Here is a 56860-nt window from a genome sequence, read left to right as displayed (position 1 = left end):
TTGGGTCGCCTCATCGCGCTGCACAATGGAGGAATGTCCACGCCCCTGCAGATCGGTCCGCACACCGTCCAGCCGCCCGTCGTCCTGGCCCCCATGGCCGGGATCACCAACGCGCCCTTCCGCACGTTGTGCCGGGAGTTCAGCGGCGGCAAGGGCCTGTTCGTCAGCGAGATGATCACCACTCGGGCGCTGGTCGAGCGCAATGAGAAGACCATGCAGCTGGTCACCTTCGACCCGAGCGAGCGGCCCCGCTCCATCCAGCTGTACGGCGTCGACCCGGTGACCGTCGGCAAGGCCGTCCGCATGATCGCGGAGGAGGACCTCGCCGACCACATCGACCTGAACTTCGGCTGCCCGGTCCCGAAGGTGACCCGCAAGGGCGGCGGCTCGGCCCTGCCGTACAAGCGGAACCTGCTGCGGGCGATCCTGCGCGAGGCCGTGAGCGGGGCCGGGGACCTGCCGGTGACGATGAAGATGCGCAAGGGCATCGACGACGACCACCTCACGTATCTGGATGCGGGGCGGATCGCCGTCGAGGAGGGCGTCACCGCCATCGCGCTGCACGGCCGCACGGCCGCCCAGCACTACGGGGGTACGGCCGACTGGGACGCCATCGCGCGGCTCAAGGAGCACGTGCCGGAGATCCCGGTGCTCGGCAACGGCGACATCTGGTCGGCCCAGGACGCGCTGCGGATGGTGCGGGAGACCGGCTGCGACGGGGTGGTGGTCGGGCGCGGGTGCCTGGGGCGGCCGTGGCTGTTCTCGGACCTGGTGGCGGCCTTCGAGGGGCGTACCGAGGCCCGTGCCGGAGGCACTGATGGATGCAGTGCGCGGCCGACGCTCCGTGAGGTCGCCGACGTCATGGTCCGCCATGCCACGCTGCTCGGCGAGTGGATCGGGGACGAGTCGCGCGGTGTCATCGACTTCCGCAAGCACGTGGCCTGGTACCTGAAGGGCTTCGCGGTCGGCTCCGAGATGCGCAAGAAGCTCGCGATCACCTCCTCGCTGGAGGAACTGCGGGCCGGGCTGGACGAGCTGGACCTCGACCAGCCCTGGCCGGCCGGTGCCGACGGGCCCCGGGGCCGTACGTCCGGCAACAACCGGGTGGTGCTGCCGGACGGCTGGCTGAAGGACCCGTACGACTGCGCCGGGGTCGGCGAGGACGCCGAGCTGGACACCTCGGGGGGCTGATCAGCCGCCCGAGGTGTGCGGGGTGGAGCCGTAGGCCTTCAGGAAGCGGTCGCGGAAGGAGTCCATCCGCCATACCGGGGCGTCCTTGGCGGGCTTCAGTCCGGTCGTCCAGTTCCAGTCGGCGATCTTGTCCAGGACCTTCGGGTCCTTGGCGACGATCGAGACCGGCACGTCCCGGCTGGCGTTGTTGCCGCTGACCCGGGCGATGGGCTGGTGGTCGCCGAGGAAGACCAGGACGGTGTCGTCGGTGCCGTAGCGCTCCAGCCACTGGGTGAGGCTGGTGACCGAGTACTCGATGGACCTGCCGTACTCCTGCCGGGACCTGGTGGTGTCGGTGATGACGTCCTCGGCCTTCTCGCCCGCCTTCTGGACGGTGTCGAAGACCGAGCCGTCGCCGAGTTCGTCCCAGTCGACCAGCTTCGGGATCGGTGCCCAGGGCTGGTGGCTGGAGGTCAGGATGACGAACGACATCAGCGGCCTGTCGCGCTTCCTGCCGTGCACCTGGCGCTGGAAGGCCTCCAGCGCGTACTGGTCGGGCATGGTCGACCAGCTGAACTTCGGTCCCCGGTAGCCCAGGTCGAAGGCGTCGTACATCCGGTCGAGGCCGTACCACTTCGCCTCCGGCCAGCCCTTCTGCACGCCGGGCATGACGCCGACCGTGTCCCAGGCGCCGGTCTTCCGGAACGCCTTGGTGAGGGTGAGGTGGTCGCCCGCGGTGACGGTGCGGTAGCGGCGCTGGTTGTCGAGCCACAGGCCCGACATGAACGTGGAGTGGCCGAGCCAGCTGCTGCCGCCGAACGTCGCCGAGGTCAGCCAGCCGCTCCGGGCGTGGAAGCCCGCCTCGGCCAGGGCCTTGGTGCCGGTGTCGAGCGTCCTGTTCACGCCCGGTGCCATGATCGGGTCCTCGACGGCGCTGCGGCCGTAGCTCTCGATGAACGTGAAGATCACGTCCTTGCCGCGCAGGTCGGGGACGAGCTGGTCGCCGGGTGTGGCGCCGAAGCTGTCCGCCTTCGCCTCCTTGGCGAACGCCGCCTCGTCCCGCAGCGAGTCGACTGTCCGCTTCGCGTGGACCTTCAGGGCCCCGGCGGCGCGGTCGGAGGCGATGGGCATGCCGAGGAACTGCAGGCCCAGGGCGGAGCAGGTGATCCAGACGGTGCCGGCGATCAGCGCGCCCTGGGTCGCCCGGGACCGGTGCCGGGCCAGCAGGTTGCCGAGCCGGACGGTCGCCAGGGCCATGAGCACCATCAGGAGCAGCACGAGGACGACGGCACCGACGGCGGCGGCGGTCGCGACGGTCCCGCCCAGGGTGTCCGCGACGTACGACAGGGCGTCGTCGAGCAGGCCCCAGTCGAGGGCGGCGTTGAAGCCCCGGCCGAGGTACTCGTTGAAGCCCATGTCGAGGAGGTTCACGAGCGTCAGCGCACCGAGGCCGACCCCGTACAGCACCGCCGCCACCAGCCGGGGCCGGCGCGGCAGTCCGAGCAGCACGACGGCACCGATGATCGCCTCCGCCGGGATGCGCGTGAACCTGTTCGGCCGCAGCGCGAAGAGCTGGTTCGGGAGCAGCAGGGCACCGAGGACGAGGACGGCGGCCAGGGCGGTGACGGTCGAGGACAGGGCACGGGCGGCGACGGGGTGCCGGGTGCGCCAGGTGCGCCAGTGGGCGAGGCGGGACGCGAGGGAAGGGCGGGCGGCCTCCGAGCGAGGGCTGTCGTCCTCAGGGGTCTCGGGAGGGCTGTCGTCCCCGGGCGCCTCGGGAGGGCTGTCGTCCCCAGGAGCGTCCTCGGCCGTCTCGGGCGGCTGACGAAAGCGCGTGAAGACAGGCACCCGAAGGTCCTTCCGTACGAAACCCGTTGAGTGGCGGACCCGGCATGGGGGATCGGGTCCGCCGTAGTTCCGTACGGCTGGTCGGCGAGGTGTGTTCAGCTTGCCGGGCCGGCGCTCGGCAAACACCCGGCAAACGTCACGCCGACCGTTCCCTCATGCGCCCCCGACCGCCGTGAGCAGTGCCAACGGGGCGGAGGCCGACCGGGATTCGCGTACGCACGCGTGCGGGTAGGGCACCGGCTCGGGGTGGGTGTCGCGGCCGTAGCCCGCGAGGACCTCGGGGAGGCGGTGGCCGGTCGCGGTCGCCGCGTCCACCAGGCCGTGGGCGACCGTGCGGGCCTCGTCGTGCAGACCGTAGCGGGCCAGGCCCAGCGTGATCAGCGCGTTGTCGTGCGGCCAGACCGAACCGCGGTGGTACGACAGCGGGTGGTACGCCGGCTGGCCGGCCGCCAGCGTCCGTACGCCCCAGCCCGAGAAGAAGTCCGGCTCCAGCAGGCGCCGGCCGACCAGCTCGCCGTACTCCTTGTCCAGCAGGCCGGACCACAGCAGGTGCCCGGCGTCGGAGGCCAGTGCGTCGACCTGCTTGCCGTTGCCGTCGAGCGCGAGGGCCGGGAAGGAGTGCTCCGGCATCCAGAAGTCCCGCTGGAAGCGGTCGCGCAGGTCGCCCGCCGCCTGTTCCAGCAGGGCGGCGTACGTCTCGTCCTGCCACACCGCGCGGGCCAGCCAGGCCGTGCGGCGCAGCGCGTCGTACGCGTAGCCCTGGGCGCCCGCCGCCATGACCGGCCCGTGCGGGCGGGTGCCATCGGCCGAGCAGATCGCGCCGGGGGAGTCCTTCCAGTTCTGGTTGGCGAGGCCGCCCTGGTCGGCGCGGTAGACGAGGTAGCCGCGCGAGGTCAGTCCGCCGTGGTCCAGCATCCAGCCGATCGCCGCGCGGGCGTGCGGCTCCAGCCGGCGGGCCGGCGCCGCGTCGCCGGTCTGCTCGACGTACGCGCCGAGCAGGACGAGGAACAGCGGGGTGGCATCGACCGAGCCGTAGTAGCGGCCGTACGGCACCTGGCCGAAGTGCGCCAGCTCCCCGTGCCGTACCTCGTGCACGATCTTGCCGGGCTGGGCGACCGCGTCGGCGCCGGTCTCCGTCGCCTGCGTGGCGGCGAGCGCGGGGAGGGTGGCGGCGGCCAGCCGGGGGCGGTAGGGGAGCGAGAACAGGGACGTGAGCAGGGCGTCCCTGCCCAGCAGGGTGAGGAACCAGGGGGCTCCGGCGGCCGGGACGCGCAGTTCCTCGCCGTCCGGTCCGGTGGCCGGGACCTGGAGCGCGGCGAGGTCGGCCAGGCCCCGGGCGCAGGCCGCGGCCAGCTCCGGCCAGCCCGTCGGGAAGGCGACGCCCTCGACGAACTCGCCCTCCCTCGCGAGGAGTTGCGCGTTGACGGCGGCCGGGTCGCGCGGTACCCGCAGGGCCCGTTTCTCGCCGTGCGGGCGGGCCATGACCCGCAGGACCAGCTCCGCCCTGCCGTGGGGTTCCAGTTCCAGGGTCCATACGAGGCGGCGGGCCCCGGTGCCGGTCTCCTCGACGGCGTCCGGGGCGGGCTCGGCCGTCACGGTCGTACACGACCGCCACTCGCCGCGCTGGTAGGTGAACTCCACGCCGTGGTCGAGGACCTGGCGGGAGCGGACGGCGCCGACCTTCAGGTACGTGCGGTGGTCGGAGCGCAGCTCGAACTGGTCGGTGAAGTCGGCGTCGGCCGTGACGGCGAGGCGGACCGTCGTCGGCACCGGGCGGTTGCTGGTCACCCGCAGCGACTCGACGAACGAGCCGTCGCCGACGGCCTGTTCGCGGAAGAGCGTGTACGCGGGCGGCTCCTGGCGGCCGCCGCGCGGCACGAGGACGCAGCGCGCGGTGTCCCCGTCGGCCACCGGGGCCAGGGTCTCGGGCACGGCGCCGTCGACGGTGAGCTGCCAGCGGCTCAGGTGCCGGGCGTCGCGTACGAACAACCCGTCCGGGGCGCTGACGCCCCGTACGCCGCTGATGTCCCCGCGGTCGCCGACGGCGGCGAACGTCCCGCCGTGCACGAGCAGATGATGCCGGTCCGTCATCCCCGGTCCCCTCCCTTGAGTACCTTGACGGCGTTCCGGTCCCAGCCGGGCCGGGCGTGCAGCAGGTCGAGCGTGAGCGCGGCGGTCCAGCCGAAGCCGGTCGCGCCGCAGGCCTCGCCGGTGTACGGGTCGACGTACTCCGCGAAGTCGGAGGTGTCGGCGATCCGCAGGACGGCCTTGCGCAGGGCGGCGGCCCGGCCGTGCTCGCCGTGCTGCCTGAGGCCCCGCTCCAGCAGCCAGCTCGTGTTGAACCAGGCCGGGCCCCGCCAGTAGCGGTGCGGGTCGAAGGCCTCGCCGAGCAGGTCGTAGCTCGGGACCAGGCGGGTCGTCCCGCCGAGCCCGAAGTGCGGTCCGCACACGGTTCTCACGAGCGTGGCGGCGATGTCGCGCGGCAGCGTCGGCAGCAGCAGGGGAACGAGCCCGGAGACGCCGCGCTCGGGAATGAGCTCCCCGCCGCGCACGTCCCGGCACAGGAACATCCCCGCCGCCGGGTCCCACAGCCGGTCGACCAGCGCCGCCGTCAGGCGCTGCGCGCGGGCGTGCCGGGCCGAGCCGGCCGCGCCCAGTTCGTGCGCGATGCGGGCCAGGGCGTGCTCGGAGGCGATGAGCAGGGCGTTGAACGCCGGGTCCTCCACGGCGAAGTCGCTCGGCCCGTCGGCATAGCCCCGGTCCCGGTAGTCCGCCGCCAGCCGCACGTACCGCCCGTAGTCCAGGTCCGTCGGCCGGTCCTCGGGGGCGCCGTGGTCCAGGTCGGCGCGGCGGAAGGAGCGGGCCGGGGCGGGAGCGACGCGCGACAGCGGCCGGTCCCAGCAGGGGCTGTTGTCCATACCCTGTTCCCAGGGGTGCACGACGGACACCAGCCCGCCGCCGCCCAGGTCACGCCGGTGCAGCAGATACCGGTGCCAGGCCGCCAGCCGCGGATACACCCGGGCGAGGAAGCCGCGCGCCCGCGACAGCCCCGGGTCGGCCTCGTGCACCAGCCACGCGGCCAGCGCGTGCACCGGTGGCTGCACGATCCCGGACGTCTGTACGGTGCGCGGGGCGCCCGCGGCCTGCCCCGCGGTGGAGGAGCGCCAGAAGTCGGGGCTCGGGAAGTACGCCTCGAGCGGGACGGAGGAGTTGAAGACGATGTGCGGGACCCGCCCGTCGGCCCACTGGGCGTCCAGCAGCGTCTCCAGCTCCGTCTGTGCCCGTAACGGCGACACGTGCCTCAGGCCGATCGCGATGAACGCCGAGTCCCAGGACCACTGGTGCGGATACAGCCCGCGCGAGGGGACGGTGGACGTGCCCGTCCAGTTGTCCTCGAGGACCCGGGCGGCCCTGAGGTGCAGGGACGACGCGGCGGTGGGCGGGTCGTATACGAACTCTCGCTGCGCGGGACGGGCTGTGAGCTGGGCACTGCGATCCACTCGGGGCTCCCCGAAAGACGTCCGGCCGACCGGTTCGGTCATGGCTACCGTAGGGTTACGTCTATTTAACACGCAAAACCCAATATGTAATGCGGGTTGGGAAACACAAGGGGGTGTGCATGACCGGACGGCCAGGGAGGACCGGAAAGGGCGGGAGCCAGGCGAGCGCCGGCGATCTGCTCGAACTGGTGCGCAGCGGCCGTGCCACGACCCGGGGTGCCCTCCAGCAGGTGACGGGACTGTCCCGCGCCACGGTCGGCCAGCGCCTCGACCGCCTCTTCCGCGCGGGCTGGCTGCGCGAGGGCGCCGGAGGGCCGGTGGACTCGCCGCTGGGCGGCCGGCCCTCCATCACCCTGGAGTTCGACGACGAACACGCCGTCGTCCTCGCCGCCGACCTCGACACCCGGCACGCCCGCGCCGCCGTCCTGACCCTCACCGGCGAGATCCTCGCCGAACACTCGGGCACGCTGGTCATCGAGGACGGCCCGGACGCCGTACTCGGCGAGTTGGGCCGCTGGTTCGCGGAGCTGCTGGAGAAGGCCGGACACCGGGCGGACGAGGTCTGCGGCATCGGTCTGGCCGTGCCCGGCCCCGTCGACAGCGAGACCGGCCGGGTCGTGCAGCCGCCGATCATGCCCGGCTGGGACGGCTACGACATACGGAGCCGCCTGGCCCGCGCCTTCACCGAGCACACGGGTGCCGCCCCGGTGCCGGTGCTCGTCGACAACGACGCCAACCTCATGGCGTACGGCGAACAGCGCACGGCGTACCCGGACTGCTCGGCGTTCGTGCTGGTCAAGGTCTCCACCGGTATCGGTGCGGGGGTGGTGGTCGACGGCTCGGTCTACCGGGGCATCGACGGGGGCGCCGGGGACATCGGGCACATCCGGGTGCCGGAGGGCGCCCAGGCGCTGTGCCGGTGCGGGTCGTACGGCTGCCTGGCCGCCGTGGCGAGCGGCGGCGCCGTGGCGCGGCGGCTGGCGGAGACCGGGGTGCCGGCGGCCTCCGGTTCGGACGTACGGGACCTGCTGGCGGCCGGACATCCGGAGGCGGTCGGACTCGCGCGGGAGGCGGGGCGCCATGTCGGGGACGTCCTGGCGACCGTCGTCACGCTGCTCAACCCCGGGGTGCTGATGATCGCCGGGGATCTGGCCGGAACACCGTTCCTCACGGGCGTACGGGAACTGCTGTACCAGCGGGCGCTGCCCCGCTCCACCGCTCATCTGGAGGTCGTGACCTCGCGGCTCGGGGAGCGGGCCGGGCTGGTGGGGGCCGGTGCGCTGGTCGTGGAGTACCTGTACGCGCCGGAGCGGGTGGAGGAGCGGTTGCGGGCGCTGGGGGTGTGACGGCCGTGTTTCCGTTTCAGGAGGCGTCCGCATGGTGAAATCCGGTCGGCTGTGGCAGCGTGATTCTCGCCACCCTTGATAAGGGTCGCGCTCACATGAGCGGATCTTGGGCGACTGCACTTCTCCAAAGGGTGGCACTGAGTGCCACCCTTTGATCGTTCATCGAGCGAAATCACTCGTGCTGATAGCTGCTCATATGAGCGTTTTCGAAGGGCTACGGAGGTTGGCGCGTTCAAGAAGTGAAAACACTCGGCCGTGACCGCTTGCCAAGCCTTGACTTTCGATCCGCTGGCGGACGAGTGGTTACAGGCACATGACGCGCGAGTGGACGTACCCAGACGCCTTTGATCTGGGTATGTTCCTCGCCGTCAGGGCAGCCACCGCGTCCTCGAGGAGTCGAGACCCGTGTCGGAAAACAAAGATCCCCAGGTAGCTGAGCACGGTAAGAGCGTTGAGGGCGTGAAGTTCGTTTACGACTTCACCGAGGGCAACAAGGACCTCAAGGACCTCCTCGGCGGGAAGGGTGCGAACCTCGCCGAGATGACGAACCTGGGCCTTCCGGTCCCGCCCGGCTTCACCATCACCACGGAGGCCTGCAAGGTCTACCTGGAGAGCGGCGAGGAGCCGGCGGCACTGCGTGACGAGGTGAGTGCGCACCTCGAGGCGCTCGAGGCCCGCATGGGCAAGAAGCTCGGCCAGGCCGACAACCCTCTGCTGGTCTCCGTCCGCTCCGGCGCCAAGTTCTCCATGCCGGGCATGATGGACACCGTCCTCAACATCGGCCTGTCCGACAAGTCCGTGCAGGGCCTGGCCGCGCAGGCCGGCGACGAGCGCTTCGCGTGGGACTCCTACCGCCGCCTCATCCAGATGTTCGGCAAGACCGTCCTCGGCGTCGACGGCGACCTCTTCGAGGACGCGCTGGAGAAGGCGAAGGTGGCCAAGAAGGTCACGGTCGACACGGAGCTGGCGGCCGCCGACCTGAAGAAGCTGGTCAGCACCTTCAAGAAGATCGTCAAGAAGGAGACCGGCCGGGACTTCCCGCAGGACCCGCGCGAGCAGATGGACCTCGCCATCCGCGCGGTCTTCGACTCCTGGAACGGCGACCGCGCCAAGCTCTACCGCCGCCAGGAGCGCATCCCGCACGACCTGGGCACGGCCGTCAACGTCTGCTCCATGGTCTTCGGCAACCTGGGCCCCGACTCCGGCACGGGCGTCGCGTTCACCAGGGACCCCGCGAGTGGCCACCAGGGCGTCTACGGCGACTACCTGCAGAACGCGCAGGGCGAGGACGTGGTCGCGGGCATCCGCAACACCGTCCCGCTCGCCGACCTGGAGCGCATCGACAAGAAGTCGTACGACCAGCTGATGCAGATCATGGAGACCCTGGAGAACCACTACAAGGATCTCTGCGACATCGAGTTCACCATCGAGCGCGGCCAGCTGTGGATGCTCCAGACGCGCGTCGGCAAGCGCACCGCCGGCGCCGCCTTCCGGATCGCCACGCAGCTGGTGGACCAGGGCCTCATCGACGAGGCGGAGGCGCTCCAGCGCGTGACGGGCGCCCAGCTCGCGCAGCTGATGTTCCCGCGCTTCGACGAGCACGCGAAGGTCGAGCAGGTGGGCCGGGGCATCGCGGCCTCGCCGGGTGCGGCCGTCGGCAAGGCGGTCTTCGACTCGTACACGGCGGTGAAGTGGTCGCGCTCGGGCGAGAAGGTCATCTTGATCCGCCGCGAGACGAACCCCGACGACCTGGACGGCATGATCGCGGCCGAGGGCATCCTGACCTCGCGCGGTGGCAAGACCTCGCACGCGGCCGTGGTGGCGCGCGGCATGGGCAAGACCTGCGTCTGCGGCGCGGAGGAGCTGGAGGTCGACACCAAGCGCCGCCGGATGACGGTGCCGGGCGGCCACGTCGTCGAGGAGGGCGACGTCATCTCCATCGACGGCTCCACGGGCAAGGTCTACCTGGGTGAGGTCCCGGTGGTCCCCTCCCCGGTCGTCGAGTACTTCGAGGGCCGGATGCACCCGGGCGCCGACGACGCCGACGAGCTGGTCGAGGCGGTGCACCGGATGATGTCCTTCGCGGACCGCAAGCGCCGGCTGCGGGTGCGCGCCAACGCGGACAACGCCGAGGACGCGCTGCGCGCCCGCCGCTTCGGGGCGCAGGGCATCGGCCTGTGCCGTACGGAGCACATGTTCCTCGGCGACCGCCGCGAGCTGGTGGAACGCCTGATCCTGGCGGACACGGAGGCGGAACGCGAGGAGTCCCTGAAGGGACTCCTCCCGCTGCAGAAGCAGGACTTCGTCGAACTCTTCGAGGCGATGGACGGCCTGCCGGTGACGATCCGTCTCCTGGACCCGCCGCTGCACGAGTTCCTGCCCGACATCACCGAGCTGTCGGTCCGTGTCGCCCTCGCGGAGTCCCGCCAGGAGCCGCACGAGAACGAGCTGCGCCTGCTCCAGGCGGTGCACCGCCTGCACGAGCAGAACCCGATGCTGGGTCTGCGGGGTGTGCGGCTGGGCCTGGTCATCCCCGGCCTGTTCACGATGCAGGTCCGGGCGATCGCCGAGGCCGCGGCCGAGCGGAAGTCCGCGAAGGGCGACCCGCGCGCCGAGATCATGATCCCGCTCGTCGGTACGGTCCAGGAGCTGGAGATCGTCCGCGAGGAGGCCGACAAGGTCATCGCCGAGGTCGAGGCGGCCACGGGGACGTCCCTGAAGCTGTCGATCGGCACGATGATCGAGCTGCCGCGCGCCGCGCTGACCGCCGGTCAGATCGCCGAGGCCGCGGAGTTCTTCTCCTTCGGCACGAACGACCTGACCCAGACGGTGTGGGGCTTCAGCCGGGACGACGTGGAGGCGAGCTTCTTCACGGCGTACCTGGAGAAGGGCATCTTCGGTGTGTCGCCCTTCGAGACCATCGACAAGGACGGCGTGGGCTCGCTGGTGCGGTCCGCCGCCGAGGCCGGCCGCGCCACCCGCCCCGACCTGAAGCTCGGCGTGTGCGGCGAGCACGGCGGTGACCCGGAGTCGGTCCACTTCTTCCACGAGGTGGGGCTGGACTACGTCTCCTGCTCGCCGTTCCGGATCCCGGTGGCGCGGCTGGAGGCGGGCCGGGCCGCGGTGCAGGCGGAGGGCAGCGACCACCGGTAAGGGACTCCGGAGCTGTTGTCGGCCACCTGGACCCTCACCGACGCGGCGACGGCTCCGGTGGGCAAGAAGAGGGGCGGCACCTGTGCGGGGGTGCCGTCCCTTCGCTGAGTACGGGTACTCATGTGCGCGGCTGCGGCGTGCTCCAGGATGCGCGCATGCGATCGATCTCCCTCCCGAAGCCTGTTCTCGTGGCCGTGCTCGGCTGCATGGTCCTGTCCGGCTGCGGCACTGAGAACGCCACGACCGGTCAGGAGCCCGCGGGAAGCGCCCTCTCGGCGGCAACCCCGCCTGGTGCTGAGCCCGGCGACGATCCGGAGTCGCGGTTCCTCGAGCTGATGCAGCGCATCCTCACGCAGAGCTGCGCCCCGGACGCCCCCGACGGCAGCGGTGGCGTGCCCAGACCCGAGGACCTGCCGGGCTGGGAGGGCGAGCACACACCGAGGTACGGGCCGGGCGAGACCCCGCCGGGTGTTCCGAACGCCGAGGGAGACATACCGCTTCCCCTGGATGATCCCGCGCCGTCGAAGAAGCCGTCCCCTGCCTCCACCGCGCCCAAGCCGGTCAAGGAGGTGCCGCTGACCGGCATCGAGAAGTGCAGCGGCAGCGAGCACGCGAGGCGCGTCAGCGAGGCGTTCGAGAACACGAAGACGACCAGCTACCAGGCGATGCACAGGAAGCTCACGGGTCTGGACTACCCGGTGTCGCGGATTCACCGGATTGCGAACCACGCGGGCGCGCCCCGGGCGAGGCTCGACCTGCGCATGATAGGCAGCCACTTGGCTTTGGAGGTCACCGGCACCAGCAGCGGGGTGATCGTCGAAGCGTTCGGGGCTCCGGAGACGGAGGGCGTGGAGGTGACCGACGTGAAGCGGAAGCCGACGCTGGACGCGCCCACGGCCTGACCGGATCGCACGGGGCGGGAAGCGCAGTGGCTCCCCCAGGCGCCGGAGCGCGGCCTGCCCGGGTGTCGCCTGGGCGGCGAGAGGCGCGTCCGCGCTCGGCGGCCTCGACTCCGTCGCGCGTGAGCAGATGCAGCGGGCGATCGTCACGACGGACCAGGCGCTGGCCCGGATCCGGATCGGGGAGCCGCGGGTGACGGCCGAGCCGCTGCACGAGTGCGTGGCCGCCGCGTCGGCGACGCGCGGCCGGGTGCCGGCGCTTCGCCTCCGTCAGGTCCGGCAGGAGCCGCGACCGGGGCGGCGGGAGGACTGGGTGGCCGGCCTCGGCGACCCCCTCGTGGACGCGCTCGGCGCGTGACCGGCGGAAGCCGACAACAGCGGCGCCCGGCCTCTCCGCCTCCCACTACGGCCCAGGAAAGCCGGGCCGGTTACCCGGCCGCGCTGACAACGGTTTCTAGGACTCGGTAGCCAGACGCACCCCCAGTCCGACCAGGACCGCCCCGGAGACCTGTTCCATCCGGCGCCGGACGGACTGCCGCTGAAGCGCTCCTCCCACGCGTCCTGCCAGCCAGACCATCGGCAGGTACCAGATCAGGTCGACCACGGCCCAGATCACCGACAGGGCGAGCAGCGTCGGAAGAACAGGGGCTCCCTGCGGAACGAACTGCGGCAGGAAGGAAACGGCGAACACACCGGCCTTCGGATTGGCGAAGTTGGTGACCAGGCCCTGCCAGTACGCCCGCCGAAGCGACACCGCGGCTGTTTCCGCTGGTCCCTCGTCCGGCCGGCCGGCCGGCTCGCCTCGCCTGCCACAAGGCCCGCGCTCCCATCCACACCAGCACCGCGGCGCCGGCGATCCGGATGACGTCGTAGGCGACCTGTGAGGCCAGCAGCAGGGCCGAGAGACCGAAGGCCGCGGCGAGGCCCCACAGCAGCACCCCGCACTCATTGCCCAGGACCGTGGCCATGCCGGTCCTGCGGCCGTTCACCACCGCTCGGCGCAGGATCACGACCGTGCTCGGCCCTGGCACCATGGCGATCAGGAAGGCCGCACCGACGAACGCAACGACGGAAGTCATCATCGGGGCAGCATCGCCAGGCTTGTCGATGCCCCACAAGGCTTTTCTCGGCACACCCGCGGCTCGGATGACTTCCGCGGATCATCCGTCGAGGCCGCCCGGCGGCCGGCCCACGGTCGGGTGCACGCCGCTGAGAAGGCGCGGAATGGGATGGACACGGCTCGGCACGGTGGCCGATGATCTCCGGCATGATCCGGGCCGCCAGTGTCGACGACATCGCGGAGATCCGCGCGATGATCCGTGAACTCGCCGAGTACGAACGGGCTGTTGACCAGGCCCGAGCGACCGGGGAGCAGCTCCGCGAGGCGCTGTTCGGAGAACATCCCGCCGCGTTCGCACTGATCGCCGAGGACGACGAGACGGGCAAGGCCGTGGGCTACGCCCTGTGGTTCCCCCGTTTCTCGACCTGGACCGGCACGCGCGGCATGCACCTGGAGGACCTCTACGTACGGCCGCACGCCCGAGGCGGAGGACACGGCAAGGCTCTGCTCGCCTCCCTGGCCGCGGTCTGCCGGCAGAACGGCTACGAGCGCTTCGAGTGGTGGGTCCTGGCCTGGAACGAGCCGACGATCGACTTCTACAAGTCGCTCGGCGTGGAGCTCCTGGACGAGTGGACGGTGTGCCGGCTGAGCGGTGAACCCCTCAGGGAACTCGCCGCCCAGGCCCCGGCTGTCCTCGACCCGGGCAGGGTGTGAGGGGCGCGCCGGTCCCGGCCCGAGCGGCGGGCATGGGCTCCGCTTCCAGTGGGTCGCGGGGCGTCAGCGCAGTGCGGCCCCGCCCGCGTGGACGGCACGCATCGCGCGCTCGACAGTCGCCTGATTCTCGCCGACCGGAGCCACGTAGTCGATGACGTCGCGCGCGGCGTCCTCCCCGAGCGTTCGGCTGATCACCCAGGTGGCGAGGTACTGGGACGCCAGGCAACCGCCCGCCGTAGCGATGTTCCCCTCCGCGTGGAACGGCGCGTCCAGCACGGTGACGTCGCAGGCCTCCACGAAGGGCCGGCTCTTCATGTCCGTGCAGACCGGCATGCCATCCAGCAAGCCGAGCCGGGCGAGCACCAGCACGCCGGAGCACTGCGCACCGATCAGCTGTCGCGAAGGGTCGAGCGGCAGCCGGGAGATCAGCCGGTCGTCGGCGACCACGTCTCGCGTCCTCACTCCGCTGCCGATCAGCACGACGTCGGCTTCGGTCACGAACTCCATCGGGCGCTGCCCGGTCACCTCGACGCCGTTCATGGAGGTGACCACCGGCGTCGGTGTCGTGATGAAGGCTTCCAAACCGTCCTTGCGGCACCGGTTGATCAACGCGGAAGCGATGAAGCTGTCGAGCTCGTTGAACCCGTCGAAGGTGACCACGGCTACCTGCATCACAGCTCCTTCAAGGACGGCATCACAGGATCCCCAGTCTCCCCGGCGCGCCGTTCCGGGGCGAGGGCCGATCAGCGGCCGGTGGCATGTCCACCGACTCACCGGACCGCCGTCACAGGGGTTTCCCTTCCCGCAGGCACACGACGGCCCCGGACCGCGCGGCGCCGTGCAGCGCGGCGAGGGCCGACAGGCGTCCCGTAAGAGGAGTCGCCCCCAACTCGGCCAGTCCGAACCAGCCGTCCCCGTCGTGCTCGAAGCTGCGCCTGATGGTCTGCCCGGCCGGGAGGACGCCGCCGTAGAAGTAGAAGTCGATCACCGGGCCCGTTCCCTTCACGTCGGCCCGGTGGTCGTAGCCGAGGAACCGAAGGTGGTCGAGGACGATGCCGGTCTCCTCGGACAGCTCCCGGCGCGCGGCACGGAGAGGGTCCTCTCCGTGGTCGACCATGCCGCCCGGCAGGCCCCAGGTCCCCGCGCCGGGCCGGCCCTCGGCGTAGCGCAGCAGCAGGATCCGGTCCTCGGGGTCATGGAGCAGTACGCAGGACGCGACGATGGTCTGCGGCAGCGTCTTGACCCACTCCGCGCGCGGCAGCACTGCGGGTCCGGGGACGGTCGTGTCCACGATGGCGTTCCTTCCGTCGGCCGGGCAGCCGGGTGCCGACTGCCCAACCGGAGGAACGGCCGGACGCGCGGATGGTCACCTGCGTGATCACGTCAGGTGTCGCAGGCCACCCCGTCGTTGTCGCGGTCCAGGTGGGAGGCGTAGCCGGGTTCACCGCGCCGGATGGGGGCGGCGCCGGCGGCGCGGACCTCGCTGCAGTTGGCGTAGTAGACGTACTCGGCACCCGAGTCGTCGTTGCCGGTGTCGTTGCCCGCCGCGGGTTGTTGGGTGACCGTTTTCGTGACCTCGACGGTTTTCGTGGCGGTCACCGTGGGGGCCGGTTCCGGATCCGCCGTCTCCGTCGCGGTCGCGGTCGCCGTCACCGTGACCGTCGGCCGGGGTTTGGCGGCCGTGGGCTTGGCGTCCGTCGTCGTGGTGCTGTCGCCGCCGGCGCCTATGGCCACGCCGATGAAGAGGGCCAGGCCCAGCGCGGGCAGCACATAGCGCTTCCGGGCCCATCGGGGCGCCGGGCGGGCGGGCTGCGGCATGGGCGGTGCGATGTACGGGTTGGTCATGTCATCCCCCCACAGGTGGTGCGTGAGGGGATGACCGTACGGCCGAGGGGCTACGGGTGACAGTCAGGTGACCAATTCGTGATGGTTGTGTGGAGGGGGGCCTGGGTGCGGCTACACCCGGAACGGACCCCGCACCTCGTACGTGATCCCGCCCGACGAACTGCCGGTCGTGCCGCGCTGGCTCGAGAAGTACAGCCGGGTGCCGTCCGGGGAGAAGGCCGGGCCCGTGATCTCCGAGCCGGACTGGCCGTCGATGCGGAGGAAGGGGGCCACGATGTCGTCGGGGGTGATGACGCAGATCTCCATGGTGCCGCCGTCCTCGGCGACGAAGAGGTCGCCGGAGGAGGAGCCGGTGACGTTGTCGACGCCGGTGAGAGGGGCCGTGCCGGAGGTCACCAGGGAGTCGTCGTAGGCGAGTTCGAGGGTTTGGGCTGCCGCGTTGTACTGCCAGACCCGGTTGTCGCCCTTCGTCGTGAACCAGCAGGTGTCGTCGGCGTAGTAGCAGCCCTCGCCGCCGTTGAAGCGCTTGGCGCCGGAGACCTGGTCGCGGGTGGCCGTCGCGCCGGTGGGGTCGGGGACGCGGGACCAGGACACCGGGCCGCTCGTGCCGCTGCCCGCCACCATCACCTCCAGGGTGCCGGAGGACAGGTCGCCCCACGTCGTCGGGCGGAAGCGGTAGAAGCAGCCGTCGGTGACGTCCTCGGTCATGTAGATGACCCGGCGGACCGGGTCGGCGGCCGCCGCCTCGTGTTTGAAGCGGCCCATCGCGTCGCGGCGGACCGCGGCCTTCGTGCCCCACGGGTCGGTCTCGTAGACGTAGCCGCGGTCGACCTCCTCGCAGGACAGCCAGGTGTTCCACGGGGTCTTGCCGCCCGCGCAGTTGGTGCGGGTGTTGGACAGGATGCGGTACGCGCCGATGATCGCGCCGGTCGAGTCGAACGTGACCGCGCTCGCGCCGCCGCCCGGGTTGATCTCCGAGTTCGAGACGTAGATCCAGCCCGTGCCGTCGGCGTAACAGGCGCCGCCGTCGGGGGCGTTGTGCCAGGTGTACGACGTGCTCCCGACCCGCTGGCCGGACCGGGCGATCACCCGGCTGGTGAAGCCGGACGGGAGTCTGATGCCGTTCGCGTCCGGCGCGCCCAGCGGGCCGTAGGGGCTCGTGCCGGGCTGGGCGGGCGCGGCGTACGCGGCGCCGCGCCACAGGGTGCCGCCGAACACGGCGGAGGAGCCGCCGACGGCGGCCGCACGCAGGAAGGTACGACGTTCCACTCTCGCTCCAAGAGGTGCCGTGACCGCCCCGCCGCCGGTCGGCGGCGGGGTCGTGCGTTGGGGTGGCGGGACGGGACGCTAGAGGAGCAGGGTTGACGGGCCGTGGACGCCGCATGGCCGCCGGGCGGCGTACCCGAGAGCTGTGACTGTGAGTGCTCCGGGGGTGCTCAGGCGGACAACGCCGGTGCCTCCCGCCTGAGCCGTCCCGGTCGGCCGGGACCCGGCCCGTGCCCGTCGCCCGGCGGCCGCGCCGACGGCGGGCGGACCACCAGGGCGAAAGGGGTGAGCGTCACAGCGGCACCGCCACCGCGTTGAACGTCGTCTCCGGCGTCTGCGGGCTGGTGAAGCGGGCGTTGACGAGGTAGAGGCGGTCGCCGAAGCGGGCGGCCGTGGCGGGGACGTCGAAGCGGGGGTCGGTGAGCGTGCCCCGCAAAGTGGCGGTGGTGATCTTGGCGTCGAGGTCGAACACGGTGACCTTGTTCAGCCGGTTCTGCACGACGTACAGGGTGCGGCCGACGCGGACGAGCCCGTCGCCGTTGACGACACTGTCTGCACCGACCAGGGCGATCTTCGTGGCGTGCCCGGTCCGGAGGCTCACGTGGTACAGCTCGCCCGGGGTGCTCTTGACGACGATCAGGCCGCGGCCGTCGGGCGTGCCGACGATGCCGTTGGCGTTGATGACGTCCGGCAGCTGCGTCCAGTCGCCGGTGAGCGGCAGGGCGCGGACCTTTCCGCCCCGGCCGCGCGGTACGCCGTACAGCACCGCGTCGCGCGAGTCGGTGAACCAGGCGCGGTCGCCGAGCAGGACGACGTCGTTGATGAAGTGGCCCGTGGCGGTGAGTTGGTGGGTGGCGAGGAGCTTGCCGGTGCGCGCGTCGACGAGCCGGGCGGTGCCGCCGCCTCCGCCGGCGACGTACAGCAGGCCGTCGTGGTCGATCTTCAGGCCGATGGACGCCAGGCCGGTGGCGCCCTCGTGGATCACCTTGCCCCGGCCGGTGCGCAGGTCGGTGCGGTAGATGGCGCCGTTGGCGCGGGAGCCCAGGTAGGCGTACGGCTTGCTGCCGATGGTGATGCCCTCGGGGAGCCAGCCGTCCGGCAGCGGGAACTCGGTCGGCCAGGTGGCCTGCACGGGGGCGGCCTGCGCCGTGCCGGTGCCGGCCGCGACCGCGAGGGCGGCCGCGGCGGCACCGCCGAGGAGGGTGCGCCGGGAGGGCTGGGGATGGTTCGGAGTCATGGGTCGGACCTCCGTGACGGGTGGGGGTACGACCCGATGTAACTCGAACACCTCGGTGAGCGGCGCGCGGCTCGGCGAACTCGACAGGAACTCGACAGCTCTCAGGCGGTGGAGCCGCCGTCCACCACCAGGTCGGCCCCGACGACCGACGCGGCGTCGTCCGAGGCCAGGTACAGCACGGCGGCCGCCACCTCGTCCACCGTGGAGATCCGGCCGAGCGGGACCGTGGTCCTCATGCGCTCCGCCCGCTCGGCCTCCGTCTCGCCCGGGCCGAGGGACATGGGGGTGTCGGTGGCGCCGGGGCTGACCACGTTGATGCGGACGCCGTCGCCGATGTGGTCCCGGGCGGCGCCCCGGCTGAGGGCGGTCACGGCGGCCTTGGTGGCGGCGTACGCGGCGGCGCCGGCCGGGCTGGTGTGCGCCCCGAAGGTGGAGGAGACGTTGACGATCGCGCCGCCGGACGGCTGGGTCCGCATGCGGCGGATCTCCGCCTGCAGGGCGTGGAACACGCCGGTGACGTTGATGTCCAGCTGCGTGTGCCAGTCGGCCCGCGGAAGGTCGGCCAGGGGCTGCCCGCCCCGGAAGACGCCCGCGTTGTTGACCGCCACGTCGAGCGCGCCGAAGCGGTCCACCGCCGCACGGACCAGCGCGTCGGCGTCCTCCGCCCGCGAGACGTCCGCGGTCACGGCGAGCGCCTTGCCGCCCCGCTCCTCGATGAGTGCGACGGTCTCGTCCAGCGGCTCGCGCCGGCGCCCGGCGACGACGACGTTCGCTCCCTCGGCGGCGAACGCGAGGGCGACGGCCCGCCCGATGCCGGAGCCCGCGCCGGTGACGAGGACGGTGCGGTCGGTGAAGCGGGCGCGTGCGGTGGTGGTGGTCATGATCTCCCCTTTTCTTGACCGATCGGTTCAGTATGTGGGTGTGAAAAAATAATGTGGTTGTGAAAAACACCCCTCGGCGAGGGGTGTCTCAGTCGAGCAGCGCCAGTGCCTGTTCCGCGGCGTCCCGGACCCGGGCCGGGTCCGAGGACGCCTTGCCGACCACGCGCAGGCCCTGCAGCAGCACCAGCAGCATGCGGGCCAGGGTGAGCGGATCGCGGCCGGCGGACAGCTCGCCCTGGGCGCATGCGCGGACGAGGGCCGAGTGCAGCATGGTCTCCAGCTGGTCCCAGTTGCGCTCGACGTACCGCGCGGCGGAGGGGTCGTGCGGGGCCAGCTCGGCCGCCGTGTTGGTGACGAAGCAGCCGTTCAGACGGCTCGTCTCGGCCGCCGCCTCGGCGGCGAACCGTCGTACGACCGCTCGTACGGCCGGCAGCGCGGGTCCCGGCTGGGACAGCTCCCGCAGCACCTCCGGGAGTCGCGCCTGCTGATAGCGGTCCAGCGCCTTCAGGTACAGCTCGTGCTTGCTGCCGAAGGTCGCGTAGAGGCTGGCGCGTCCGATGCCGAGGTGCTCGACGAGGTCGGCCATCGACGTCGCCTCGTAGCCGCGCTGCCAGAACAGCTCGAGAGCTGCCTGGAGCGCGGCGTCCGGATCGAACTCCTTGGTCCTGGCCACGTGCCGCAGCCTAGGCTTTTCTGGAACGATCGGTCAAGCAGTGATCCCGCGAGGCTAGGAGGTCCGCACCTCGTACGTCGCCACCCGCACGGCCTCGTCGTCCAGGCACTGCCCCGACTCCAGGTCGAAGCGCTGCTTCAGCAGCGGGGAGGCCACGAACGGGCGGCCCCGGTGGCTGCCGGTCAGACCGCGGGAGAGGACCGCCGCGCCGGTGAACGGGTCGCGGTTGTCGATGGCGTACAGCTGGCCGTTCCGGTCGCGGAAGAGGGCCACCTGGCGGCCGTCCGGCAGCAGTGCCGCCACCCCGCGGCCGGGGAACAGCACGCTCAGGTCGCAGACCGTGAACCAGGCGTCCTCTCCGTCGTCCAGCCGCAGTCGGACCTTCAGGTCGGTGGTCTCGGGTGCCAGGGTCATCGCTGGGCGCTTCCTTCCAGGGCGGCTTCCTTGGATTCGGTCGGCCGCATGCCGATGGTCAGCAGCGGCAGGTCGGGCTTCATCTGGTCCCGCTCGGGGACGAAGGCGACGACCGGGTCCGGGGTGTCCGGCGCGTTCACGAAGGACACGAACCGGGCGAGCTTCTCGGGGTCGTTGATGGTCTCGGCCCACTCGTCGCGGTAGTGGGCGACATGGGCCGCCATCAGCTGCTCCAGTTCCTCGCAGATGCCGAGCGAGTCGTGCACCACGACGTCCCGTACGTGGTCCAGGCCGCCCGGGATCCGTTCCAGCCAGGTCGAGGTGCGCTCCAGGCGGTCGGCGGTGCGGATGTAGAACATCAGGAACCGGTCGATCAGGCGGATCAGCTCGTCGTCGCTCAGGTCCTGCGCGAGCAGGTCCGCGTGGCGCGGGGTCGCGCCGCCGTTGCCGCCGACGTACAGGTTCCAGCCGTTGGCGGTGGCGATCACGCCGAAGTCCTTCGACTGGGCCTCGGCGCACTCGCGCTGGCAGCCGGAGACGGCCGACTTCAGCTTGTGCGGGGAGCGCAGGCCCCGGTAGCGCAGCTCCAGGTCGATCGCCATGCGGACGGAGTCCTGGACGCCGTAGCGGCACCAGGTCTGGCCGACGCAGGACTTCACGGTGCGCAGCGCCTTGCCGTACGCGTGGCCGGACTCGAAACCGGCGTCCACCAACCGGGCCCAGATCAGCGGCAGTTGCTCGACGCGGGCGCCGAACATGTCGATCCGCTGGCCGCCGGTGATCTTCGTGTAGAGGCCGAAGTCGCGGGCGATCTCGCCGATCACGATCAGCTTCTCCGGGGCGATCTCACCGCCGGGGATGCGCGGCACGACCGAGTACGAGCCGTTCTTCTGCAGGTTGGCCAGGAAGTGGTCGTTGGTGTCCTGCAGGGCCGCCTGCTCGCCGTCCAGGACGTAGCCGCTCGCGCCGATCGTCGGGGCGAGGGAGGCGATGATCGAGCCGACCGTCGGCTTGCAGATCTCGCAGCCGTCGCCGCTCCGGGCCTCCTCGCGGCCGTAGCGGTCCAGCAGGTCCTGGTAGGAGTTGATGCGCAGGGCGAGGACGATCTCGTACAGCTCCTCGCGGGTCTGCGAGAAGCAGCCGCACAGGCCCTTGTCGACCTCGATGCCGCTGGCCTCCAGCTCGGCGTTGACGAGCTGGCCGAGGACCTTGACGCAGGAGCCGCAGCCGGTGCCGGCCTTGGTGCACTTCTTGACCTCGGGCACCGTGGTGCACTGGTGGTCGGTGACCGCGCCGCGGATCGTGCCCTTGCTGACGTTGTGGCAGGAGCAGATGATCGCGTCGTCCGGCAGCGCGGACGGGCCGAGCTGGGCGGACTCCCCGGCACCGGCCGGCAGCACCAGGGACTCGGGGGAGACCGGCGGGACCGAGCCGGTGAAGGCCCGCAGCGTGCCGTACGCCTCCGCGTCACCGACCAGGATGCCGCCGAGCAGCGTGCCGTCGCGGCCGATGACCAGCTTCTTGTACAGGCCCGCGCGGGAGTCGGAGTAGACGACGTCCAGGCAGTCCTCGGTGGTGCCGTGCGCGTCGCCGAAGGAGGCGACGTCCACGCCGAGCAGTTTCAGCTTGGTGGACAGGTCGGCACCGGTGAAGGCGGCCTCCTCGTCGGCGGCGATCGTCGCCGCCGCCGTCTCGGCCTGCTCGTAACCCGGCGCCACCAGGCCGTACACCCGGCCGTCGGCGGCCAGCGCGCACTCGCCGATCGCGAACACGTGCGGGTCGGTGACCGTACGGCACTGCTCGTCGACGCTGATGCCGCCGCGCTCGCCGACCGTCAGGCCGCAGTCGCGGGCCAGCTGGTCGCGGGGGCGGACACCGGCCGAGAAGATCACCATGTCGGTGGCGATGGTCGAGCCGTCGGACAGCTTCATGCCGGTGACCGAGCCGTCCTCGCCGACCACGATCTCCTGCGTGCCCGTGCCGCAGTGGACCGTCAGGCCCATGTCCTCGATGGTGCGCAGCAGCGCGGCACCGCCGCCCTCGTCGACCTGCACCGGCATCAGACGCGGCGCGAACTCCACGATGTGCGTCTCGACACCCAGGCCCTTGAGCGCACCGGCCGCCTCCAGACCGAGCAGACCGCCGCCGACGACGGCTCCCGTCGACGCCCTGGTCTTCGCGTACTCCTCGATCGCGAGGAGGTCCTCGATGGTGCGGTAGACGAAGCAGCCGGTGGCGTCCTTGTTCGGCACCGGCGGCACGAACGGGTAGGAGCCGGTGGCCAGCACGAGCACGTCGTAGTCGACGACGAGACCCGAGCGGGCGGTGACCTTGCGGGCCTCCCGGTCGATGGACTCGGCCGGGTCACCGACGTACAGCTCGATGCCGTGGTCCTTGATGAACTCCATGTCCGTCATGGAGAGGTCCTCGGGCGTCTTGCCCGAGAAGTACGAGGTGAGCTGGACACGGTCGTACGCCGGACGCGGCTCCTCGCACAGCACGACCACGCGGTGCGTGGCGGTCAGGCCGCGCTCGGCGAGCGCTTCGAGGAAGCGCTGGCCGACCATGCCATGGCCGACGAGCACGATCGTGGGGGTCGCCCCAGTGGCGGTCATCAGGAGCCTCCATCGTTGGTGAGCAGGTGGAGCAGGGGGCCGTTGTCGGGGAGCGGCTCTGCTCCCTCCCAGGCGCGGGCGAGCGCGCCGACCGTGCCGAGTTCGCCGACGAGGACCCCGCCGACCAGGCGGTCGTCGCGGACGACGACCTTGCGGTAGGTGCCGCGGGTGGCGTCGGTGAGCTGGACGACGTCGTCGCCCGGGCGCGCCTCCGTCTCACCGAACGCGGCGAGGTCGAAGGCGCTCTGCCCGGCCAGCGTGAGCCGGGTCAGGGAACGGGTGCCGGTGTAGCGGGCGGTGCCGTCACCGGCCAGCAACTCGGCGAGCGCGTCGGCCTGTTCGAGCGCCGGGGTGGCGAGCCCGTACACCGTGCCGTCGTGCTGCGCGCAGTCGCCGATGGCGTGGATGTGCGGGTCGGAGGTACGGAGCTCGTCGTCGACGACGATGCCCTTGCGGACCTCCAGTCCCGCGGTCTGCGCGAGGCCCACCCGGGGGTGGACGCCGCAGGCCAGGACCACGAGGTCGGCGTCGAGGGCGTACCCGTCGGCCATCTCCACCGAGCGGACCGCGCCGCCGACGCAGCGCACGTCCCGCACGCGGCACTCGGTGTGGACCTCGACGCCCAGGTCGACCAGGTGCCGCCGGACGAGCTTGGAGGCGGCCGGGTCGAGCTGGCGCTCCATCAGCCGCTCGGCCTGCTGGGCGAGGACGACCTGCGCGCCGCGCATCGCGAGCGCCCGGGCCGCCGAGACCCCGAGGAGCCCGCCGCCGATGACGACCGCCTTCGCCCCCGGCCGGACCGCCTTGGACAGGCCCAGGCAGTCGTCCATGGTGCGGAAGGCGTGCACGCCCTCGGGCAGTTCGTGGTTCTCGGTGAACAGGCCGCGCAGCGGCGGCAGCACCGGGTTGGAGCCGGTGGCCAGGACCAGCGTGTCGTACGCGATCACCGAGCCGTCCGCGCAGCGCACCGTGCGCTGAGCGCGGTCGATGCCGGTGACCCGCCCGCGGGTCAGCTCCGCGGGCGCCGGCAGGGCGATCACCTCGGGGCTGTAACGTCCGGCCAGCACTTCGGCGAGCAGCACCCGGTTGTACGGGCGGTGCTCCTCCTCGCCGATCAGCGTCACGGGCGTGCCGAGCTCACCGAGCCGCCGGGCGAGACGTACGCCCGCGAGGCCGGTGCCGATCACCACCACACGCTTATTCGAGGTCATGCACTTGAGCGTGCGGTGCCGGTGTTACCCGGCAGCATCACCTCTGTTTCCCGCGAGGAACGCTGCCCTCAGCGGGGGCGGGGGGTGGGTGTGAGGGTTCGGAGGGCGGGGCGGGGGCGTGCTGTGAGGCGGGGTGGGGCGAGGCCGGGCCGTGCGGTGACCGCACAGGGTTTCCGTGCAGGTGGCATCGTCTACGACCGGCCCGCCGGCACCCCGGCCGCGCACGCGCTCGGCACCAACAAGGCGGCCGCCATCGTCGGCACGACCGGCGCGGCGGATGGGGGCACCTCCCACGCCCTTTGGGCAGTGGGGGAGTACGCCCGCAAGGCCCCGGTGGACGTCGGGACGGCCGTACGGATCGGGCTGGCCGCCCTGGCCGGATCGTCCGCCGGGGCCTTGTCGCGGCGGGGATGAGCACGGAGGTCCTCAAGCCGGTGATCATGGTGGTGCTGCTCGGGGTCGCGGCCTTCGTGATCCTGTTGTTTCCCCCAAGCTCTCGGCTTCGCTCGAGCAGGGCGGACCCCCATCGCGGGCGCCCTCGCCACGTTCGCCTGGCAGGGCGCGGTGCTGTGGCAGCTCGCCGCGCTGATGGCCGTAGTTCAACCTGGCGGGCGGCACGCTGGGCGCCCGTACGGCCCTGAAGAAGGGCAGCGGCTTCGTGCGGATCGTGCTGCTGACGGTCGTCTTCGCGCTGGTGGCGAACCTGGCGTACGAGCAGTGGCTCGCCTAGCGTGCCGCACGGACGAGCAGGTCGATCACCCCCGTGCCGTCCTCGTCGCCGTGCCCGTCGGCGAGCCGGCGCGCCATCAGGTCCAGGTACGGCCTGATCAGCTCCGCGCTGACGCCCTGCTCCTCGGCCGTCCGCAGCAGCGTGGCGTTGCCCGCGACCTGCATCTCGAGGTTGGAGACGACGTCCTTGGTGTAGTCGCCGCTCTCCAGGTGCTCGGCGGTCTGGTGCACGGCCGGGGCCATCGCGGTGAGCCAGGACACGAGCAGGGGCGCGAAGTCCTTCGGGGCGATGTCCTCCCGGCGGATCAGCGCGAAGGCGTGTGACACGCCCGCGAACAGGCCGCTCATCGCGCTCAGCAGCGCCACGTCGTGCAGCGCGGCGAAGCCCGGGTCGGTGCCGACGTAGCGGGTGCCGACCGGGACGGCGAGGGTGTCCCGGTGCTCCTCGAAGAGGGCGGCGGAGCCGCTGTAGAAGACGTAGCCCCCGGCCTCCGGAACCCCGACCATCGGCGGTACGGCCATGATCCCGCCGTCCAGGAAACGGGCACCGCGCGCCTCGGCCCAGGCGGCACGGGCACGGCCCTGGCCGGGCGTGCCGGTGGTGAGGTTCACCAGGTCCCGCCCGGTCAGGTCGGCTCCCTCCAGGGTCTCTCCCACGGAGGCGTCGTCGAGCAGGCAGGCGACCACGAGCCGGTTCGCGGCCACCGCCTCCGCGGCGGACCGGGCGATCGTGGCGCCTTCGGCGACGAGGGCCTCGGCGCGGCGGGGGGTGCGGTTCCAGACGGTCACCGGGTGCCCGGCGGCGAGCCACGCGCGGGCGAGCGCGGTGCCCATGGCGCCGGTGCCGAGCAGGGTGACGGGGGTGCGGGAGGCGGTGCGGGAAACAGAGCTGCGGGAAACAGAGCTGGGGGAAACGGCGTTGTCGGTCATGGCGATCAGACTCGCCGCAGGAGAACGGCCTGCTCAAGTACGTACTTCCGAGTGGGTGGTTACTCCCGGGAAAGCATCCAGGCCAAGGACAGGGGAGGGTGTCGGGCATGGCGACGGTACGGCGGCCGGGGGCGTACGTGTGCGGGATCGACGCGGCGATGGACGTGATCGGCGGCAAGTGGAAGGTGCTGATCCTCTGGGCGCTGAACGAGCGGCCGTGCCGCTTCGGCGAGCTGCGCCGGGAGCTGCCCGGGGTCACGGAGAAGGTGCTCGCCGCGCAGCTGCGCGAGCTGGAGGCCGACGGCATCGTGCACCGCGAGGCGTACGACGAGGTGCCGCCCCGCGTGGAGTACTCGCTGACGCCCCGGGGCGTCTCCCTCAACGAGGCGCTGGGCCCGCTCGGCGCGTGGGGGCGGGAGAACATCCTGGGGGGCGCGTACCCCGGGGCGGGAGCGGGCTCAGCGGCTGCCGGTCAGGTGCGCGAAGACGACGACGTTGCCCTGGTAGCCCGTGGCGCGTGAGTAGCCGCCGCCGCAGGTGATGACCCGCAGCTCGGGCCGCCGGGCCGCCCCGTACACCTTCTCGTCGGGGAAGTCCTTCGCGTCGTACACCTCGACGGCGTCGACGGTGAACACGGCGACGCTGCCGTCCCGCCGGTCCACCTCGACGGTGCTGCCCTTCTTCAGGGCGCCGAGGGCGTAGAAGACGGCGGGCCCGTCGGCGTTGTCGACGTGGCCGGCGACGATGGCGGTGCCCGTCTCGCCGGGGGTGGTGCCGGCCTCGTACCAGCCGGCGAGGTTCTTCCGGTCGGCGGGCGGGACGTCGAGGCTGCCGGTCGCGGTCAGCCCGAGGCCCGTCAGGGGCGCGTTCACGCGGATCGCGGGGATGCGGATGCGGTCCGGCGGGGACGGCGGCAGCGCGGGTGCGGCGGGCCGCCGGCCGTCCTGCTCCGAGCGCGCCTGGGCGGCGGAGGGCTGCGGCGGGGCGTGCGTCCCGGCACCGTCCAGCACGAGCCACGTACCCGAACACAGGGCTGCCGCGGTGACGGCCGCTATCGCGGCGTTGCCGACCCTGCGCATGACAGCACCCTCTCCACCCTCTCCTGGATCCTGAGCTGACCCCCCGTACCCCCCCTCCGGGCCGCGAGGGGCTTCGGACCCGGAGGGGGAGGGGACGTGCGGTACCGGCGGACGGACAGCGGAGGGTGTCCGTCAGATCCCGTCGCCTCTCGCCCGGCGATGCAGGAGCCAGGTACCGCCCGCGGCGGCGACGGCGAGGGCCGCCACACCGGCCGCGGTCTGCACGGGATCGGGGCCCAGTGCGCCGCCGACCCCCGTCTTCACGCTTCCTTTCGGGAGCACCTGCTCGCGCGGTGCCGTCAGCGTGACCACCAGGTCGCCCGTCACCCGCAGGCCGCCCTCGCCGCAGGTCGCGACGATCTCGTACGTCCCCGGCTGGGCGCCCGGCGGCACCCTGAACTCCCCGACCACGTCCTGCTCGCGGGCGCCCGGCGCCAGCGTGAAGGAACCGGCCCCCACCGCGCTGGCGTCACCCGCCGCCGTGCCCCCGTCGCCGCAGGCCGCCGTGTTCACCGTGACCCGCTCGCCCGGGATGACGGAGGACGGGTGCACCTCCAGGCCGCCGGTGCCGGATCCGGACGCGTACGCGGGTGCGGCGAGGAGACCCGCGGTGGCGACGGTCAGCGCGGTACCGGTCAGCAGCCGGACGGTACGTCGCATCGGTGCTCCTTCGAGCTGTCGAGCTGTCGAGCTGTCGGTCGTTGCCCCTGTCCTTCCGAGGTAAGGGGCAGCACGGCGAGCGCGCTTCCTGAAGGAGGGTCAGAAAGGGGGTGGACGGGTGCCGGGCGAGGGTGGGGCCGGGGTCTTCGTGATGTCGTTTCAGCAGGTCAGCGGCGTACGGCGGGCCTGCCCCGGAAAAGGGTCGGGGCACGCGTGTGAACGGGTGACCGGGACCGGCGCGGCGGGGCTTGACCTCAACTTAAGTTGAGATACGAGGCTGTGCCGCATGAAGACAGCAACCGATGCCCTCCATGTGACCGTCGTCGTCGGCAGCAACCGCCACGGCCGCTTCGGCCCCGTCGTCGCCGACTGGCTCCTCGACCGCATCCGGGGCCGCGAGGACCTGGTGCCCGACGTCGTGGACGTCGCCGAGGCCGACCTGCCCACGTCCTTCGACCGGACCCCCGAGGCCGCCGCCGCGCTCGCCGAGGTCAGCCCGAAGCTGGCCCGCGCGGACGCCTTCGTCGTCCTCACCCCCGAGTACAACCACTCCTTCCCGGCAGGCCTGAAGAACCTCATCGACTGGCACTTCACCGAGTGGCGCGCCAAACCCGTCGCCCTCGTCTCCTACGGCGGCCTCGCGGGCGGTCTGCGCGCCGCCGAACACCTCCGGCAGGTCTTCGCCGAGCTCCACGCCGTGACGATCCGCGACACCGTCTCCTTCCACAACGCCGGCGCGTCCTTCGACGACGCCGGCCGCCTGAAGGACCCCTCGGGCCCGGACGCGGCGGCCAAGGCCATGCTGGATCAACTCGCCTGGTGGGGGTGGGCGTTGCGGGAGGCCCGGGAGAGGCGGCCGTACGCGGGCTGACCGGCCGTATCAGGAGGCTGCCTGCACCGGCCGTATCAGGAGGCTGCCTGCCTCACCGCCGCGCCCGCCAGTCCCCGCCCTCGATCGGCTTCCCCCGGGAGCGCAGCCGGGCGGCGACGGCGGGCGCGGCGATGTACACCCAGGCCCGCACGGGCGTGCCGTCGGCGTCACGGAGCACCTCCCGCTCGACGCGTTCGTAGAGGTTCCGCGGCGACGCCGGCGCGTACTCCTCCAGCCGGTCCAGCTCGGCCAGCAGCGCGCCGTACGCCTCCGGCAGGGCGGTGACCAGCTCCCCGCTCACCGTCCCGCCCGGCTCCTCGACGGCGTACGGGTAGCCGGGCCCGTCGTACAGCACCGCGCCCAGGAGCCGTCCCGGCTCCTCGGAGCGGGTGCGGCCGCGCAGGAAGAGGTCGTGGTTGACCTCGCCGGGGCGGAGGGTGCCGTAGACGAAGAAGGGCAGTTGGGAAGAGGGCCTCACAGAAACGATTCTCTCCCCTCACACACCTGCACGTATCCGCCCTGGTCATGGCATGTCCGCGCCACCTTGAATCTTGGTCACCCTCAGCGCGCCGAGTTCAAGGAGACCGATGAGCCGGATACGGCTGTACACCCTGGCCGCCACCACCACCGCCCTGCTCGCCACCGCACTCGCTCCCTCCTCCGGCGCGACCGACAGACCCGGCCGGTCCGAAGCGGTCGACAACGCGGCGTCGGTCCTCGCCGACCGGGCCACCGCCCTGGGCCTCACCGCGGCGCAGGAGACGACGGTCAGGGACGTCGTCGTCGACCGGGACGGCACCCACCATGTCCGCTACGACCGCACCTACCGCCGACTCCCCGTCCTCGGCGGCGACTTCGTACTCCACCTGGCCCCGGACGGCACGTACCGGGGCGCGAACCGCGCGACGCGGAGCCCGATCTCGCTCACCACCGTGACCCCGGAGCTGTCGGCGCGGAAGGCCGCCGACCTGGCCGCGAACGCGCTGCGGGCCGCGCACCCCGGCGAGCCGCTCAGAAGGCTGACGGCCAAGCCCCGGCTGGTCGTCGACGCCCTGCACGGCCCCCCGAGGCTGGCCTGGCGCACCGACGCGGTGGCCCAGGACTCGCTCGGCAACCCGGTCGCCCGCACGCTGCTGACGGACGCCGTGACCGGCGAGCGGATCGACGCCTGGGACAGCATCGAGACGGCGTCGGGCGACGGCAGGTCGCTCTACGGCGGCACGGTCCCGCTGGAGACGACACCGGCCGGATCGGCGTACCGGCTCAAGGACCCGACGCGCGGCGGCACCTACACGGGCGACGCGGCGAACCGGACGGACCTGTGCGTCCTGAGCGTCTGCGTGAACCGCGCCCCGGCGACGGTCTTCACGGACGCGGACAACCACTGGGGCACGGGCACGACCACCGACCGCGCCACGGTCGCCGTGGACGCGCAGTACGGCACCGACGTCACCTGGGACTACTTCAAGGACGTCCACGGCCGCCACGGCATCGCGGGCGACGGCAAGGGCTCCTACAGCCGCGTGCACTACGGCACGAACTACAACAACGCGTTCTGGGACGACAGTTGCTTCTGCATGACCTACGGCGACGGTGACGGCAAGCAGTTCGGGCCGCTGGTGTCGCTGGACGTGGCCGGCCACGAGATGTCCCACGGCGTGACGTCGAAGACGGCGGCCCTGACCTACTCGGGAGAGTCCGGCGGCCTGAACGAGGCGACGTCGGACATCTTCGGCACGCTGGTGGAGTTCCACGCGAACAACGCGCGGGACGCGGGCGACTACCTGATCGGCGAGAAGATCGTCCGCCCCGGCTTCGGCAAGGCCGCGCTGCGGTTCATGGACAAGCCGTCCAGGGACGGCAGGTCGGCGGACTGCTGGAGCCCGACGGTCGGCACCCTGGACGTCCACTACTCCTCGGGCGTCGCGAACCACTTCGCCTATCTGCTCGCCGAGGGCAGCGGCACGAAGACCCTGAACGGCGTCACCTACCACTCGCCCACGTGCGACGGCTCGACGGTCACCGGGATCGGCCGGGCCGCACTGGGCAGGATCTGGTACCGCGCCCTGACGGTCTACATGACGTCCTCGACGACCTACGCGGCGGCGCGGACGGCGACCCTGAACGCGGCGAAGGACCTGTACGGAGCGGGCAGCACGCAGTACCGCGCGGTGGCGGCGGCCTGGAGCGCGGTGAACGTGCGCTGACCCCCCGTGGTGACGGGGTCAGTCGCCGCCCGCCTCCCGCGCCACCTGCTCCAGCCGGTTGCGGTGCGGATCCGGTTCGATCATGCCGGGCAGTCCTGCACCCGCCACTGACAACGGCCCCGCGGAGCAACGAGCTCGGGCTGCGGGCGCGCCGGCGCGCGAGCCCGAGCAGCCCTCCCTCAGCCGGCGGCGATCGTCCGCGAGGCCGTCGCCCTGCTGGACGCCGACGGCGTCGAGGCGCTCGGCATGCGCGAGCGGCGCACGAGTGCACCCCCGCCCGCACGGGCCCGGCGGCTCTGACGGGTCCGTACGAACGGGGGTGCGGCTGTGGTGGTGGTCCTGCGCGGGGGCTACGGCTTCACCGCCTCCACCCGCACCGCGCACGCCTTGAACTCCGGCATGCGCGAGGTCGGGTCGAGCGCGGGGTTGGTGAGGGTGTTGGCGCGGCCCTCGCCCGGCCAGTGGAAGGGCATGAAGACGGTGTCCGGGCGAATGGCGGTGGTGATGCGGGCCGGGGCGACCGCCCGGCCCCGCCGGGACACGACGGCCACCGGATCGCCCTCGGCCGCGCCGAGCCGCGCCGCCAGCCGCGGGTGCAGTTCCACGAAGGGACCGGGCGCGGCGGCGTTCAGCTCGTCCACGCGCCGGGTCTGGGCGCCGGACTGGTACTGGGCCACGACCCGCCCGGTGGTCAGCAGGACGGGGTACTCGTCGTCCGGCTCCTCGGCGATCGCCCGGTGCGAGACGGTGACGAACCTGGCCCGCCCGTCCTCGGTGGCGAAACGGTCCAGGAAGAGGCGGGGCGAACCCGGATGGACGCCGACGGGCTCGTCGTCCTGGGCCGGATCGTCGGGCAGGACGTCCAGCGCGGCGTCCTCGGAGTCGTCCGAGGGCGCGGGCGCCGGACACGGCCAGAACACCCCGTTCTCCTCCGCGAGCCTGCGGTACGTGATCCCGGAGTAGTCCGCGGGCCCGCCCGCGCTCGCCCGGCGCAACTCCTCGAAGACCTCCTCGGGGTCGGTGGGGAAGCCCTTTTCCACCCCGAGCCGGGCGGCCAGCTCGTGCAGGACGTGCAGATCGCTGCGGACGCCCGCCGGGGGCGTGATCGCCTGACGGCGCAGCAGCACCCTGCCCTCCAGGTTGGTCGTCGTGCCGGTCTCCTCCGCCCACTGCGTGACCGGCAGGACGACATCCGCGAGGGCCGCCGTCTCCGACAGCACGACATCGCAGACCGCCAGGAAGTCCAGCGACCTGAACCGCTCCTCGATGTGCGCGGCCCGCGGCGCCGACACCACCGGGTTGGAGCCCATCAGCAGCAGCGACCTGATGTCCGTGCCCAGCGCGTCCAGCAGCTCGTACGCGCTGCGGCCCGGGCCCGGCAGGCTGTCCGGGTCCACGCCCCACACCTCGGCCACGTGCCGACGCGCCTGAGGGTCCGTCAGCTTGCGGTAGCCGGGCAACTGGTCGGCCTTCTGGCCGTGTTCGCGCCCGCCCTGCCCGTTGCCCTGCCCGGTCAGGCAGCCGTACCCGGACAGCGGGCGGCCCGCCCGGCCGGTCGCCAGGCAGAGGTTGATCCACGCGCCGACGGTGTCGGTGCCCTTGGACTGCTGCTCGGGGCCGCGCGCGGTGAGCACCATGGCGTGCTCCGGCTCGCAGAACATCCGTACGGTTTCCCGGAGTTGGGGAACGGACACCCCCGTGATCCGCTCCACGTACTCCGGCCAGTGCGCCATCGCCGCCGCCCGGGCGTCCTCCCAGCCGACCGTGCGCTCCTGGATGTACGCCTCGTCCGTCCTGCCCTCGGCGATCACCAGGTGCAGCAGGCCGAGCGCGAGGGCCAGGTCGGTGCCGGGGCGGGGCGCCAGGTGCAGGTCGGCCTGCTCGGCGGTCCTGGTGCGGCGCGGGTCGATGACGACCAGCGTGCCGCCGTTCTTCTTCAGCTCGGTCAGGAAACGCAGCGACGGAGGCATGGTCTCCGCCAGGTTCGACCCGACCAGGATCACGCACCCGGTCTTCGGGATGTCCTCCAGCGGGAACGGCAGCCCGCGGTCGAGACCGAACGCCTTCATACCCGCCGCAGCCGCCGACGACATGCAGAACCGGCCGTTGTAGTCGATCTGCGAGGTGCCCAGCACGATCCGCGCGAACTTCCCGAGCGAGTACGCCTTCTCGTTCGTCAGCCCGCCCCCGCCGAACACCCCGACCGCGTCCGGGCCGTGTTCCGCGCGCGTGCGCGACAGGCCCTCGGCGATCCGGTCCAGTGCCTCGTCCCAGGAGGCGGGCACCAGCGTGCCGTCCCCTGAACGCACCAGCGGGGAGGTGAGCCGCACCCCGGAGGAGAGCACCGCCGGCGCCGTACGGCCCTTGCCGCACAGCGCGCCCCGGTTCACCGGGAAGTCCACGCGCTCGCTCACCTCGACGGTCCCGTCGGCCGCGGGCGTCAGATTCATCCCGCACTGCAGGGCGCAGTACGGGCAGTGCGTGGGCGTCACGGAGGTCTGCTGCATGCCGTTCAGCGTGCTTCGGCCGTGTTACGTGCGCGACGGTTCCCTGTTACGCGGCCGGGACGGGGATCTCCCCGCCGCCGCTCGTCCGGCGTGAGGGACGCGGGCGCCTCGGCCACGCCCCCGATCACCCGGTGGCCTCCAGCGCCCGCTCCACCCCCGGTTCCTCGGGCCCGAGGAACCGGGGATCGGGCCGGAACACCGCGTCGAACGCGGCCTTGCCCGCCGCGAAGATCTCCCGGGCGCCCCCGTAGTACCAGGTGGCGTCGTGCCGGGCGTCGACGCCCACCCCGTACGACGCGACACCCGCCGCCTCGCACAGGGCCACCGCCCGCCGGATGTGGAAGCCCTGGCTGATGAGGACCGCCCGGTCCACCCCGAAGATCTTCTTCGCGCGGACGCAGGAGTCCCAGGTGTCGAAGCCGGCGTAGTCGCTGACGATCCGCCCGTCCGGGACGCCGTGCCGGGTCAGGTAGGCGCGCATCGCGTCCGGCTCGTCGTACTCCGCACGGCTGTTGTCGCCGGTGACGAGGACCACCTCGACACGGCCCTCCCGGTACAGCCGCGCCGCCGCGTCCAGCCGGTGCGCCAGGTACGGCGACGGCTCCCCGGCCCACAGCCCCGCACCGAAGACCACCGCCACATCGGTGCGCGGCACGTCGGCCGTCGTCCGCAGCCGGTCGCCCGTCACGACGTACAGCCAGGTCGCCGGCAGCAGCGCCAGCACACACACGGCCATCACGGCCTGCACCAGCCGCCGCTGCCCGGCACGCGTGCGTGGAACGTGCGGTCTGCTCAGTCTCGGGCGGCGCATCGGACAGGTCCCTCCCCGGTCGGCTCTCGACAGTCAGGGACGTCCCGCCGGGCCCTCCGGTTCGGCGCACGACATGTGACCAGCTTCACTCCCCGGAACGAAACCGCAGGTCACACCACCTCACACACCCCTGAAACCCCACCGTGAACCCCCGGAAAAAACCCGTCATTCCCGCGCAACGGGGCGGCAACGTCCCGCCGCCACCATCGGTTCATGACGGCGACGAGTAAGACGAGTGACACGAGCACGTCGGACGCTCCTCGCGACCACCTCGACAGTACGGCGTACCTCATGAACCGGATCAGCAGCCAGCTCGCCAGCCAGCTCAGCGTTGTCTCGCCGCTGGGCGGCCGACGCCGCCCGGGGCCGCCCGCCCTCGTCGTCGTCGCCCACGGCAGCCGCGACCCGCGCGCGCTGAGCACCGTGCGCGCGCTCCTCGACCAGGTCCGCGAGCTGCGCCCCGGCCTGCCCGTGCACCTCGGGCACATCGAGCTGAACGAGCCCCTGCTCCCCGACACCCTCGCCGCCCTCGCGGACACGGACGCCGTCCTCGTCCCGCTGCTGCTCAGCCGCGGCTACCACGTCAAGCAGGACATCCCCGAGATGGCCGCCGAGTCCCGGGCACGCACGCGCGTGGCCACCCCCCTCGGCCCGCACCCCCTCCTCGTGGACGCCCTGCACGCCCGCCTCGTCGAGGCCGGCTGGCCCGCCCGCACGGACGAGGACACGCGCCGCGTGAGCGGTGTCGTCCTCGCCGCCGCCGGCTCCCGCGACCCCGAGTCGAAGATCGACACCGGCCGTACGGCCCAGCTCCTCGCCGACCGTCTCGGCGTCCCCGTGGTCCCGGCCTACGCCTCCGCCGCGACCCCGACGGTCCAGACCGCCGTACGCACCCTGATCGCCCGAGGCCGCCACCGCATCGCCATCGCCTCGTACTTCACGGCCCCGGGCCGCTTCGCCACGGAGTGCGCCGAGGCGGCCCCCTGGATCGCCGCGGCCCCACTGGGCACCCACCCGGCGATGGCCCGCCTGGTACTGCACCGCTACGACCAGGCACTGGCGACCCCGCTGACGGTCACGAGCCTGGGGACGCTGGCTTCGGCCTGAGGGCAGGCGGTGGGGGCATGCCCTGAGTGGGAGCACGCCCTCGAGGGGCGCGGGGCTGTATCAAATGCGCGGCTCCGCCGCGTGGCGCGACCAGCCGCGGGCCACCCGCACCCGCCCGAGACCAGCCACGGGCCACCCGCACACGCCCGAACACAGACCCCGGCAGACGGTTGGGCGCACAGCAACCGCCCTGCCCTTACTGTCGACACATGGCAGGCACCCCGACACCCCCCACCGCCTACGACCCGACGTCAGTCGACCGCTGGGCCCCGGAACCCGACAAACGCCCCGGCCGCACCGCCTTCCAACGCGACCGCGCCCGCGTCCTGCACTCCGCCGCGCTCAGAAGACTCGCCGGTAAAACCCAAGTGGTGACGCCCGGCACCATGGGCCCGGCCTGGGACGCCAGCCCCCGCACCCGCCTCACCCACTCCCTCGAATGCGCCCAGGTCGGCCGGGAGCTGGGCGCAGCCCTCGGCTGCGACCCCGACCTGGTGGAAGCCGCCTGCCTCTCCCACGACCTCGGCCACCCCCCCTTCGGCCACAACGGCGAACAGGCCCTCAACGAGTTCGCGCAGGACTGCGGCGGTTTCGAGGGCAACGCCCAGTCGCTGAGGCTCCTCACCCGCATCGAGCCCAAGCGCTTCACCGCCGAAGGCTCCGTCGGCCTCAACCTCACCCGCGCCGTCCTGGACGCCGCCACCAAGTACCCCTGGCCGCGTGGCGCCCACCCGACCGACCCTGCCTCCCCGAAGTTCGGCGTGTACGAGGACGACCGTCCGGTCTTCGACTGGGTCCGCAAGGAGGCCCCCGGCACGCGCACGTGCTTCGAGGCGCAGGTCATGGACTGGTCCGACGACGTGGCCTACTCGGTGCACGACGTGGAGGACGGCCTGCACGCCGGTCACATCGACCCCGGCTGCCTGTACGCCGAACCGGAACGCCAGGCGGTGTTCCAGGTCGCCCTCGGACGGTACGTCCCCGCCGACACCGACCCGGCCGAACTCGCCGAGGCCCTCGACCGCCTCCTCGCCCAGGAGTGGTGGCCGCACGGCTACGACGGCACGGCCGTCGCCCAGGCCCGTCTGAAGGACGCCACCAGCCAGCTCATCGGCCGCTTCTGCATGGCCGCCGAGGGCGCCACGCGTGCGGAGTACGGCGGCGGGCGGCTCACCCGGTACACGGCCGAACTCGTCGTCCCGCGCGAGACCCGCATGGAGTGCGCGGTCCTCAAGGCGGTCGCCGACCTGTACGTCATGCAGCGCGCCGAGCAGGAGCGGCTGCGCGCCGACCAGCGGATCGTGGTGATGGAACTCGCCGAGGCGCTCACCGCCCGCGCCCCGGACGGCCTGGACCCGCAGTTCCGCGCCCTGTTCGACCGGGCCGGCGACGACCGAGCCCGCAAGCGGGTGATCGTCGACCAGATCGCCTCCCTCACCGACACCTCGGCCCGTTCGCTTCACGCCCGTCTGACGGGGCACGGATGAGACTGGTGAGACCCGTAGGACAGATGCGCGCCCGAATGTGACCCTCCGTGGCCTGATCGGGCCACTCCCTCTTCCCGCATCACGCTCCGTGCGGGACGCTCGCAAGTGGCGGCACCCTGACGAGGAGGCAACAAGTGGTCGACGCGGATCAGACATTCGTCATCGTCGGAGGCGGCCTGGCCGGCGCGAAGGCGGCCGAGACGCTCCGGGCGGAGGGCTTCACCGGCCGCGTGATACTGATCTGCGACGAGCGCGACCACCCCTACGAGCGTCCGCCGCTGTCCAAGGGCTACCTGCTCGGCAAGGAGGAACGCGACAGCGTCTTCGTGCACGAGCCCGCCTGGTACGCGCAGCACGACATCGAACTCCACCTCGGCCAGACCGTCGACGCGATCGACCGCGCCGCGAAGACGGTCCGCTTCGGCGAGGACGGCACCGTGGTCCGCTACGACAAGCTGCTGTTGGCGACCGGCTCCGAACCCCGCCGCCTGGACATCCCCGGCACCGGCCTCGCGGGCGTCCACCACCTGCGCCGGCTCGCCCACGCCGAACGCCTCAAGCAGGTCCTGACCACCCTCGGCCGCGACAACGGCCACCTGGTGATCGCCGGCGCCGGCTGGATCGGCCTGGAGGTCGCGGCGGCGGCCCGCGAGTACGGCGCGGAGGTCACCGTGGTCCACCGGGGACCGACCCCGCTGCACTCGGTCCTCGGCCCCGAACTCGGCCAGCTCTTCGCCGAGCTGCACCGCGAACACGGCGTCCGCTTCCACTTCGGCGCGCGGCTCACCGAGATCGTCGGGCAGGACGGCATGGTCCTCGCGGCCCGCACGGACGACGGCGAGGAGCACCCCGCGCACGCCGTCCTGGCCGCCATCGGCGCCGCGCCCCGCACCGCCCTGGCGGAGTCGGCGGGCCTGGAGATCGCCGGCCCCGCGTACGGCGGCGGTGTCGTCGTCGACGAGCGGCTGCGCACCTCCGACCCCGACATCTACGCGGCCGGCGACATCGTCTCCTTCCCGCACGCCCTCTTCGAGGCCCGCTTCCGGGTGGAGCACTGGGCCAACGCGCTGCACGGCGGCCCGGCGGCGGCCCGCGCCATGCTCGGCCACGAGGTGACATACGACCGCCTGCCCTATTTCTTCACCGACCAGTACGACCTCGGCATGGAGTACTCCGGCTCGGCGCCCCCGGGAACCTACGACCACGTGGTGATCCGCGGGGACGCCGGGAAGCGGGAGTTCATCGCGTTCTGGGTGAAGGAGGGACGTGTGCTGGCCGGGATGAACGTGAACGTGTGGGACGTCACAGACCCCATCCAGCAGCTGATCCGGTCGAGGGCACACGTGAACACGGAGGCACTGGCAGACCCGCACGTTCCGCTGGACAGCCTGGTTCCCTGACCGTCACCGCTGTCAGTCCGCCCCCGTAGAATTCACGCGTGGCAGGACGGATCAACGACGAGGACGTGAAGGCGGTACGGGACGCGGTCCCGATCGACGCCGTGGTGTCCGAGTACCTCCAGCTACGCAACGCGGGCGGCGGCAACCTCAAGGGCCTCTGTCCGTTCCACGACGAGAAGTCACCGTCCTTCCAGGTCAGCCCCAGCAAGGGTCTCTTCCACTGCTTCGGCTGCCAGGAGGGCGGCGACACCATCACGTTCGTGATGAAGATCGACCACCTCTCCTTCTCGGAGGCGGTCGAGCGCCTCGCCGCCCAGGCGGGCATCACCCTGCGCTACGAGGAGGGCGGGTACAACCCCGCCCACCAGCGCGGCGAACGCATCCGCCTGGTCGAGGCCCACAAGATCGCCGCCGAGTGGTACGCGGAGCAGCTCGCCACCAGCCCCGAGGCCGAGACCGGCCGTGTCTTCCTCGCCGAGCGCGGCTTCGACCAGGCCGCCGCCGTCCACTTCGGCGTCGGCTACAGCCCCCAGGGCTGGGACCACCTCACCCGCTATCTGCGCGGCAAGGGCTTCAGCGACAAGGAGCTGCTCCTCTCGGGCCTCGCCCAGGAGGGCCGCCGCGGCCCCATCGACCGCTTCCGGGGCCGCCTGATGTGGCCGATCCGCGACATCGGCGGCGACGTCGTCGGCTTCGGCGCCCGCAAGCTGTACGAGGCGGACAACGGCCCCAAGTACCTCAACACCCCCGACACGGCGATCTACCGGAAGTCCCAGGTCCTGTACGGCATCGACCTGGCGAAGAAGGAGATCGCGAAGACGTCCCGCGCGGTGGTGGTCGAGGGCTACACGGACGTCATGGCCTGCCACCTCGCCGGGGTGACCACGGCCATCGCCACCTGCGGCACGGCCTTCGGCGGCGACCACATCAAGATCCTGCGCCGCCTGCTGATGGACAACGGCTCGGCGCGCGTCATCTTCACCTTCGACGGGGACGCCGCCGGCCAGAAGGCGGCCCTGCGCGCCTTCGAGGACGACCAGAAGTTCGCCGCCGAGACGTACATCGCCATCGCCCCCGACGGCATGGACCCCTGCGAGCTGCGCCTGGCCAAGGGCGACGAGGCGGTCGCCGACCTGGTCGAACCGCGCACCCCCCTCTTCGAGTTCGCGCTCCGCCAGATCGTGAGCCGCTACGACCTCGACACCCCGGCCGGCCGGGCCGCCGCCCTCGACGAGGCCGCCCCGATCGTCGCCCGCATCAAGAACAGCGGCGCCCAGCACGAGGTCGCCGTCGAGCTCGCCGGCATGCTCGGCATCCTCGACACGCAGTTCGTGGTCAAGCGGGTGGCGCAGCTGGCCCGTTGGGCCCGCGACCGCGGCGGCAAGGGCCCCGCCCCGGCCCAGCACCGACACGGCTCCCAGCAGTACGCCGCCCCCGCCCAGGCAGCCGCCCGCGGCCCGGCGCTCAACCTGCGCAACCCCGTCTACGCCACCGAGCGCGAGCTGCTCAAACTCGCCCTGCAACGCCCGGAGTTGGTCTCTCCGGCCTTCGACGCGTACGGCGTCGACGAGTTCACCGCCCCGCCCTACGCGGCCGTACGCCAGGCCATCCTGGACGCGGGCGGCGCGGAGTACGGCGTGCAGGACCCGCAGGAGTACCTGGTCCGGGTCCGCGAGGCCGCCCCCGACGACGCGGTCCGCGCCATGGTCACCGAGCTCGCGGTCGAGGCGATCATGCTGCGCCGGGAGGTCGACGAGGCCTACGCGGGCGACCAGTTGGTCACCGTCCGCCGCCGTGCCGTCGAGCGCCGCGTCCGCGACATCCAGAGCCAGCTCACCCGCCTCGGCCCGAACGGCGACCCGGCCCAGCTGGCCGCCGTACAGAACGAGCTGTGGGTTCTCCAGCAGTACGACCAGGCGTTGCGGGAGCACGGCGCCGCCGCGCTCTGATCTCCCGAGGTTCGCCGTTCAACCTGTTTCACCCCCGGAGGGCTGCGCACTCGTCCGGCGAGGGTAATCGCCCGGTCACGGACCGGACGCAAAAAGTCATCGCACGCCCCTCGTGGCGGTGATGTGTCTTACCCCACACTGGGTTCCGGTGCCTGAGTCCTCGGAGCGCGGCCGATCCGTCCCCGACGGGTCCCAGACCCCCGCGGTTCCGCTCATCGCGTACGGGACGGACAGCGGCGAGGCCGCCGACTCCGCCCCCGAAGTACCGCTGCCGTACACCTCTGCAGCGATCATCCTGGAGGTCGCCCCCGTGCAGACCCAGACCCTCGTTCAGACAGACATCAGTACGGACGCCACGGAGCAGGACGCGGAGACCGACGTTCTCGTCGCGGTTCCCGCGCAGAGCCGTGTCGTGCACCACCCCGAGACGGAGCCCGTCGACCCGCCCGAGGCCGGCGAACCCGCGGCCGAGGCGCTGGAGGTCACCGAGCCCGCCGACCCCGTCGAGGCGCCGCCCGCCCGCGCCGAGACCGGCGGCCCCTCCTCGGACCTGTTCCGCCAGTACCTGCGCGAGATCGGCCGTATCCCGCTGCTCACCGCGGCGGAGGAGGTCGAACTCGCCCGCCGCGTCGAGGCCGGCCTGTTCGCCGAGGAGAAGCTCCTCAACACCCCCGACCTGGACAGCGAACTCGCCCTCGACCTGGACCGGCTCGTCGTCATGGGCCGGATGGCCAAGCGCCGCCTGATCGAGGCGAACCTGCGGCTGGTGGTGTCCGTGGCGAAGCGGTACGTCGGCCGCGGGCTGACCATGCTCGACCTCGTCCAGGAGGGCAACCTCGGCCTCATCCGGGCCGTGGAGAAGTTCGACTACGCCCGCGGCTACAAGTTCTCGACGTACGCGACCTGGTGGATCCGCCAGGCCATGTCCCGCGCCCTGGCCGACCAGGCCCGCACCATCCGCGTCCCCGTGCACGTCGTCGAACTCATCAACCGCGTCGTCCGCGTCCAGCGCCGCATGCTGCAGGAACGCGGACACGAGCCGACGTCCGAGGAGGTCGCCGCCCATCTGGACCTGCCGCCGGAACGGGTCAGCGAGGTCCTGCGGCTGGCCCAGGAGCCGGTGTCGCTGCACGCCCCGGTGGGCGAGGAGGACGACGTCGCCCTCGGCGACCTGATCGAGGACGGCGACGCGGCGAGCCCGGTCGAGTCGGCCGCGTTCCTCCTGCTCAAGGAGCACCTGGAGGCGGTCCTGTCGACGCTGGGGGAGCGGGAGCGCAAGGTGGTCCAGCTCCGCTACGGCCTGGTGGACGGCCGCCCCCGCACGCTGGAGGAGATCGGCCGCATCTTCGGCGTCACCCGCGAACGCATACGGCAGATCGAGTCGAAGACCCTGAACAAGCTGAGGGACCACGCGTTCGCCGACCAGTTGCGCGGCTACCTGGACTGACGGCTGCCCGGACGGAAGGGGGCCGCCGGCCGGCGGCCCCCGCAGACCTAGTCGACCTCCGCGACCGCCTGCGCGAACTGCGCCTTGTACAGCCGCGCGTACGCCCCGTCGGCCGCCAGCAGCTCCTCGTGCGCGCCCTGTTCGACGATCGCCCCGTTCTCCATCACCAGGATCGTGTCCGCGTCCCGGATCGTCGACAGCCGGTGCGCGATGACGAACGCCGTACGCCCGTGCGCGAGTTTGGCCATCGCCTTCTGGATCAGCACCTCGGTGCGGGTGTCGACGGAGCTCGTCGCCTCGTCCAGCACCAGGATCACCGGGTCGGACAGGAACGCCCGCGCGATGGTGATGAGCTGCTTCTCACCCGCGCTGACCCCCGTGCCCTCGTCGTCGATCACCGTGTCGTACCCGTCGGGCAGCGTCCGGATGAACCGGTCCGCGTGCGCGGCCCGCGCCGCCTCCTCGATCTCCCCGCGGGTGACCTCCCGCGCGGCCCCGTACGCGATGTTCTCGGCGATCGTGCCGCCGAACAGCCAGGTGTCCTGCAACACCATGCCGATTCCGGCGCGCAGTTCGTCGCGGGACATGCGCGCGATGTCGACACCGTCGAGGGTGGTGCGCCCGCCGGTGACCTCGTAGAACCGCATGAGCAGATTGACGAGGGTCGTCTTGCCCGCGCCCGTCGGCCCGACGATCGCGACCGTCTGGCCCGGCTCCACCGTCAGCGACAGGTCCTCGATGAGCGGCTTGTCGGGGTCGTACCGGAACGACACGTGCTCCAGCGCCACCCGCCCGCGCAACTGCTCCGGCCGCACCCCCGGCACGGGATCCGCCTCCTGCTCCTCCGCGTCCAGCAGCTCGAAGACCCGCTCGGCCGAGGCGACCCCGGACTGCACGAGGTTCGCCATCGACGCCACCTGCGTCAGCGGCATCGAGAACTGCCGCGAGTACTGGATGAAGGCCTGCACGTCACCGATGGACAGGGAACCGGACGCGACCCGCAGACCGCCCACGACCGCCACCAGCACATAGTTGATGTTCGACACGAAGAACATCAGCGGCTGCATGACGCCGCTGTTGAACTGCGCCTTGAACCCGGCCTCGTACAGCGCGTCGTTCTCCTCGGCGAACTGACGGGCCGACTCCTCCTGCCGCCCGAACACCTTCACCAGCGCGTGCCCGGTGTACATCTCCTCGATGTGCGCGTTGAGCTTGCCGGTCGTCCGCCACTGCTGCACGAAGTGCGGCTGCGACAGCTTGCCGACGCGTGTGGCGACGACGAACGACAGCGGCACGGTCACCAGCGCCACCAGCGCCAGGATCCAGGAGACGTAGAACATCATGGCGAGCACGCCGATGATGGTCAGCACCGAGTTGATGAGCTGGCCCATCGACTGCTGGAGCGTCTGCCCGATGTTGTCGATGTCGTTGGTCGCGCGCGAGAGGACCTCACCGCGCTGCCGCTTGTCGAAGTACGACAGCGGCAGCCGCGACAGCTTCGTCTGCACGTCCTCGCGCATCCGGTACATGGTCCGGTTCACGGCCCGGTTCACCAGGCGTGTGGCCACCGCCATCAGCAGCCCGGCGACCGCGAACACGGCGAGCGCCAGCAGCAGGACGTTCCCGACGGCGGTGAAGTCGATGCCCTTGCCGGGCGTGAAGTCCGTACCGCGGAGCATGTCGGCGACATCACCCTCGCCGCGCTGCCGCATGGAGTCCAGGACCTGTTCCTTGCTCGCCCCGTCCGGCATCTCCCGCCCGACGAGCCCCGCGAAGACCAGGTCGGTGGCCCGGCCGAGGATCTTCGGCCCGACGACGTTGAGCGCGACGCTCAGGACCACGCAGAACAGCAGCCCGTAGATGGTCAGCCGCTCCGGCCGGAACCGGGCGACCAGTCGTTTGCCCGACCCCTTGAAGTCCATCGAGCGCTGATCGGGGCCGCCCCCGGCCATCATCCGCCCCATCGGCCCGGCCATCAGGCGGCCTCCGCTTCCGTCAGCTGGGAGAGCACGATCTCCCGGTAGGTCTCGTTGTCCGCCATCAGCTCGTGGTGCCGGCCGGTGCCGACGACCCGGCCCTCGTCCAGGACCACGATCCGGTCGGCGTCCCGGATGGTCGCCACCCGCTGGGCGACGATCACGACGGTCGCCTCGGCGGTCTCCCGCGACAGGGCGGCACGCAGGGCCGCGTCCGTGGCGTAGTCGAGCGCGGAGAAGGAGTCGTCGAAGAGGTAGATCTCCGGCCGCTGCACCAGCGTGCGGGCGATGGCCAGCCGCTGCCGCTGACCACCGGAGACGTTCGTCCCGCCCTGCGCGATCGGCGCGTCGAGCCCGCCTTCGAGCCGCGACACGAACTCCTTGGCCTGCGCCACCTCCAGCGCGTGCCACAGCTCCTCGTCGGTCGCGCCCGGATTGCCGTACCGCAGATTGGTCGCCACCGTCCCCGCGAACAGATACGGCTTCTGCGGCACCAGCCCGACCGTCCTCGCCAGCAGCCGCGGGTCGATGGTCCGTACGTCCACCCCGTCGACGAGCACCTCCCCGTCGGTCGCGTCGAACAGCCGGGGGACCAGCCCCAGCAGCGTGGACTTGCCGCTGCCCGTCGAGCCGATCACGGCGGTCGTCTCACCGGGCCGGGCCACGAGATCGATGGCCTTCAGCACCGGCTCCTCGGCACCCGGGTAACGGAATCCGGCGCCACGGATCTCCAGATGCCCGTGCCGGCGCAGCTCGCGCACGGGGGCCGTCGGCGGAACCACGCTCGACGACGTGTCCAGCACCTCCTGGATGCGCTCGGCGCACACCTCCGCGCGCGGCACCATCATGAACATGAAGGTGGCCATCATCACGGACATGACGATCTGCATGAGATAGGCGAGAAAGGCCGTCAGGTCGCCGATCTGCATCCCGCCGCTGTCGATGCGGTGCGCACCGAACCACACCACCGCGATCGACGACAGGTTCACCACCGTCATGACCACCGGGAACATCAGCGCGAGCAGATTCCCGGTGCCCATCGCCACGTCGGTCAGGTCGGCGTTGGCCTTCCGGAACCGCTGCTGCTCGTACTCCTCCCGGACGAAGGCGCGGATGACCCGGTTGCCGGTGATCTGCTCCCGCAGCACCCGGTTCACCGTGTCCAGCCGCTCCTGCATGGTCCGGAACAGCGGCCGCAGCCGCCGCACGATCAGCGTCACGCAGATGCCCAGCACCGGCACCACCGCGACCAGCACCCCGGACAGCGGCACGTCCAGGCCGAGCGCCATCACGATCCCGCCCACGCACATGATGGGCGCCGACACCATCAGCGTGAACGTCATCAGGGCCAGCATCTGCACCTGCTGGACGTCGTTCGTCGTACGGGTGATCAGCGAGGGCGCGCCGAAGTGACCGACCTCACGCGCGGAGAACGACTGCACCCGGTCGAACACGGCGGCCCGCACGTCCCGGCCCAGCGCCGAGGCGGTCTTGGCGCCGTAGTACACGGCACCGATGTTGCACACCACCTGCGCCAGCGAGACGCCGATCATCAGGGCGCCGAAGGCGAGGATGTAACCGGTGTCACCCTCGACGACACCCTTGTCGATGATGTCCGCGTTCAGCGTGGGCAGGTAGAGCGTGGCGCAGGTCTGCACGAACTGCAGCAGCACGAGCAGGGCGATGGGTTTTCGGTAGGGCCTGAGGTGGGTCCGCAGGAGTCGTATGAGCACGCTGCTTCTCTCGGAGTCGGTGGGGTCGGCGAGGGTCGGAGAGGGGGCGACTGGTTGCCCTTGGCCCCTATCGTCGAACACTCCACCGGTGTTACCTCAACCGATTAAGCCGACAGCGGTGCTTCTACGGCCTTCCGGGTACGGCGTTATACCCGAAACGCCCCTGGATGGGTCTGCTCCCGCACCGACACGAACTGCTGCCGCACCGCCTGACCCACCGCCAGATCCTCGCCCGGCTCCAGCACCTGCGCCGCCGCACCCTGCCAGGCCGGCGGGTTGCGCGGGTCCAGCGTCCCCTGCGACACCCCGAGCGCCCAGGCCGCCTGCCGGGCCGCACCGATCGCCGCGTAGTCCGCGGGCTGCGGCACGACGACCTGCGTCCCGAACAGCGAGGGCGCCGCCGCCTGCACGGCGGGCAGCTCGGCGGCCGGCCCCAGCAGGAAGATCCGCCGCACCTCCACACCCCGGCCGCGCAGCACGTCGAGCGCGTCCGCGAGGCCGCACAGCATGCCCTCGAACGCGGCCCGCGCCAGATGCTCCGGCTTCATCGACTCACGCCGCAGCCCCGCCAGGGTCCCCGCCGTATGCGGCAGATGCGGGGTCCGCTCACCCTCCAGATAGGGCAGCAGCACCAGCCCGTGCGCCCCCGGCGTCGACTTCATCGCCAGATCCGACAGGCTCTCCAGATCCGGCAGCCCGAGCAGCTCGGCGGCCCCGCGCAGCGTCCGTACCGCGTTCAGGGTGGTCACGACCGGCAGGTGCATGCCCGTCGCGTCGGCGAGCGCGGTGATCATCCCGGACCCGTCGACCAGCGCCTCGGGGTGTACGGCCATCACGGACCCGGACGCGCCCAGCGACACCACCGCGTCGCCCAGCCCGATGCCCAGCCCGAACGCCGCCGCCATCGTCTCCCCGGTCCCGGCGGAGATCAGCAGCCCCTCCGGCGTCGTCCCGGCCGCGTCCGCGGGGCCGATCACCTCCGGCACCATGGCCGGGTGCCCGAGCGCCAGCTCGACCAGGTCGGACCGGTAGGCGCCGGTCGCCGCCGACCAGTACCCGGTGCCCGACGCCCCGCCGCGATCCGTCGTCCTCCTGACCGGCCGCCCGAGCAACTGCCACACCAGCCAGTCGTGCGCCTGCATCAGGACGGCCGTACGCCGGGCGTTGTCCGGCTCGGTCCTGGCCAGCCAGCGCAGCTTGGTCACCGGCTGGGCGACCTGCGGCACACACCCCACCGCCTGCGCCCACGCCTCACGCCCGCCCAGCGCGTCGATCAGATCGGCCGCCGCGACCTGGGTGCGCTTGTCGCCGCCGACCATCGCCGGCCGCACGGTGCCCCCCTGCGCGTCCAGCGGCACGACCGCGTTCTGCTGCGCGGACACGCCGATCGCCTGCACCCCCTCCAGCAGCCCGCCGCCGGCGGCTTCACCGAGGGACAGCAACCAGGCCTGCGGATCGACGTCGGAGGGCCGGCCTCCGTCGGGGCTCTCCACCGGATGCGGCGCATACCCCTGCCTCAGCACGGCCCCCGTGTCCGTGTCGCAGACGACGATGCGAGTGAAATCGGGCGAACTGTCCAACCCGGCGACTATCCCCATGGTCAAAATTCTGCCGCACCTCCAGGGGTGAGCGCGCCGCGCGCGAACGCACCGAGGCCCCGGGACCACGGTCCCAGGGCCCTCGATACCGGAATGTCGACGGCGTCTAGGTGTTGCTGGTGCCCCAGTCGTCCTCACCGCCGCCGTGCGCGGCGCGTTCCCGCAGGGTCCGCACCCGCTGGGCCACCGAGTCGGGCACCCGGTCCCCGACCTTGTCGCTGACCACGTGGTACGCCTTGCCCGCGAACTCGCGGCCCTGCTGCGCCGCTGTCTCCGCGGTGTTGCGGACGGCTGGGTTCTGCGCGATCTGCCGGGCTGACTTCATCAGCTGCTCGTAGCGCTCGCGCCCGGCGCGTGTGCCCAGCACGTAACCCAGAGCGAGTCCGGCGACGAACGTGAGCCGGTAACGCATGGCGGCCACCCTTCCCTTGCGTAGGTCTCCGGTACGGCGTCGGCGCCGGGGAGTACCGATTGGCGGAGCACCCCCCTGCTTGCGCTAATGTATGTGTCGCAGCGAGCGCGCGCCCCCTGGCGAATACCCAGGTAGGTGCGTTCGATGCAACGAGGCATTCCTCCGTAGCTCAATTGGCAGAGCAGCCGGCTGTTAACCGGCAGGTTACTGGTTCGAGTCCAGTCGGGGGAGCTCGGTCCTCCGTAGCTCAATTGGCAGAGCAGCCGGCTGTTAACCGGCAGGTTACTGGTTCGAGTCCAGTCGGGGGAGCATGCTGAACGAGGACCCCGCAGGGGTCCTTTTTCATGTCCGTCCCCGTGTCCCGGGAACCGCGCGCGGCGCAGCGCAGTCCTCATGGCCACGAAGGCCGTGGCAGAGCCGACCATCCGAAGCAGGAGATCGTATGAGCGGCTATGCTGCGGCAGACGGCGCGCACACATGTACGCGACACGCCGCTATGGGGCGGTAGCTCAGCCGGTTAGAGCAGCGGACTCATAATCCGTCGGCCGTGGGTTCGAGTCCCACCCGCCCCACCACTCGCTATGCGAGAAGAATCGATCTGACCAGCAACTATGCGAGATGGGCACCGAGCTGAAGGACGCTCGTAGAGCTTCTCGATACGTGTTTTCATGATCGGCAGGACAGATTCGAAACGCCGATTACGGTCAAGTCGGTCATAGGTCCCATGGGGTGATTCGTGTCGGGGTGCAGCAGGCCCCGCTGATCCGTCCTGCGTCGGGAAGCAGTCCGAACGGAAACGCCTCGGCATCCTGCGCGCCTCCCTTGAGCGGTCTTTTGTGATCGGTGGTCGTATGCATGTTGGCGATGTATCTTGGATGCATACATTGCGTATGTTGGAGGTGTCCCCGGTGTCCGTCACTCAGATTGATCTCGATGACGAGGCGCTGGCCGAGGCCATGCGGCTCATGGGTGCCACGACGAAGAAGGAGACCGTCAACGCGGCGCTTCGGGACTACGTGGCGCGGATCAAGAGGCTCGAGGCCGCGGAGAAGCTGGCCGCGCGAGGTGAGCGCGGCGAGTTCGAGCAGGCCGCAGCGGCGCATGAAGCCGAGAAGCGTGCGCGGCGCGAGGCCTTCGAGTGATCACGTATCTGGTGGACGCCTCGGCTCTGTGGCATCTGTTCCGTACCCCAGGTGCGCTGCGCCCCTGGGAGGGACACATCGCCGCCGGGGTGTTCCACCTCTGCGAGCCGACACGTGCCGAATTCCTCTACTCGGCGACCAGCCCGTCTCATCGAGATGAGATGGCCGAGGAACTGGACGCGCTCTGTCTGCTCTCCCCGGTTCCGAAGAACGCCTGGCGGTGGGTCGACACCGCCCAGTACAAACTGACCCAGAGGGGCCAGCATCGGGCGGCGGGAGCGATCGACCTGTTGGTGTGTGCGACAGCTGTACACCATGGGCACACCGTCCTCCACGTGGACAATGACTTCGCGACGGTGGCCGGAGTCCTCAAGGAAGTGCAGCAGCGAGACGCACGAGCCTGATCTCCGGAGGCAGGATCACGTCTGTCGGCCTCTGACCTCGGGCTGGCCGGCAGCCTGCTGGGTGCCTGGGCCGGAGCGTCCTGGGCGGTACGCATGCGCTCCGCCACCCTCTATAACGGCGACGTGCACGACTGAGGTCGGGTCGTGCTGGCCTGGCGGGTTGGCTGGTGGTTGATCACCGCTCGGCGGTGCGGTCGGAGACCAGGCCGGCGATCGCCAGGTGGATCTCGTCGTAGTACTCGCGGCGTCCGACATACCGCTGGAGCGGGCGCCACTGCTTGTGCTCGGCGTTGGCGTGCTCGACGCAGATCCGCTCGGAGGACTGCTGCTTGCGCGCGTCTTCCCGCGTCGCGATCTCCCCGGGCCGCGTGTCCTTGCCGGGCTTCTTCGGCGGGGCCTGGACTGGTCGGGAAACCGTGTGGCCAGGCCCCGGTATCCGGCATCGACCTTGGCTTTGACGGGTACTGCTCGAAGAGGTCCTCGATGCCCTCGGTCTTCACCGCCGTCTGATCATGCATCCGGCCAGGGCGGATCGCACCCGCCCACAACGTGCGGCCCCGTTCGTCGGTGATGACGGTGGTCTTCTTGGTGTTCTGCCGCATTTTGCCGGAGACGAACGCGCGCCGTCCCGGTCTGCCCGCCTTCGGGCGCCGCACCCGCACCTCGGTGCCGTCCAGGCGCAGTTCAACACCCCGCGTGGCGGCGTAGGCGAAGACATCGGCCAGCGTGTGCAGGCGTACTCCGGCCTCGCCGGGCACCGCGAAACCACGGGCCGCCAGCAGCGGGCGGCGGATCTCGTGGACGGTCCGGGTGACGGTGGAGCGGTCGGCTCCGTAGAGAGGGCCAGGACGGCGTGCGGGAGCTGGAATCGCAGGATCACCAGGGTCGCGATCACCCGATCGGTGAAGACCAGTTGATGGTCTGGCCCGCCGCCTTCGGCCCGCAGACGCTCGTGACCTCGGCGTTCCCGCAGCCGCGAGTTCTCCCGCGCCGTCCATCCCGGCGCCAACTCCGCGATGAACGCACCGAGTCGACGCCGAGAGATGCCAGTGCAGATACGATGCGAGAGAGCCGTACGGGCCAGGGCAGACGTCACAATCTCCCCAACTCGTACGGCTCACTCTGCGTTCCGGCCAGGCACTTCTCTGACATCGAACCTTGAGCGCATGCCACCGCAGCTTGAGCGAAGCACTCTTCAGGGCCCGTATGCCGCCTCAGTTGCGGGGCTGGGCGTCCAGGAAACGGTGGAGGGATGCCGTCATGCTCGCCACGAAGGAGTCACGGGTCCGGCCGGAGACCAGGTCCAGGGACAGGTACGGGTTGAGGTCCTCCAGCTCAACGAGGAGCAGCTCGCCTTCCCGGGTGCGGCACGCGTCCACGCGCTGGATGCCGTGGTCGAGGGTGTTCCAGTTGATGAAGCGCCGGGCGAAGGCCAGGTCGGCGTCGGTGGGCTCGTAGGGCTCAAGGACCCAGCGCCGCTCGGGGTCGGGGGCGTGAAGGGCGTACTGGAAGGCGTCGTCGACGTAGTAGAAGGACACCTCGTAGCGGAAGTCGATGCGCGGCTGGACCAGGATGTCGCCGTAGGCGAGGTCGCCCAGCTGCTCTCGGGGCACGAAGGCCAGGCCGATGGAGTCCGCGCCCGCTTTCGGCTTGACCGCGTACTGGCCGACCTCGGGCAGCAGGTGCAGGTTCTCGGGCCGGTCGATGGTGAGGATGACCGGGTATCCGGCAGTGGTCAGGTCCAGCAGGTACTGCTTGCCGGCCATGTCGCCTCGGCCGGACAGCGGATTGTAGATCCGGGTGCCGCGGGCCGTGGCCTTCTTCCGGAAGGCGTCGTACTCCTTCTGGTAATGCAGCACGGGCCCGCTGTTACGGACCACCACCACGTCGAAGGCATCCATCAGCGCGGCGGCATCCAGCGGGTGGCACAGGGCGATGTCGAAGTCGTTGCGCAGTCGGGAGGTCAGGAAGATGTCCTCGTCGCAGTAGCGCCGCCCCCGGGCTTGGTAGGCGAGATCGGTCACGAACAGAACTCTGCGGCGGTCAGGCATCAAGCATCCCCTGAGTTAGACGGTGCCAAAACCTACCTATCCCACGGGACACGGCCTCGGGCAGCCGCGTGGTCGCGGGACGCCAGCACGCCTTCCTGTCGTACACCACGTCGTTAGTCGATGGTGGCCGCCCCCGCATGCGGGCGCGTGCGCGTGGACGGCGGGGGCCGTCGGGCCTCCGAGAGCTGCCGATCCGCGGTTGAATACCGGTGTGGCACGGAAAGTCGTGGGGTTCGGCGAGGACGAACTGCGGGCGCTGGCCGGGGCTCGGTCCTTCGAGCGGGGGCTGGGGTATCTGGACGCGGTGAGCGGGCTGGAGGTGGGGGACGGCTCGGTCACGGCCGTGGTGCAGGGTACGGATGTCTACGAGGTGGAGCTCACCCTGGGCGGGGACGACGGGCTCTCGGGGTGGTGTGACTGCCCGTACGGCCAGGAGGGCAACTTCTGTAAGCACTGTGTGGCGGTGGGGCTGACCGTGCTCCGGCGGGCGAGGACGATCCCGCGTCAGCGGGCCGCCGCACGGGCACGGGCCTCCGGCCTGGAGGCGTGGCTCACGGCGCTGACCCGGGACGAACTCCTGGCGCTGGTGCGGGAGCAGATCGCCGAGGACCGCGGGCTGCGACGGCGCCTGGAGCTGCGGGCCGCCGCTGCTCGTTCCGACCTCGGTACCGTCCGGGAGCGGATCCTGGCGCTGATCGATCCGCGGCCTTTTGCCCGGTACGGGTACGTCGAGTACGCCGATGCCCCTGGGTATGCGCAGCAGGTGGCAGAGGCGGCGGCCGCTCTGGGCGCCCTGACCGCCGGCGGGCAGGCGGCGCAGGCGGTCGGTCTGGCCGAGGAGGCGATCCGGGTGCTGGGGGAGGCGTACGAGGAGATCGACGACTCCGACGGGGTGGTCGGGCAGGCCGCTGACACGGTGGTCGAGGCCCATCGGGAGGCGTGCGGAGCAGCGCGCCCCGATCCGGAGCGGCTGGCCGAGTGGCTGGTCGGCCAGGTCCTCGACAACGGCAGCGGGGTGACGGATCTGGACCCGCTCGACTACGCCGAGGTGCTGGGACCGAGCGGGCTTGCCCGCCTGCGGCAGCTGGCGGCCGAGGCGCGGCGGCGCAGGCCGTCCGGGTGGGCGGAGCGATACCTGATGGAGCGTCTGGTCAAGGCGGAGGGCGACGTGGATGCGCTGGTCGCCCTGTACGCGCAGGACCTCGACCCGTCAGGTGCCACGCACCTGCGCATCGCCGAGGAACTCGAATCGGCGGGCCGCGCGGACGAGGCGCTCACGTGGGCGGAGCGCGGAATTCGGGACTGTGCCGCCGAGACGTATATCGATGGCCGTCTGGTCGACTACGTGTGTGCCCGTTATGCGAAGGAGGGGCGGTCGGCGGACGTGGCCGGAGTGCGCCGGGACCGGTTCCATGCCGAGCGGTCTCTGGCCGCCTACCAGCAGCTGCGCTCTGCCGCTCAGGCGGCGCAGTGCTGGGAGGCCGAGCGTGTGGCCGCGCTGGCGGTCCTGAGGGAGGACGCCCGCCGTGAGCGCGGCGGCCGGTATGGCGGTCCCGTGCTGATCGACGCGCTGCTCGATGACGGTGATGTGGACGCGGCCTGGTGCGAGGCCGCTGGCCTCGCCGACGACCGGCAGTGGGAACGCCTCGCCGACCTGTCGCGCGAGACGCACCCGGCCGAGGCGCTCGCGGTCTACCTGAGGCTGGTCGAGCGGCTGAAGGAGCCGACCGGCGACCGTGCCTACGAGCACCTGGCGCGACTGCTGCTGGGCGCCCGTGAGTGCCATCGCGCGCTGGGGACGCAGGAGGCGTTCAGCGACCATCTCGCCGGCCTGCGGGCAGAACTGAAACGCCGGCGCAAGCTGATGAGCATCCTCGACCGGTACGGGCTGTCACCTTCTCGGCCGTGAACGGCCGAGCTTGTACGCCCGATCCGTTCACGCCTCGTCGCGCTCCCGACTGTCCCCTACGACAGGACGGTCACGGGTCGCATCCACCCTCCCCCTGGCAGCTGTCAGGGGGAGGGTGCGGGTGCGGTGACAAACACCCACGCCGAGCGTGCGCGGTCGCGCACGTTGACCCCGGCGACGACATCGGCCGGCCCAGCGAGGCCGCACCGGCGACAGTGGAAATGGTCCCGGTCGGACCGGTTGGCCCGCTCGGTGTGCCCGCAGCGCGGACAGCGCTGCGAGGTATGGCGCGCGTCCACCTCCAAAAACGGCACCCCTGCCTGCTTGGCTTTGTAGGCGAGGTGCTGGCCGAGCTGGTGGAAGGGCCAGGAGGAGAGGGTGCCCCGCTGGTCGCGGCGTAGCCGTACCCGATCCCGGATCCCGCCGAGTGCCTCGACGGCGATGCCGCGACCGGTGCGTTGCGCGACGGACACGATCTCCTTGCTGATCCGGTGGTTCACATGCGTGGCATGGCGTTTCTCCCTCTGTGCGCGGCGGGAGAGACGGCGCGTGGCCGAGCGGGTGTTCTTGGCCTGGAGTTCAGCCCGTTTTCGGGCCTGCAAGCGCCGGTAACGGCCCAGATGGCGGCCCTGGTAGTTGGTGCCGTCGGAGGTGGTGGCCAGGTTCACGATGCCCCGGTCGACTCCGATCCAGTCCACCGGTTCATACGCGTCCGGCTCAGGGATCTCGCAGGTGGCGATCAGGAACCATTTTCCCACCGCGCTGCACGAGGTCGCTCTCGCCCTTGCGGTAGGTCACGAGCGTCTTGAGCTGGTCGGGCGAGGAGTCGAACCGGATGCCCTTCAACCGCCCGTCTACCGTCCAGATCGACACCGTGCGTGCATCGTACTGCCAGGACACGCAGCGGTCGTCGAACGGCTGGGCCGCATTCGGCCGGAAGACGATCGGCGTACTGACCGCCTTGCGATGCCGCTTGGAGGTGGGCGGGCCGAGGTTCCCCGCCTGCAGGTTGGCTTTGAGGGTGGCGTAGGCGTCGACGACCTTTTTCACCGTCCGCACCACCGGCTGCGCCGACAGCCCGAACGTCGCCTTCAGGTCCGTGTACACCTCCTTCTGCAAACTATTGCGGTCCTTCAGGCTCTTGGCGAAGGCAACCTGCGAGGCGTAGGTCGCGGCGCGGTTGCAGGCGCGCAGGGTCGCATCGAGGGCCGACGCCTGCTCGGGCGTCGGCAGCAAGGACACTGCGCGCCCCGAAGCGAGCGATGCGGCGACGCTCCGCGTCGCCATGACGACAGGCGATTCCTCTCCGGCGTGAACGCCGGGGCATCCTCGCCAGAATCAGGTGAAGGAGCGCGGGCCCGGTGCCCGCGCTTCCACGGCAGCGGCGGCCGGCAGGTGGACGGGACCCGCAGTGCGGTGCTCCTGCTTGGCGGTCGCGTGCCTGATGAGCCGCTTCACATCGTCGGGCAGAAGACGAAAGGCCGGATGGCCGGTCAGTGGGCGGAAGATGCGTCGGTGACGATCTCACCGCGTGCCGCCGCGGCGAGGATCTGGGGCGTTCTCCATGTTGCTACATCGGGGTTCTCCGGTGGCGGCGGTAACGACCCGCAGAGACCCCGATCGCTCTCCGTAAAGGTCGGGCCGTGGTTTCAATGCGGCGCCTGCCTCAGGGACAATGCCGGGACGATGACGCCGCAGCCCGCCGAGCCCGACCGCACCGAGCCCGCCGAGTCCTCCGGACGTACCGAGCCGTCCGGCAACCCCGCATACGCGCCCTTCGCGCACCTCACCGCACCCAACAGCGCCCTCTACCGCGACGTGATGAGGGCGTTCCTGACGGCAAAGGAGCGGTTCGCGGTGCATCTGCGGCCCGAGGACGTCCACGCCGCGCTGCCGTCGGAGCACCGCCCCGCCGCCCCGGACGCCGTTGTCAAGGCGCTGGACAGTCTCGTCGGGTGGGGCAATCTGCGGGCGGATCCGGACACCTCCCGGGTCACCGCGGTCGAGGACTTCTACCGCAGACGCTTCATCTACCAGCTCACCCAGGCCGGCGAGGCCGCAGAACAGGCGCTGTCCGTGTACGACGAGGCGCTGGGGCGGCGCGGCGCGCTGCAGGCGGTGGCGCTGCACGACATCGTCACGCAGCTGCGCGCCCTGCTGCTGATCGCCGCCGAGGACGAACCGGATCCGGCCAAGGCCCACCTGGCGCTGTCCACGCTGACGAGCAGGTTCGAGGCGCTGGCGGAGAACGCGCGGGCCTTCATGGGGTCGCTGCAGCGCACCATCGACCTGCACGGTGTCGAGGTCGAGGTGTTCCTCGCCTACAAGGACCGGCTGATCCAGTACCTGGAGCGGTTCATCCAGGACCTGATCACCCTCGGCGGGCGGATCGCCCGGCTCATCGGCGAGCTGCAGGAGCAGGGACGCCTCGGCGTGCTGCTGCGGCTGGCGGCGGCGCGGGAGGCGGCCGACGCCGCCCCGGACGAGACCGAGAGCGCCGAGGCGCGGGCGTACGCGCGGTGGGCGGCGAAGTGGGCGGGCCTGTCCGCCTGGTTCGTGTCCGCCGACGGCCGCGAGGCCCAGGCCCGGCTGCTGCGCGGTCGCGCCCTCGGGGCCATTGGGCAGCTCCTCGCCGTCGTACGGCAGTTGAACGAGCGGCGAGCCGGGCGTTCGGACCGGTCGGCGGACTTCCGCACGCTGGCCCGCTGGTTCGCCGAGGCCCCCGACGCCGAGGCGCGGCACCGGCTGTGGCGCGCCGCGTTCGGTCTGTACCCCGCCCGGCATCTCACCGTCGACGCCGACACCCTCGCCGACCGCGCGGCCCGCCCGGTGGCCACGTCCACTCCGTGGGCCGAGGCCGAGCCGCTGCGGATCAGCCCGCAGCTGCGCCGCACCGGCAGCTACGAGCGGCGCGGCAAACCCCGCAGGGTGCAGGACCGCTCCGAACAGCGGCGGCAGCTGGCGGAGATCGCCGCCAAGCAGGCGGAGGAGACCGCCGCCGCCCGCGCCCGGCTCGCGACGGACGGCACCACCCGGCTGTCCGCGCTGCGAGAGCTCGATCCCATGGCCTTCGGCCTGTTCCTGCGGCTGCTCGGCGACGCCCTGGCCACCTGGCGGCCCGGCATGACGACGACCGTCACCACCAGCAACGACGGCACGATGGAGATCCGGCTCACCGCGCTCACGGACGGTTCGACGGCCGAGATCCGCACGCCGGGCGGGGTGTTCCGCGGCCCCGACCACCTCGTCGAGATCACCGATCTGACCACGGGCAGCCCCGCACGGGAGGCGCGATGACCACACCCCTGGGTGAGGTACTGGACGGCCGGCGCACCGCCGAGTTCCAGAAAGCCGCACGCGCCCTGCTCAAGGAGCCGCTGCTGCTCGCGCACGGCCCGGACGCCGACGCGTACCGCCTGGTCAGGCAGTACGCCGGCGAGCTGCGTGACTGGTTCGAGCGCAACACCGGCTGGTCGCTGCGCGTGGACGCGGAGGTCGCCCGGTTGCGCAAGGCACCTGGCACCCTCGCCGACGCCACCCACCCGGCCCGCGAGGCGTCCCGCGCCGGTGCGCCGTTCACCCGCCGCCGCTATGTGCTGCTGTGCCTGGCGCTCGCCGTACTGGAGCGCGGGGAGGCACAGATCGCGCTCGGCCGTCTCGCCGAACAGGTGGTGCTGGAGGCCGCCGACCCGCAACTGGCCGCGGCAGGGGTCGCGTTCACGCTGGAGCGGCGCGACGAGCGACTGGACCTCGCCGCCGTCGTACGGCTGCTGCTGCGCCACGGCGTGCTGCGGCGGGTCGCCGGGGACGAGGACGCCTACGTCAGCGGGACGGGCGATGTGCTCTACTACGTCCAACGCCGCGTCCTGGCCGGACTGCTCGCCGCCCGTCACGGCCCCTCCACGATCACGGCCGACGGCTTCGAGGAGCGGCTGGACCGGCTCACCGCGGAGAGCGCGCTGGACAGCGACGAGCTGCGGTTCCGGGCGATCCGCCAGAAGCTCACCCGCCTTCTCCTCGACGACCCGGTGCTGTACTACGACGAGCTGAGCGACGAGGAGCTCGCCTACCTGACCCGCCAGCGCGCCTTCCTCACCGCCCGCGTCAGCGAACTGACCGGCCTGGTGGCGGAGGTACGCGCCGAGGGCATCGCCATGGTCGACCCCCAGGACGACCTCACCGACGTACGGATGCCCGAACAGGGCACCCATGGGCACGTCACCCTCCTGCTCGCCGAGCACCTCGCGGCGGCGGGTTGCGAGGTGAGCGTTCAGGAGCTGGAGCGCCGGGTGCGGGAACTGGCCGTCGAGCACGGCGGGTTCTGGTCCAAGAGCGCCAAGCAGCCCGGCGCGGAAGGGGAGCTGGTGGAGCAGGCTCTGGTCAAGCTGACCGCCCTCGCCCTGGTCACCCGCACGCCCCAGGGCGTGGCTCCGCTGCCCGCGCTCGCCCGGTACGCGGTCGGCGAGACCGTCGTCGTGGAACCGGGAGTCCGCGGTCCCCGCACCTCTCGACGAAAGGCACCACAGCCGTGACCGCCCTGCCCCAGCCCGCTCCCGGCCGCTGGCGACCGCTGCGCATCGGCCTGGTCGACCTCTTCTACTACGACACCGAGGAGTTCT

The 56860-nt window shown here is 71.6% G+C and carries 46 protein-coding genes, 3 tRNA genes and 3 pseudogenes (1 of these 52 only partly in view); 24 read left to right on the top strand and 28 right to left on the bottom strand.

What is annotated here, in order from left to right; all coding sequences use genetic code 11:
• The first annotated feature begins 33 nt into the window (after nucleotides 1-33).
• Nucleotides 34-1191 carry a tRNA dihydrouridine synthase DusB gene (gene dusB / locus ACYVMZ_RS03590; protein ID WP_461075299.1) on the top strand — a complete coding sequence of 386 codons (1158 nt, stop codon included), beginning with the start codon at nucleotides 34-36 and terminating at the stop codon, nucleotides 1189-1191.
• On the opposite strand, the gene ACYVMZ_RS03585 is transcribed toward dusB, so the two are convergent.
• The 3 genes from ACYVMZ_RS03585 to ACYVMZ_RS03575 form a co-directional block, all read right to left on the bottom strand.
• Nucleotides 1192-3018 (bottom strand): sulfatase-like hydrolase/transferase, encoded by a 1827-nt coding sequence (locus tag ACYVMZ_RS03585; RefSeq protein WP_461075297.1) that lies wholly within the window; start codon nucleotides 3016-3018, stop codon nucleotides 1192-1194.
• A gap of 153 nt (nucleotides 3019-3171) precedes the next feature.
• On the bottom strand, nucleotides 3172-5109 hold the full coding sequence (locus tag ACYVMZ_RS03580; protein WP_461075295.1) for an amylo-alpha-1,6-glucosidase: 1938 nt from the start codon (nucleotides 5107-5109) through the stop codon (nucleotides 3172-3174).
• A complete protein-coding gene (locus ACYVMZ_RS03575; RefSeq protein WP_461075293.1) occupies nucleotides 5106-6518 on the bottom strand; it encodes an MGH1-like glycoside hydrolase domain-containing protein in 1413 nt (470 codons plus the stop codon). The genes ACYVMZ_RS03580 and ACYVMZ_RS03575 overlap by 4 nt, the downstream gene beginning before the upstream one ends.
• A 119-nt stretch (nucleotides 6519-6637) precedes the next feature.
• Between ACYVMZ_RS03575 and ACYVMZ_RS03570 the strand changes: the two genes are divergently transcribed.
• From ACYVMZ_RS03570 to ACYVMZ_RS03555, 4 genes are all read left to right on the top strand, one after another.
• Nucleotides 6638-7864: an ROK family protein gene (locus ACYVMZ_RS03570; protein ID WP_461075291.1), complete on the top strand. Its 1227-nt coding sequence runs from the start codon at nucleotides 6638-6640 to the stop codon at nucleotides 7862-7864.
• Between the two features lie 405 nt (nucleotides 7865-8269).
• The gene (ppdK, locus tag ACYVMZ_RS03565) at nucleotides 8270-11017 is read left to right on the top strand and encodes a pyruvate, phosphate dikinase (protein ID WP_461075289.1); all 2748 of its coding nucleotides are present in this window, start codon (nucleotides 8270-8272) and stop codon (nucleotides 11015-11017) included.
• 155 nt (nucleotides 11018-11172) lie between these two features.
• Nucleotides 11173-11919: a hypothetical protein gene (locus ACYVMZ_RS03560; RefSeq protein ID WP_461075287.1), complete on the top strand. Its 747-nt coding sequence runs from the start codon at nucleotides 11173-11175 to the stop codon at nucleotides 11917-11919.
• A 127-nt stretch (nucleotides 11920-12046) separates the two neighbouring features.
• Nucleotides 12047-12274 carry a hypothetical protein gene (locus tag ACYVMZ_RS03555; protein WP_461075285.1) on the top strand — a complete coding sequence of 76 codons (228 nt, stop codon included), beginning with the start codon at nucleotides 12047-12049 and terminating at the stop codon, nucleotides 12272-12274.
• A gap of 96 nt (nucleotides 12275-12370) precedes the next feature.
• On the opposite strand, the pseudogene ACYVMZ_RS03550 reads toward ACYVMZ_RS03555, so the two are convergent.
• Nucleotides 12371-12998: pseudogene (locus ACYVMZ_RS03550) on the bottom strand (LysE family translocator).
• Between the two features lie 185 nt (nucleotides 12999-13183).
• Here ACYVMZ_RS03550 and ACYVMZ_RS03545 point away from each other — a divergent pair.
• Nucleotides 13184-13690, top strand: a complete 507-nt coding sequence (locus ACYVMZ_RS03545) for a GNAT family N-acetyltransferase (RefSeq protein ID WP_461075283.1) — start codon at nucleotides 13184-13186, stop codon at nucleotides 13688-13690.
• Nucleotides 13691-13753: 63 nt separating this feature from the next.
• Here the strand turns inward: ACYVMZ_RS03545 and ACYVMZ_RS03540 are convergent, their stop codons facing one another.
• From ACYVMZ_RS03540 to ACYVMZ_RS03495, 10 genes are all read right to left on the bottom strand, one after another.
• Nucleotides 13754-14362: a DJ-1/PfpI family protein gene (locus ACYVMZ_RS03540; protein ID WP_461075281.1), complete on the bottom strand. Its 609-nt coding sequence runs from the start codon at nucleotides 14360-14362 to the stop codon at nucleotides 13754-13756.
• Between the two features lie 112 nt (nucleotides 14363-14474).
• Nucleotides 14475-14981: an NUDIX hydrolase gene (locus tag ACYVMZ_RS03535; protein WP_461075279.1), complete on the bottom strand. Its 507-nt coding sequence runs from the start codon at nucleotides 14979-14981 to the stop codon at nucleotides 14475-14477.
• 92 nt (nucleotides 14982-15073) lie between these two features.
• Entirely contained in the window at nucleotides 15074-15535 is a 462-nt protein-coding gene (locus ACYVMZ_RS03530) for an excalibur calcium-binding domain-containing protein (protein WP_461075277.1), read from the bottom strand.
• Nucleotides 15536-15646: 111 nt separating this feature from the next.
• Complete coding sequence (locus ACYVMZ_RS03525; RefSeq protein ID WP_461075275.1) at nucleotides 15647-16804, bottom strand: alkaline phosphatase PhoX; 1158 nt, start codon at nucleotides 16802-16804, stop codon at nucleotides 15647-15649.
• A gap of 289 nt (nucleotides 16805-17093) precedes the next feature.
• Nucleotides 17094-18038 (bottom strand): SMP-30/gluconolactonase/LRE family protein, encoded by a 945-nt coding sequence (locus tag ACYVMZ_RS03520; RefSeq protein WP_461075273.1) that lies wholly within the window; start codon nucleotides 18036-18038, stop codon nucleotides 17094-17096.
• A gap of 101 nt (nucleotides 18039-18139) precedes the next feature.
• Nucleotides 18140-18919 (bottom strand): SDR family NAD(P)-dependent oxidoreductase, encoded by a 780-nt coding sequence (locus tag ACYVMZ_RS03515; RefSeq protein ID WP_461075271.1) that lies wholly within the window; start codon nucleotides 18917-18919, stop codon nucleotides 18140-18142.
• Between the two features lie 88 nt (nucleotides 18920-19007).
• Nucleotides 19008-19592: a TetR/AcrR family transcriptional regulator gene (locus ACYVMZ_RS03510; RefSeq protein ID WP_461075269.1), complete on the bottom strand. Its 585-nt coding sequence runs from the start codon at nucleotides 19590-19592 to the stop codon at nucleotides 19008-19010.
• A gap of 54 nt (nucleotides 19593-19646) precedes the next feature.
• On the bottom strand, nucleotides 19647-20006 hold the full coding sequence (nirD, locus tag ACYVMZ_RS03505; RefSeq protein WP_461075267.1) for a nitrite reductase small subunit NirD: 360 nt from the start codon (nucleotides 20004-20006) through the stop codon (nucleotides 19647-19649).
• Complete coding sequence (gene nirB, locus ACYVMZ_RS03500) at nucleotides 20003-22621, bottom strand: nitrite reductase large subunit NirB (RefSeq protein ID WP_461075265.1); 2619 nt, start codon at nucleotides 22619-22621, stop codon at nucleotides 20003-20005. Before nirB ends, nirD begins: the two co-directional genes overlap by 4 nt.
• Nucleotides 22621-23832, bottom strand: a complete 1212-nt coding sequence (locus ACYVMZ_RS03495) for an NAD(P)/FAD-dependent oxidoreductase (protein WP_461075263.1) — start codon at nucleotides 23830-23832, stop codon at nucleotides 22621-22623. Before ACYVMZ_RS03495 ends, nirB begins: the two co-directional genes overlap by 1 nt.
• A gap of 201 nt (nucleotides 23833-24033) precedes the next feature.
• On the opposite strand from ACYVMZ_RS03495, the pseudogene ACYVMZ_RS03490 reads away from it, so the two are divergent.
• Nucleotides 24034-24562 (top strand): annotated as a pseudogene (locus tag ACYVMZ_RS03490) (sulfite exporter TauE/SafE family protein); the annotation flags it as partial.
• Here the strand turns inward: ACYVMZ_RS03490 and ACYVMZ_RS03485 are convergent.
• Nucleotides 24559-25491, bottom strand: coding sequence for an NAD(P)-dependent oxidoreductase (locus ACYVMZ_RS03485; RefSeq protein ID WP_461075261.1), 933 nt, complete (start codon nucleotides 25489-25491; stop codon nucleotides 24559-24561). The pseudogene ACYVMZ_RS03490 and the gene ACYVMZ_RS03485 overlap by 4 nt on opposite strands.
• Nucleotides 25492-25598: 107 nt before the next feature.
• Between ACYVMZ_RS03485 and ACYVMZ_RS03480 the strand changes: the two genes are divergently transcribed.
• Complete coding sequence (locus ACYVMZ_RS03480; RefSeq protein ID WP_461075259.1) at nucleotides 25599-26012, top strand: winged helix-turn-helix transcriptional regulator; 414 nt, start codon at nucleotides 25599-25601, stop codon at nucleotides 26010-26012.
• Here ACYVMZ_RS03480 and ACYVMZ_RS03475 read toward each other — a convergent pair.
• Both ACYVMZ_RS03475 and ACYVMZ_RS03470 read right to left on the bottom strand, forming a co-directional pair.
• Nucleotides 25950-26570 (bottom strand): class F sortase, encoded by a 621-nt coding sequence (locus ACYVMZ_RS03475; protein ID WP_461075257.1) that lies wholly within the window; start codon nucleotides 26568-26570, stop codon nucleotides 25950-25952. The genes ACYVMZ_RS03480 and ACYVMZ_RS03475 overlap by 63 nt on opposite strands.
• A gap of 132 nt (nucleotides 26571-26702) precedes the next feature.
• Nucleotides 26703-27230: a hypothetical protein gene (locus ACYVMZ_RS03470; RefSeq protein WP_461075255.1), complete on the bottom strand. Its 528-nt coding sequence runs from the start codon at nucleotides 27228-27230 to the stop codon at nucleotides 26703-26705.
• A gap of 286 nt (nucleotides 27231-27516) precedes the next feature.
• On the opposite strand from ACYVMZ_RS03470, the gene ACYVMZ_RS03465 reads away from it, so the two are divergent.
• The gene (locus tag ACYVMZ_RS03465) at nucleotides 27517-28101 is read left to right on the top strand and encodes an NADPH-dependent FMN reductase (RefSeq protein ID WP_461075253.1); all 585 of its coding nucleotides are present in this window, start codon (nucleotides 27517-27519) and stop codon (nucleotides 28099-28101) included.
• 52 nt (nucleotides 28102-28153) lie between these two features.
• Here the strand turns inward: ACYVMZ_RS03465 and ACYVMZ_RS03460 are convergent, their stop codons facing one another.
• Nucleotides 28154-28579, bottom strand: coding sequence for a gamma-glutamylcyclotransferase family protein (locus tag ACYVMZ_RS03460; protein WP_461075251.1), 426 nt, complete (start codon nucleotides 28577-28579; stop codon nucleotides 28154-28156).
• Between the two features lie 109 nt (nucleotides 28580-28688).
• Between ACYVMZ_RS03460 and ACYVMZ_RS03455 the strand changes: the two genes are divergently transcribed.
• On the top strand, nucleotides 28689-30308 hold the full coding sequence (locus ACYVMZ_RS03455) for a M4 family metallopeptidase (RefSeq protein ID WP_461075249.1): 1620 nt from the start codon (nucleotides 28689-28691) through the stop codon (nucleotides 30306-30308).
• A 350-nt stretch (nucleotides 30309-30658) separates the two neighbouring features.
• On the opposite strand, the gene ACYVMZ_RS03450 is transcribed toward ACYVMZ_RS03455, so the two are convergent.
• Complete coding sequence (locus ACYVMZ_RS03450) at nucleotides 30659-32815, bottom strand: molybdopterin oxidoreductase family protein (protein WP_461075247.1); 2157 nt, start codon at nucleotides 32813-32815, stop codon at nucleotides 30659-30661.
• 124 nt (nucleotides 32816-32939) lie between these two features.
• On the bottom strand, nucleotides 32940-33626 hold the full coding sequence (locus ACYVMZ_RS03445) for a SanA/YdcF family protein (RefSeq protein ID WP_461075245.1): 687 nt from the start codon (nucleotides 33624-33626) through the stop codon (nucleotides 32940-32942).
• 213 nt (nucleotides 33627-33839) lie between these two features.
• On the opposite strand from ACYVMZ_RS03445, the gene ACYVMZ_RS03440 reads away from it, so the two are divergent.
• The 5 genes from ACYVMZ_RS03440 to ACYVMZ_RS03420 all read left to right on the top strand — a co-directional run bounded on the left by ACYVMZ_RS03440 (nucleotide 33840) and on the right by ACYVMZ_RS03420 (nucleotide 41016).
• Nucleotides 33840-34733 (top strand): sirohydrochlorin chelatase, encoded by an 894-nt coding sequence (locus ACYVMZ_RS03440; protein ID WP_461075243.1) that lies wholly within the window; start codon nucleotides 33840-33842, stop codon nucleotides 34731-34733.
• Nucleotides 34734-34942: 209 nt separating this feature from the next.
• The gene (locus ACYVMZ_RS03435; RefSeq protein ID WP_461075241.1) at nucleotides 34943-36220 is read left to right on the top strand and encodes a deoxyguanosinetriphosphate triphosphohydrolase; all 1278 of its coding nucleotides are present in this window, start codon (nucleotides 34943-34945) and stop codon (nucleotides 36218-36220) included.
• Between the two features lie 134 nt (nucleotides 36221-36354).
• Nucleotides 36355-37620: an NAD(P)/FAD-dependent oxidoreductase gene (locus ACYVMZ_RS03430; protein ID WP_461075239.1), complete on the top strand. Its 1266-nt coding sequence runs from the start codon at nucleotides 36355-36357 to the stop codon at nucleotides 37618-37620.
• 38 nt (nucleotides 37621-37658) lie between these two features.
• Complete coding sequence (gene dnaG, locus ACYVMZ_RS03425; RefSeq protein ID WP_461075237.1) at nucleotides 37659-39569, top strand: DNA primase; 1911 nt, start codon at nucleotides 37659-37661, stop codon at nucleotides 39567-39569.
• Nucleotides 39570-39717: 148 nt separating this feature from the next.
• Nucleotides 39718-41016, top strand: a complete 1299-nt coding sequence (locus tag ACYVMZ_RS03420) for an RNA polymerase sigma factor (RefSeq protein WP_461075235.1) — start codon at nucleotides 39718-39720, stop codon at nucleotides 41014-41016.
• 47 nt (nucleotides 41017-41063) lie between these two features.
• Here ACYVMZ_RS03420 and ACYVMZ_RS03415 read toward each other — a convergent pair whose 3' ends face one another.
• From ACYVMZ_RS03415 to ACYVMZ_RS03400, 4 genes are all read right to left on the bottom strand, one after another.
• A complete protein-coding gene (locus ACYVMZ_RS03415; protein WP_461075233.1) occupies nucleotides 41064-42992 on the bottom strand; it encodes an ABC transporter ATP-binding protein in 1929 nt (642 codons plus the stop codon).
• Nucleotides 42992-44725 (bottom strand): ABC transporter ATP-binding protein, encoded by a 1734-nt coding sequence (locus ACYVMZ_RS03410; RefSeq protein WP_461075231.1) that lies wholly within the window; start codon nucleotides 44723-44725, stop codon nucleotides 42992-42994. The genes ACYVMZ_RS03415 and ACYVMZ_RS03410 overlap by 1 nt, the downstream gene beginning before the upstream one ends.
• 146 nt (nucleotides 44726-44871) lie before the next feature.
• Complete coding sequence (locus ACYVMZ_RS03405; protein ID WP_461075229.1) at nucleotides 44872-46323, bottom strand: xylulokinase; 1452 nt, start codon at nucleotides 46321-46323, stop codon at nucleotides 44872-44874.
• 106 nt (nucleotides 46324-46429) lie between these two features.
• Nucleotides 46430-46735 (bottom strand): YtxH domain-containing protein, encoded by a 306-nt coding sequence (locus ACYVMZ_RS03400; protein WP_461075227.1) that lies wholly within the window; start codon nucleotides 46733-46735, stop codon nucleotides 46430-46432.
• Between the two features lie 158 nt (nucleotides 46736-46893).
• Between ACYVMZ_RS03400 and ACYVMZ_RS03395 the strand changes: the two genes are divergently transcribed.
• From ACYVMZ_RS03395 to ACYVMZ_RS03375, 5 genes are all read left to right on the top strand, one after another.
• Nucleotides 46894-46966: transfer RNA gene (locus ACYVMZ_RS03395), tRNA-Asn, on the top strand.
• 5 nt (nucleotides 46967-46971) lie between these two features.
• A tRNA-Asn gene (locus ACYVMZ_RS03390) sits at nucleotides 46972-47044 on the top strand.
• Nucleotides 47045-47233: 189 nt separating this feature from the next.
• Nucleotides 47234-47310, top strand: a tRNA-Ile gene (locus tag ACYVMZ_RS03385).
• Nucleotides 47311-47643: 333 nt separating this feature from the next.
• Nucleotides 47644-47877, top strand: coding sequence for a type II toxin-antitoxin system VapB family antitoxin (locus ACYVMZ_RS03380; RefSeq protein WP_031111806.1), 234 nt, complete (start codon nucleotides 47644-47646; stop codon nucleotides 47875-47877).
• Complete coding sequence (locus ACYVMZ_RS03375) at nucleotides 47874-48281, top strand: PIN domain-containing protein (RefSeq protein ID WP_461075225.1); 408 nt, start codon at nucleotides 47874-47876, stop codon at nucleotides 48279-48281. The genes ACYVMZ_RS03380 and ACYVMZ_RS03375 overlap by 4 nt, the downstream gene beginning before the upstream one ends.
• A 175-nt stretch (nucleotides 48282-48456) precedes the next feature.
• Here ACYVMZ_RS03375 and ACYVMZ_RS03370 read toward each other — a convergent pair.
• A pseudogene (locus ACYVMZ_RS03370) lies at nucleotides 48457-49377 on the bottom strand (transposase).
• A gap of 118 nt (nucleotides 49378-49495) precedes the next feature.
• A complete protein-coding gene (locus tag ACYVMZ_RS03365; protein ID WP_461075223.1) occupies nucleotides 49496-50332 on the bottom strand; it encodes an ATP-grasp domain-containing protein in 837 nt (278 codons plus the stop codon).
• A gap of 211 nt (nucleotides 50333-50543) precedes the next feature.
• On the opposite strand from ACYVMZ_RS03365, the gene ACYVMZ_RS03360 reads away from it, so the two are divergent.
• Nucleotides 50544-52241 carry an SWIM zinc finger family protein gene (locus ACYVMZ_RS03360; protein WP_461075221.1) on the top strand — a complete coding sequence of 566 codons (1698 nt, stop codon included), beginning with the start codon at nucleotides 50544-50546 and terminating at the stop codon, nucleotides 52239-52241.
• 104 nt (nucleotides 52242-52345) lie between these two features.
• Here ACYVMZ_RS03360 and ACYVMZ_RS03355 read toward each other — a convergent pair whose 3' ends face one another.
• On the bottom strand, nucleotides 52346-52999 hold the full coding sequence (locus ACYVMZ_RS03355; protein WP_461075219.1) for an RNA-guided endonuclease InsQ/TnpB family protein: 654 nt from the start codon (nucleotides 52997-52999) through the stop codon (nucleotides 52346-52348).
• A complete protein-coding gene (locus tag ACYVMZ_RS03350) occupies nucleotides 52959-53528 on the bottom strand; it encodes a hypothetical protein (RefSeq protein WP_461075217.1) in 570 nt (189 codons plus the stop codon). The genes ACYVMZ_RS03355 and ACYVMZ_RS03350 overlap by 41 nt, the downstream gene beginning before the upstream one ends.
• 399 nt (nucleotides 53529-53927) lie before the next feature.
• Between ACYVMZ_RS03350 and ACYVMZ_RS03345 the strand changes: the two genes are divergently transcribed.
• The 3 genes in view from ACYVMZ_RS03345 to ACYVMZ_RS03335 are tightly spaced (each overlapping or abutting the next) and all read left to right on the top strand, a layout consistent with a single transcriptional unit that may run on beyond the window.
• A complete protein-coding gene (locus ACYVMZ_RS03345) occupies nucleotides 53928-55538 on the top strand; it encodes a TIGR02677 family protein (RefSeq protein WP_461075215.1) in 1611 nt (536 codons plus the stop codon).
• Nucleotides 55535-56773, top strand: coding sequence for a TIGR02678 family protein (locus tag ACYVMZ_RS03340; RefSeq protein ID WP_461075213.1), 1239 nt, complete (start codon nucleotides 55535-55537; stop codon nucleotides 56771-56773). The genes ACYVMZ_RS03345 and ACYVMZ_RS03340 overlap by 4 nt, the downstream gene beginning before the upstream one ends.
• Nucleotides 56770-56860 carry the 5' end (the start) of a TIGR02680 family protein gene (locus tag ACYVMZ_RS03335; RefSeq protein WP_461075211.1) on the top strand. The gene runs 4013 nt beyond the window's last position, so the window shows 91 of its 4104 coding nt (coding positions 1-91); the start codon lies at nucleotides 56770-56772; the stop codon falls past the right edge of the window. Before ACYVMZ_RS03340 ends, ACYVMZ_RS03335 begins: the two co-directional genes overlap by 4 nt.

It is taken from the genome of Streptomyces deserti, from assembly GCF_054782695.1.
Note: the sequence above shows the minus strand (reverse complement) of the source record. Positions and strands in the feature narration are given on the sequence as shown.

Excerpts from the sequence above, each read along its gene's own strand:
- dusB (WP_461075299.1), top strand. The coding sequence starts at position 34 with ATGTCCACGCCCCTGCAGATCGGTCCGCACACCGTCCAGCCGCCCGTC.
- ACYVMZ_RS03580 (WP_461075295.1), bottom strand. The coding sequence starts at position 5,109 with ATGACGGACCGGCATCATCTGCTCGTGCACGGCGGGACGTTCGCCGCC.
- ACYVMZ_RS03570 (WP_461075291.1), top strand. The coding sequence starts at position 6,638 with ATGACCGGACGGCCAGGGAGGACCGGAAAGGGCGGGAGCCAGGCGAGC.
- ACYVMZ_RS03560 (WP_461075287.1), top strand. The coding sequence starts at position 11,173 with ATGCGATCGATCTCCCTCCCGAAGCCTGTTCTCGTGGCCGTGCTCGGC.
- ACYVMZ_RS03555 (WP_461075285.1), top strand. The coding sequence starts at position 12,047 with ATGCAGCGGGCGATCGTCACGACGGACCAGGCGCTGGCCCGGATCCGG.
- ACYVMZ_RS03545 (WP_461075283.1), top strand. The coding sequence starts at position 13,184 with ATGATCCGGGCCGCCAGTGTCGACGACATCGCGGAGATCCGCGCGATG.
- ACYVMZ_RS03540 (WP_461075281.1), bottom strand. The coding sequence starts at position 14,362 with ATGCAGGTAGCCGTGGTCACCTTCGACGGGTTCAACGAGCTCGACAGC.
- ACYVMZ_RS03530 (WP_461075277.1), bottom strand. The coding sequence starts at position 15,535 with ATGACCAACCCGTACATCGCACCGCCCATGCCGCAGCCCGCCCGCCCG.
- ACYVMZ_RS03520 (WP_461075273.1), bottom strand. The coding sequence starts at position 18,038 with ATGACTCCGAACCATCCCCAGCCCTCCCGGCGCACCCTCCTCGGCGGT.
- ACYVMZ_RS03515 (WP_461075271.1), bottom strand. The coding sequence starts at position 18,919 with ATGACCACCACCACCGCACGCGCCCGCTTCACCGACCGCACCGTCCTC.
- nirD (WP_461075267.1), bottom strand. The coding sequence starts at position 20,006 with ATGACCCTGGCACCCGAGACCACCGACCTGAAGGTCCGACTGCGGCTG.
- nirB (WP_461075265.1), bottom strand. The coding sequence starts at position 22,621 with ATGACCGCCACTGGGGCGACCCCCACGATCGTGCTCGTCGGCCATGGC.
- ACYVMZ_RS03495 (WP_461075263.1), bottom strand. The coding sequence starts at position 23,832 with ATGACCTCGAATAAGCGTGTGGTGGTGATCGGCACCGGCCTCGCGGGC.
- ACYVMZ_RS03485 (WP_461075261.1), bottom strand. The coding sequence starts at position 25,491 with ATGACCGACAACGCCGTTTCCCCCAGCTCTGTTTCCCGCAGCTCTGTT.
- ACYVMZ_RS03480 (WP_461075259.1), top strand. The coding sequence starts at position 25,599 with ATGGCGACGGTACGGCGGCCGGGGGCGTACGTGTGCGGGATCGACGCG.
- ACYVMZ_RS03475 (WP_461075257.1), bottom strand. The coding sequence starts at position 26,570 with ATGCGCAGGGTCGGCAACGCCGCGATAGCGGCCGTCACCGCGGCAGCC.
- ACYVMZ_RS03470 (WP_461075255.1), bottom strand. The coding sequence starts at position 27,230 with ATGCGACGTACCGTCCGGCTGCTGACCGGTACCGCGCTGACCGTCGCC.
- ACYVMZ_RS03465 (WP_461075253.1), top strand. The coding sequence starts at position 27,517 with ATGAAGACAGCAACCGATGCCCTCCATGTGACCGTCGTCGTCGGCAGC.
- ACYVMZ_RS03455 (WP_461075249.1), top strand. The coding sequence starts at position 28,689 with ATGAGCCGGATACGGCTGTACACCCTGGCCGCCACCACCACCGCCCTG.
- ACYVMZ_RS03450 (WP_461075247.1), bottom strand. The coding sequence starts at position 32,815 with ATGCAGCAGACCTCCGTGACGCCCACGCACTGCCCGTACTGCGCCCTG.
- ACYVMZ_RS03445 (WP_461075245.1), bottom strand. The coding sequence starts at position 33,626 with ATGCGCCGCCCGAGACTGAGCAGACCGCACGTTCCACGCACGCGTGCC.
- ACYVMZ_RS03440 (WP_461075243.1), top strand. The coding sequence starts at position 33,840 with ATGACGGCGACGAGTAAGACGAGTGACACGAGCACGTCGGACGCTCCT.
- ACYVMZ_RS03435 (WP_461075241.1), top strand. The coding sequence starts at position 34,943 with ATGGCAGGCACCCCGACACCCCCCACCGCCTACGACCCGACGTCAGTC.
- ACYVMZ_RS03415 (WP_461075233.1), bottom strand. The coding sequence starts at position 42,992 with ATGGCCGGGCCGATGGGGCGGATGATGGCCGGGGGCGGCCCCGATCAG.
- ACYVMZ_RS03405 (WP_461075229.1), bottom strand. The coding sequence starts at position 46,323 with ATGGGGATAGTCGCCGGGTTGGACAGTTCGCCCGATTTCACTCGCATC.
- ACYVMZ_RS03400 (WP_461075227.1), bottom strand. The coding sequence starts at position 46,735 with ATGCGTTACCGGCTCACGTTCGTCGCCGGACTCGCTCTGGGTTACGTG.
- ACYVMZ_RS03365 (WP_461075223.1), bottom strand. The coding sequence starts at position 50,332 with ATGCCTGACCGCCGCAGAGTTCTGTTCGTGACCGATCTCGCCTACCAA.
- ACYVMZ_RS03350 (WP_461075217.1), bottom strand. The coding sequence starts at position 53,528 with ATGGCGACGCGGAGCGTCGCCGCATCGCTCGCTTCGGGGCGCGCAGTG.
- ACYVMZ_RS03345 (WP_461075215.1), top strand. The coding sequence starts at position 53,928 with ATGACGCCGCAGCCCGCCGAGCCCGACCGCACCGAGCCCGCCGAGTCC.
- ACYVMZ_RS03340 (WP_461075213.1), top strand. The coding sequence starts at position 55,535 with ATGACCACACCCCTGGGTGAGGTACTGGACGGCCGGCGCACCGCCGAG.